We start from the raw sequence: 55759 nt of genomic DNA on the forward strand, positions 1-55759 counted from the left end.
TGGCCAGTGTCGAGCATCCACGCCCGGACATGCGCCTGAACGACGGCCGTTGCGACCGCCAGGGCCGTTTCTGGGCCGGCAGCATGGTGCTGAACATGGGCGCGAATGCGGCCGAAGGTATCCTCTATCGCTATGCATCGGGTTCAGCCCCCCACGCCCAGCTGGACGGTTTTATCACCCTCAACGGCCTGGCCTTCAGCCCCGATGGCCGCACGATGTATGCCTCGGATTCGCACCCGCTGGTCCAGCAGATCTGGGCCTTCGACTACGACATCGACACCGGCACGCCGTCCAACCGTCGCGTGTTCGTCGACATGCACAACTTCCTCGGCCGCCCCGACGGCGCCGCCGTGGACGCCGATGGCTGCTACTGGATCTGCGCCAACGACGCCGGCCTGATCCACCGTTTTACCCCCGACGGGCGCCTGGACCGCTCCCTCACCGTACCGGTGAAAAAACCCACCATGTGCGCCTTCGGCGGCAGCCGCCTGGACACTCTGTTCGTCACCTCGATCCGTGACGACCAGAGTGAACAGTCAGTGTCCGGCGGCGTGTTCGCCCTCAACCCCGGCGTCCAAGGACTGCCTGAACCGACGTTCACCCTCTAGCTGCATCGCTGTGCCTTGAATACAACAATAACAACACAGGAGTGACCTTCCATGGACTTCAAACGCACCTTGCTCGCCGCCGCAGTCTTTACCCTCAGCAGCGCCGCCCACGCGCTGGAAATCAAATTCGCCGACATCCACCCCGCCGGCTACCCCACCGTCGTCGCCGAAGAAAACATGGGCAAGGCCCTGACCAAGGAAAGCAACGGCGAACTGACCTTCAAGTACTTCCCCGGCGGCGTGCTGGGCTCCGAGAAGGAAGTGGTCGAACAGGCCCAGGTCGGCGCCGTGCAGATGACCCGCGTCAGCCTCGGCATCGTCGGGCCGGTGGTGCCGGACGTGAACGTGTTCAACCTGCCGTTCGTGTTCCGCGACCAGGCGCATATGCGCAAGGTCATCGATGGCGAGATCGGCGATGAAATCCTCGCCAAGATCACCGACTCCGAGTTCGGCCTGGTGGCCCTGGCCTGGATGGACGGCGGCACACGCAACCTCTACACCAAGAAGCCGGTGCGCAAGATCGAAGACCTCAAGGGCATGAAGATCCGCGTGCAAGGCAACCCGCTGTTCATCGACGCCTTCAACGCGATGGGCGCCAACGGGATTGCCATGGACACCGGCGAGATCTTCAGCGCCCTGCAGACGGGGGTGATCGACGGCGCGGAGAACAACCCGCCGACCCTGCTGGAACACAACCACTTCCAGAACGCCAAGTACTACACCCTCACCGAGCACCTGATCCTGCCTGAGCCCATCGTGATGTCGAAAATCACCTGGAACAAGCTCACCCCGGCGCAACAGGTCATGGTCAAAAACGCCGCCAAGGCCGCTCAGGCCGATGAGCGCGCGCTGTGGGATGCCAAGTCCGCCAGCAGTGAGGAAAAACTCAAAAAGGCCGGTGTCGAGTTCATCACCGTCGACAAAAAGCCCTTCTATGACGCCACCGCAGCGGTTCGCGCCAAGTACGGCGCGCCTTACGCCGACATCATCGCGCGCATCGACGCCGTTCAATAACCTCCCCTGCCTCTCGCACAAGGCCCGGCGCGGTCTGCACCGACGCGCCCGGTTACGGTGAACGCCATGAAGAATCTACTGCTGCGCATCAACGACCGCATCTACATGACCTGCATCTGGGTCGCCGGCCTTTCGGTTCTCGGCGTCGCGCTGATCATTCCCTGGGGCATCTTCGCCCGCTACGTCCTCGGCACCGGCTCCAGCTGGCCGGAGCCCACCGCCATCCTGCTGATGCTGGTGTTTACCTTTATCGGTGCCGCCGCCAGCTACCGCGCCGGCGCGCATATGTCGGTGGCCATGGTCACGGACCGCCTGCCGCCCGCCCAGCGCCGCATCGTCGGCATCCTGTCGCAACTGCTGATGGGCACCATCTGCCTGTTCATGGCGATCTGGGGCACCAAGCTGTGCCTGTCCACCTGGAACCAGTTCATGAGCGCCATCCCGACCCTGCGCGTGGGCATCACCTATATGCCGATCCCGATTGGCGGGCTGCTGACCCTGATCTTCGTGCTGGAAAAACTCCTGCTCGGTGACCAGAGCAACCGGCGCGTGGTGCGCTTCGACCTGGTGGAAGAAAGCGAAGGGGCTGCCTGATATGGACGCATTGATTCTGCTGGGCAGCTTTATCGCCTTGATCCTGATCGGCATGCCGGTGGCCTACGCCCTGGGGCTGTCGGCACTGATTGGCGCATGGTGGATCGACATCCCGTTCCAGGCCTTGATGATTCAGGTGGCAGGCGGGGTGAACAAGTTTTCGCTGATGGCGATTCCGTTCTTCGTGCTGGCGGGGGCGATCATGGCCGAGGGCGGCATGTCGCGGCGCTTGGTGGCATTTGCCGGGGTGCTGGTGGGGTTTGTGCGCGGTGGCCTGTCGCTGGTGAACATCATGGCCTCGACGTTCTTTGGCGCCATCTCCGGCTCGTCGGTGGCCGACACCGCCTCGGTCGGCTCGGTGCTGATCCCGGAAATGGAGCGCCGTGGCTACCCACGGGAATTTGCCACCGCCGTCACCGTCAGCGGTTCGGTGCAGGCGCTGCTGACCCCGCCCAGCCATAACTCGGTGCTCTACTCCCTGGCGGCGGGCGGCACGGTGTCCATCGCCTCGCTGTTCATGGCCGGCGTGGTGCCCGGCTTGCTGATGAGCGCGTGCCTGATGGTGCTGTGCCTGATCTTCGCGAAAAAACGCAACTACCCCAAGGGCGAAGTCATCCCCTTGAAACAGGCCCTGAAAATCTGCGCCGACGCGCTGTGGGGCCTGATGGCCATGGTGATCATCCTCGGCGGCATTCTTTCGGGCATTTTCACCGCCACCGAGTCCGCCGCGATTGCCGTGCTGTGGGCGTTCTTCGTGACCATGTTCATCTACCGCGACTACAAATGGAGCGAGCTGCCCAAGCTGATGCACCGCACGGTGCGCACCATTTCCATCGTAATGATCCTGATCGCCTTCGCGGCCAGCTTCGGCTACATCATGACCCTGATGCAGATCCCGGCGAAGATCACCACGCTGTTCCTGACCCTGTCGGACAACCGCTACGTGATCCTGATGTGCATCAACGCCATGCTGCTGTTGCTCGGCACGGTGATGGACATGGCACCGCTGATCCTGATCCTCACGCCGATCCTGCTGCCGGTGATCCTCGGTATCGGCGTCGACCCGGTGCACTTCGGCATGATCATGCTGGTCAACCTCGGCATTGGCCTGATCACCCCGCCGGTGGGCGCGGTGCTGTTCGTGGGCGCGGCGGTGGGCAAGGTGAGTATCGAGAAGACCGTGAAGGCGCTGCTGCCGTTTTATGGCGTGCTGTTCCTGGTGCTGATGGCGGTGACGTACATTCCGGCGCTGTCGTTGTGGCTGCCGAGCGTGGTGCTGTGATGATTGAACTCGAAGATAACCTGACCCACCTCACCGTGAATCCGGCCGTGGGCGGCAGCCTCGTCAACTGGACCGTGCGCGCCACCGGCCAGCCGTTGCTGCGCCATAACGATGAGCAGGCGATCCATACCGGTTTGCCGGGCAAGCTGGGGTGCTATCCATTGGTGCCCTGGTCCAACCGCATTGCCCACGGCGGTTTCGACAACCCCGACGGTTGGCTCGCGCTCACGCCCAACAGCCTCACCGATCCGCTGCCGATCCATGGCTCGGCCTGGCAACAGGCGTGGCAGGTGGTCAGCCAGTCGGCGGATGAAGTGGTGCTGGAGGCACTGTGCGAGACGCCGTTTGCCTATCGCGCCGAGCAGCGGATTCGCCTGAGTGACGGAGCGTTAAGTATTGAACTGCGGGTGACCCATCTGGCCGAAACAGCGGCGTGGCACGGCCTGGGCTTGCATCCGTACTTTCCGCGCCGGCCGGGTACCCGGTTGCAGGCCAGGGCCGCACAGGTGTGGATGAGTGACGCGTCCAAGCTGCCGACGGGGTTGGCGCCGGTGCCGGGCGAGTGGGACTTCCAGGCATTGAAGCCCCTGCCCGAAGGCCTGGTGGACAATGGTTTCTGCCAATGGGATGGCTATTGCCGGATCGAACAGCAGGACCTGGGCTATGCGCTGGAATGCCAGGCCAGCGGGGCCGATTACTTCCTGCTGTACTGCCCGCCGGGGCTGGGGTTCTTTTGCATCGAGCCGGTGAGCCATCCGGTGAATGCTCATCACCTGGCGGGACGGCCGGGCCTGAAACTGCTGGAACACAATCAGTCGGTCCAACTCAATTTCAACCTGAAATACACCCCCCTGTAGGAGCGAGCTTGCTCGCGAAAAACCTCAGGGCAACGCGGGGCATCAGGCGCCCCGCGTTATCGTTGACGATCTTCGCGAGCAAGCTCGCTCCTACAGGGATCAGCGTCATGCTCAAGGTGGAGAGTTTTTCAGCCGCCCAGCCGTGTCGATACTCACGACAACCGACAACCCCGGCCGCAACCGTTCGCTCTCAGCCTGATCCGGGTCCACCGTAATCCTGACCGGCACGCGTTGGGCAATCTTCACAAAGTTGCCCGTCGCGTTGTCCGCCTGCAACAGGCTGAACTCCGAGCCCGTGGCTGGGGAGATATGCTGCACCGTGCCGTGAAACCTGCGGTGGTTGAGCGCATCCACGGTGAAAGTCACCGGCTGGCCGACCTGCACATTGTCCATCTGGGTTTCCTTCATGTTGGCGATCACCCACAGCTGCTTCGGCACCAGCGCCATCAACTGCGCGCCGGAGTTGACGTAGGCCCCCAGGCGCACGCCAATCTGCCCCAACTGCCCGTCACGGGGCGCCGTAATGCGGGTGTTGGACAGGTCGATCCGCGCCAGCTCCACCGCCGCCTCTGCACTGGCCACCGCCGCTTCCAGGGAGCCGCGATTGACGATCACCGTCTGCAAATCCTGCCGCGCGATTTCCAGGCTGGCCTGGGCCTGGGCCACGGCGGCGATGGTCTGGGCATTGGCGGCGCGGGTCACGTCCAGCTCGCGCCGGGACACCGAACCGTCGCTGATCAGCTCTTCGTTGCGGCGCAGGTCGGCGGTGCTTTTGCGCGCCTGGGCCTGGCTGTCCACCAGTGCGGCCTGGCGCAGCTTGATGGTGGCTTCGGCACTGTTGCGTTGCTGCACCACATTGGCCAGCGCGGCCTTCTGCACCGCCAGTTGCGCCAGGGCCTGGTCGAGGCGCTGCTTGTAGATACGGTCATCCAGGCGCACCAGCAGGTCGCCGGCCTTGACGTACTGGAAGTCCTGCACCGGCACCTCGAACACATAGCCGCTGAGCTGCGGGCCGATAATGGTCACCTGGCCGCGCACCAGAGCGTTCTCGGTGGTTTCCACCGCGCTGCTGAACGGCGGCAATTGCCAGGCATACAGCACGATCAGCACGCCGACGATGGCAATCGCGGCAAAGCCCAGGGACGAGAAGATGCGCACGCGCAATGAGCGCGGCTCGGTAACCGTGGCGCCGGGCGGCGTGGTGCCTTCCGGGGTGGCGGCGATGGCGTTGGTGGTCGTGGTGGTGGGTTCGGTCATGAAGTAGCGCCGCTGGGTTGAACGGGAGTGGCTGCCTTGGTGGTACTCATCAGCCACAGACTGCGGATAAAGATCCAGATCATGGTCAGGATCGCGACAATCGCGATCAGCATGAACACATCGTTGTAGGCCATGACATTGGCCTCGCGGGTCGCCGCCGTGGCCAGGCTGCGGATGCCCATGAGGTTCCGCAGTTCCGGGTCGGCGACGATACCGCCATAGGCCGAGCCGCCGCCCTGCACCCGCGCGGCCACACGCGGGTCGAGCAGCGTCAGGTGCTCGACGATCATGCTGGAATGATACTTCTCGCGCACGATCTGGAAGGTCCCGAGCAAAGCCGCGCCGATCAGGCCGCCGAGGTTCTGGCAAATCCCGAACATCACCGAAAAGCTCACCAGGTTACGCGGGTTGGTCAGCACGTTTTTGGTCCCCAGCACCATGGTCGGCCCCAGAAAGAAGGTGCCACCGAAGCCTAGCAGGAACTGGCTGATATACAGGTTCTGCGGGCGCGTGAGGTTGCTGGAGAAACTGTCCATCACCGAGCCGGTGGCCATCAGCGCCAGGGAGATGACCAGCGGCATCAGCAGGTGCGCCGGGTTGATCGTCAGCGCACTGACCACCAGCCCGCTGATCGCGCCGGCCAGCATCACCACGTACAGCGTATGCATCTGCTGGTAGCTCATGTTCAGCATCTGCATGAACCCCACCGCACCAGTGGACTGCTCCGACAGCACCATGCGAATCAGGATCACCGCCAACGCCAGGCGGATCATCGTGCCGCTGCCCAGCCAGCGCGTCATCAGCAGCGGGTTGGCGCGGTTATGCTCGATGGCCAGGCCGGCCATGATCAGCACCAGGGAACAGGCCGAGGCCACGCCGATCCACGGCGCTTCCAGCCACCAGTCGATACGCCCCAGGGACAGCACCGCACACAGCAGCGCGACACCGCTGGCGAGAATGGCGAAGGTGACGAAGTCGAGTTTTTCAAAGGTCTTGAAGCGGTCGCCGGGGGGCAGTTTAAGCAGGAATACACAACCCAGGCAGATCAGTGCCAGGCCCAGTTCGAACAGGTAAAGCCCGCGCCATTCGGCGATCTGCAACAAGTCCTCGGAGAACAGCCGCGCCAGGGGCAACGCCAACTGCGCCGTGCCCAGCCCCAGCACCAGGGATTTCAACCGCCACTTGGCCGGGAACGCCTGGATCATGTAGTACAAGCCCAACGAACTCAGCGCCGCACCCACCATGCCATGGGCCGCCCGCACCGCGATGGCCGAGTTGAGGTCGTTGACGAACAAGTGGCCGAAGGTCACCAGCGCATACAGCACCAGGAACACCTCGGTAAACGCGCGCAGGCCGAATTGCTGGCGGAACTTCACCAGCAGCAGGTTCATGCATACGTTGGTCATCACATAGGCGGCGGGCAGCCAGGCCATTTCCGCGGTGGTCGCACCGAGGGCGCCTTGCAGGTATTGCAGGTTGGCGATCACCAGCGCGTTGCCAAGGCCACCGGTGATTGCCACCAGCACGCCGACCATCGCAAACAGCCAGCGCTTGTGCGTCGGATGCAGCGGCGTCGACGGCGAGCCCGGCAGGCTCGGGCGCTCGTGGGGTTCCCAAGGGCGGGGGGTGTATTTGTCCATTCGATGACCTAGATGAGCCGACGGGTGACGTCGGTAAAACCACTACTCAGAGTAGTAAACCTGAGCGGGGTTCATCTTGCCATCTTGGGCGCGTCGGTCAGCGCCCATCTTGCCACTCATGCGCTGCTTTCTTTACTCGATGGCAGGGATGCCATTATCTCAGCGCGGCACGTTTCCAATATTTCATCCGCCAGGGCCGAGTCATCCGGACACGCCCGCGACAGCATGACCGCACCGATTGCATGGGCCAGCAGGTCGATCATTTTCGCGCGTGCCTCTTGCCTGGGCACATCCACACCCGCCGTGTACTTGTCCTCGAGTGCTGCAAGCGTGTTTTCAACGCCACTGGCAAAGGTTGCCTTCAGATCATCTGACTGACGGGCCGCGTCACCACACAGGGCTGCCATGGTGCACCCCTCTCCCCTGCCGTCTCTGTGATCCCTGGACACGTACAGGTTCACAAAGCCCGGAATGTCCAGATCGGAGCTATTCGACAGGGACTTTGCCAGGCTATTTTCCGCTGCTTCGGCCATCAAGTCGGCCTTGGAGCCGAAGTGTTTGTAGAAGCCTCCCTGGGTAAAACCCGCAGTAGCCATGAGTTCTGCCACACCCACACCGTCATAGCCACGCTCACGAAACAGCTCTGACGCCGTCTCCACAATATGAGCTCGGTTGGCGAGTGATTGTGTCTTGGTGATCTTCATTTCGCGCCCCTGGGACTCCTGAACAATGGCCTGACTATACTCTGATGTCGATCACAATCAAAACTGTTGACAGTTTTGATTGTGATCGACATCATAAAACCACCAGCGCATGTCTCTGCGGCTGTACGGCGCGGATCGCCGTCTCTGATCATCCTGAACAATCAAGAGCATCTACTTATGAGCACCCCAGAAACCGTACTGATTACCGGCGCCTCAACAGGCATTGGCGCGACCTACGCCGAGCGTTTTGCCCAACGTGGGCACAATCTCGTGCTGGTAGCCCGCGATAAAGGCCGGCTGGACGCACTGGCCTCGCAGCTGCGTGAGAAACACGCGGTGTCCATTGACGTGATCCAGGCCGACCTGACTCAAACCGGTGACCTGGCCCGCGTCGAAGCACGCCTGCGTGACGACGCCAGTATCGGCATCCTGGTGAACAATGCGGGCGCCGCCCTCTCCGGCAGCTTCATCGAGCAATCCATCGACAGCGTTACCAACCTGGTCGCGCTCAACACCACCGCCCTGGTGCGACTCGCCAGCGCCATCGCTCCACGCCTGGTACACGCCGGTAACGGCGCGATTATCAACATTGGCTCGGTGGTGGGGCTGGCACCGGAATTCGGCATGAGCGTCTACGGCGCAACCAAGGCGTTCGTGCTGTTTCTATCCCAGGGGCTGAGCCTCGAACTCTCGCCCAAGGGCGTCTACGTGCAAGCCGTTCTTCCAGCCGCCACTCGCACGGAAATCTGGGATCGCGCGGGCATCGACATCAATACCCTGAGCGAAATCATGAGCGTGGACGAGTTGGTCGATGCTGCGCTGGTCGGTTTTGATCGTCGCGAGCCGGTGACCATTCCGCCATTGCAAGACGCCGCCCGCTGGGATGCCCTGCAAGCCGCCCGCCAGGGTTTGCTGTCAGAGATTCGCCAATCGGTCGTCGCCGAGCGCTATCAAGCCAAGGCGTGATTGTCACGTATAGCCATGGGAACTGAACGATGAAAGCCTTCCTGATCGACCGTTACGGCAAGCATCAAGGACGCCTTGCCGAGGTACCGGACCCGGAACCGGGCATCCACGACGTACTGGTCAAGGTACATGCCAGCAGCGTCAACCAGCTGGATTCGAAGATCAGCAAGGGTGAATTCAAACTGATCCTGCCGTACACATTCCCGCTGATCATGGGCAACGACCTGGCCGGCGTCGTCGTTCGCGTAGGGTCAGGCGTGCGCACCTTCAAGCCCGGTGACGAGGTCTACGCACGCCCGCCCGACGCGCGCATCGGTGGCTTTGCCGAGCTGATCGCGATTGAGGAAAGTGCCCTCGCACTGAAACCCAAAAACACCAGCATGGAACAAGCCGCCGCCCTGCCCCTGGTTGCACTGACCGCCTGGCAGGTGCTGGTTGAAACAGCCCGCTTGAAGAAGGGACAAAAAGTCTTTATCCAGGCGGGCTCCGGTGGTGTCGGCAGCATTGCCATCCAGCTTGCAAAACATCTGGGGGCTTTCGTTGCCACCACGACCAGCACCCCCAACGTGGATTGGGTCAAGGCGTTGGGAGCAGACGTCGTCATCGATTACACGCAGCAAAACTTCGAAAACGTCTTGCGTGACTACGACGTCGTCTTGAACAGCCTCGGCCCCGCCGAACTGGAAAAATCCCTGCGCATTCTCAAGGCGGGTGGGCAGCTCATCTCCATCTCTGGGCCACCAACCGCCGAGTTCGCACGCGAGCAAAAGTTGTCCTGGGGACTCGGTTGGATCATGCGCCTGTTAAGCAGCGGCATACGCAGAAAAGCCCGCAGGCAGGGCGTCGACTACGGGTTCGTGTTCATGCGCGCGAGCGGTGCGCAATTGCAGAAAATCACCGCGCTCGTCGAGTCCGGCGCTATCACACCAGTGATCGACCGAACCGTCCCTTTCGAGGCAACGGCTGAGGCATTGAGCTACGTCGAACGGGGCAGAGCCAAGGGGAAGGTGGTCATCAAGATCATATGACCCAGCACACACTCAACAACCGGCGGAGCATCAAATGAAAACACCTTCCGAAAGAACCGCGATAGTCACCGGTGCGTCGTCCGGTATTGGTCAAGCGACTGCTGAAGCACTGGTACGTGCAGGGTATAGGGTATTTGGCACAAGTCGGAAGGCGGGGGCCAGCTCAACGCCGGTGTCCATGCTCACCTGCGACGTGACAGACGACGCCTCTGTCAGTGCGCTCGTCTCCACCGTGCTCGCACAGACCGGGCGGATCGATCTGCTGGTCAATAATGCCGGCATCGGCCTGCTGGGCGGCGCTGAAGAATTCTCGCTCCCACAGGTACAGGCACTGTTCGACGTCAATCTGTTCGGCGTCATCCGCATGACCAATGCGGTACTCCCGGCAATGCGAGAGCGTGGCCAGGGGCGCATCATCAATATCGGATCGATTCTAGGGGTAGTCCCCGCGCCCTACTCCGCTCATTATTCGGCGGTCAAGCATGCGCTGGAAGGCTATTCCGAATCCCTTGACCACGAGGTGCGTGCCTTCAATATTCGCGTCTCGGTCATCGAGCCCGCATTCGTGCGTACCGTCTTCGATCAAAACGGTATTGAGCCAGACTCGCCGCTGAAGACCTACGATCAGCCCCGAGCCGGGTTCAAGGCACTGCTGGCCGAGGTGATGCCGAAAGCCGACCGGCCAGACGTCGTCGCGGCAGTCGTGGTCAACGCCGCGACCGACATCCACCCTCAGCCTCGCTACACGGCCGGCAAGGCCGCACGACAAATCAGCCTGCTGCGCCGCTTCGCCCCTGCTGGGTTCTTCGACAAGGCCTTGCGTAAGCAATTTCGCCTGCCGGTTTGAATCACAAGATGTGCAGACTTGTGGCGAGCGGGCTTGTCGAATCGTCGCACCGCCCGCGTTGGGGTGCGAAGCGCCCCCAATGAAGGATGAATGCGGTGTACCCGATATTGCGCAGTGGCTGGTTTTGGGGCTGCTGCGCAGCCCAGCGCGGGACAAGCCCGCTCACCACATCAGCGGCCTGCCACAGTGGATCTCATGGGCATCCAGAAACGCATTTCACATCAGATCCAACCGAGCCAGCTCCAGTAAGTCGCCGCAAACACCAACATCAACCCATACCCGATCAACGTCACCAAAATCCCCACCTTGGCAAACTGCCGCGCCGTAAACGTCCCGGTCCCCAGGCACACCATGTTCTGCGGCGCATTGATCGGCAGGATAAACCCGTAGCTCATCACAAACCCCAACAGCATGGTCATGCCCAAGCGGTTGAACTCCCCCGGCAAGGTCTGCAGCACCGCAATCAATATCGGCAACAACGCCGAGGTCAGCGCCGTGGCGCTGGCAAAGCCCAGGTGGATCACAATCAGAAACGCCCCCAGGATCGCAAACACCCCCAACGGCCCGACCTGATCCAGGCCGGTGTGCGCCACCACCTGAGACCCCAGCCATTGCCCGGCCTGGGTGGTCAGCAATGCGGTACCGAGGCTGATGCCCACCCCAAACACGATCACCGTACCCCACGGAATGCGCGATTGCACATCTTTCCAGGTCATCACCCCGATGCCCGGCAGCAGCAGGAACACCAGCCCGGCGTAGGTGGTCGAGGTGGTGTCGAACGGGTGCAGGCGCCCTTCCGTGGCCCACGCCAACAGCAGCAGCACCGACACCGTCAGCAAGCGTTTCTGCGGGCCGGTCATCGGGCCGATGTCCACCAGGGACTGGGCCACGGCCTCCTTGCCACCGGGGATGCTGTCGGTTTCCGGCGGCAGCAGCTTGATCACCAGGAACAGCAACACCGCCGACATGATCACCGCCCACGGCGCGCCGGCGATCAGCCAGTCGATCCACGACACGCGCTGGCCGAGCATCTTGTCCATAAAGCCCACGGTCAGCAGGTTTTGCGCGGCGGCGGTCTGGATGCCGACGTTCCAGATGCTGGTGCCCTGGGCCACCACGATCATCAGGCCGGCGGCGATGTTGGAGCGCTTGTCCACGCCGAACGCGGCGACCACGCCCATCATGATCGGCACCACACAGGCGCTGCGCGCCGTGGCGCTGGGCACCACGAGGCTGAGCAGGATCGTCACCGCAATCGCCCCGAGCAGAATGCCCCGCGTGCTGGTGCCGACGCGGGTCAGGGTCACCAGGGCGATGCGCCGGTCCAGGCCGGTGTGGGTCATGGCCGCCGCAATGAACAACGCGCCCGCCACCAGGGCCAGTGCCGGGTTGGAAAAGCCGGTAAGCGCCATGCTGATGGCCGGGCTGGAGCCGATCAGGTGCGTGGGGTCTTGCAGCGACGGCGCGGTGCCGAGCAAAAACGCCATGAGCGAGGTGATCATGATCGCGCTGGCTTCATAGGACACCGCCTCGGTGATCCACACCACCACCGCAAACGCGAGGATCGCCAGCATGCGCTGCCCGGCCACCGGCAGGTCGGCGGGCAGCGGCAACAGCAGCACGCCGACCATCACCAGTACGCCGATCACCAGGCCCAGGGGCAACTTGAAAGAGGCTGCGGTTGTTGCGGGGGCGTTCATGGCGGGCTCCGTCGGGCTCTGAATCAGGGAGGCAGCATGGGGCAAAGCGCCGCAACAGGTGTTGACGGGTATCAACACCCTAGGTCAATAACTGGCTCAATACCGCCCGCAACTTGCCGGGCTTGAGCGGTTTGTTCAGCAACGGCGCGTCCAGGCGGCGCAGCGCGCGGCGGCACTGGTCAGTGCGGTCGGCGGTGATGATCACGGCGGGGATGTTCTGCGCGAAATGCTCGCGCAGGTGCTTGACCACCGCACAACCCACCACCCCATGGTCAAGGTGGTAGTCGGCGAGGATCAGCTCCGGCGCCCTGCCCTGCAAAGCCAGCAACGCCCCGGCCTGGTCGGTGGCGGTAATTACCTCGCAGCCCCACTGCCCCAGCAGCGCGCGCATGCTGTCGAGGATGCTCACCTCGTTGTCGATTACCAGCAAACGCCGCCCCGGCAGCGGGTTACCCGTGGTCGGCAGCACCGGCAGTTGGCTGATCGCCAGGGGCATCTCTTCGCTGATGGGCACCTCGATGCTGAACATCGAGCCGCGCCCCGGCCACGAACGGACCGCCACCGGGTAGCCGAGGATCTCGGCGATGCGCTCGACAATCGCCAGGCCCAGCCCTACGCCTTTGCGGTCCGAGGCACGGCCGACGTCAAGCTGGTTGAATTCAAGGAAGATCGCGTCGAGGCGGTCGGCCGCGATGCCGCGCCCGGTGTCCCACACTTCCAGGCGCAGGCGATCGCCACGGCGGCGCGCGCCGAGCAGGATGCAGCCCTCGTCGGTGTAGCGACAGGCGTTGCTGAGGAAGTTACGCAGGATCCGCGTCACCAGCCGCAGGTCGGTGCGAATCGCATAATGGCCGGTACGCGCGCGCAGGTTCAGCCCGGCCGCCAGCGCCACCGACTGGAACTCCGAGACCAGCGGCGCAAACAGCTCATCCAGGCGATACAGCGCCACATCGGGCTTGACCGCCGCCTGGTCGAGCCGCGAAATATCCAGCAGGTCGGTGAGCAAATCCTCGGCGCCTTCCAGGGCCTGGTGCGTACGTTCCACCAGCACTTGTTCGACGCTGGGCAGCTTGCGCTCGCGCAAGGTGGAGATCAGCAGTCGCGCGGCGTTGAGCGGCTGCAACAGGTCATGGCTGGCGGCGGCGAGGTATTTGTCCTTGCTGCGGTTGGCGGCCTCGGCGGCATCGCGGGCGTCACGCAGCTCCTGCTCGACCTGCTCGCGCTGGGCGATCTGCTGTTGCAGGTTGCGGTTGGCTTCCAGCAGTTCATCGGTGCGCGCCGCCACGCGCTGCTCCAGCTCATCGTTGAGACGGATATAGCGGTTGCGCTCGGCCTCCAGCTCGTCGAGACGCGCGGTGAGTTCCGGGTAGTGGCTCTTGCGCGCCGAGTGATTACCCAGGCCCAACAGACCGGCGAGGGCCTGTTGCTGGTCGTCAGAGCGCTTCGCCATACACCACCTCGACATCACGCTGGCTGGACTCGCGCGGGTTGGTGAGGATGCACGGGTCGTGCATCGCATGCTGGGACAGGAACGGAATGTCCGCCACGCGCACGCCATGCAGGCCGAGGGTTTCATGGAAGCCGATGGCGTGTTTCAGGGCAATCAGGTGTTCCACCAGGCGCCCACAGATCTGTCGGTGGTTGAGGCCACGGCAATCGATGCCGAAGGTCTCGGCAATCACCTTGAAGCGCTCCGGCGCCGAGTTGTAGTTGAACGCCACCACGTGTTCCACCAGCACCGCGTTGCACAAACCATGGGGCAGGTCGAGAAACCCGCCGAGGCTGTGGGACATGGCATGCACCGCGCCGAGGATCGCATTGGAGAACGCCAACCCCGCCTGCATGCTGCCGAGCATGATCTTCTCGCGCAGGGCAATGTCACCGGGGTTGGCGATCATCTGCACCAGGTTGCCGTTGATCAGGCGCATGGCTTCCAGCGCATGGGGGTCGGTCAGCGGGCCATGGCCGGTGGACACGAACGCCTCAATGGCATGCACCAGCGCGTCGATGCCGGTACAGGCGGACAGGAACGGGTCCATGCTCGCCGTGGTTTCCGGGTCGATCAGCGACACATCCGGCACCACCGCCTTGCTGACGATGGAGAACTTCATGCGTTCCTGCTGGTTGGAAATGATCACGAACTGCGAGACATCCGCCGAGGTGCCGGCGGTGGTGGGGATCAGGATCAGCGGCGGGCTCGGCACACGGATGGTGTCCACGCCTTCGAACTCGAGGATGCAGCGCCCATGGGCGACCACAATGCCGATGGCCTTGCCGCAGTCCATGGGGCTGCCGCCGCCGATGGCCACGATCACGTCGCAATGGTTTTCCCGGTACACCTCGGCACCGAGCATCACTTCCTCGACGCGCGGGTTGGGCGACACGGCGCTGTACAGGCAGTAGTCGATGCCGATGGCCTGCAGGCTGGCTTCCACATCGGCGACCCATCCGGCGGCGATCACACCGGGGTCGCTGACCACCAGGACCTTGCGCGCACCAAAGGTCTTGGCGTAGTTACCGACGTTGTGCCGACAGCCGGCACCGAAGATGATTTCAGGCGAGACGAATTTACGCAGGAGGCTCAGATTGGGGCTCATTGGAAAGCCTGTTGTTATTATTTTTGGGAGATGCGCTTCACACTAACCCATTCCGGGGCGAATGCAATCAGACCAAAGGGTCATTCCCAATACGGCACCGGCCAGCGCGAGGCTGGCCGGAGAGGGATCAGCGGCTGGCGAAGTACATGGTCACTTCGAAGCCGATACGCAGGTCGGTGAAGGCGGGTTTGGTCCACATGGGGAGAGTCCTCTTGTTGTGCCGGAAGATTCCGGTAAAGGCATTAATGCATGGGGGGATGGGGGTGCGAATGCTACTTTCGAAGTAAATGCCGCACTGCATTAGTCGCGAATGTACAGGGAGCAAAATGTGGGAGGGGGCTTGCTCCCACACTTGATTGCATTTCAAGTTGGAATCAGAAGAAACCCAGTGGATTGATGTCGTAGCTCACCAACAGGTTCTTGGTCTGCTGGTAGTGATCGAGCATCATCTTGTGGTTCTCACGCCCCACGCCCGATTTCTTGTAGCCGCCAAACGCCGCATGCGCCGGGTACAGGTGATAACAGTTGGTCCACACGCGGCCGGCCTTGATCGCCCGGCCCATGCGGTAGGCGCGGTTGATGTCGCGGGTCCACAGCCCGGCGCCGAGGCCGAATTCGCTGTCGTTGGCAATCGCCAGGGCTTCGGCTTCGTCCTTGAAGGTGGTGATACCCACCACCGGGCCGAAGATTTCTTCCTGGAACACGCGCATCTTGTTGTGGCCCTTGAGCAGGGTCGGCTGGATGTAGTAACCGCTGGACAGGTCGCCCTCCAGGCGCTCGGCCGCGCCGCCGGTGAGCAGCTCGGCGCCCTCTTCCTGGGCGATCTTGAGGTAGGAGAGGATCTTGTCGTATTGCTGCTCGGACGCCTGGGCGCCGACCATGGTCTCGGTGTCCAGCGGGTTGCCGCGCTTGATCTTGACGATCTTCTTCATCACCACTTTCATGAAGTCGTCGTAGATCGACTCCTGCACCAGCGCCCGCGACGGGCAGGTGCACACTTCGCCCTGGTTGAAGAACGCCAGCACCAGGCCTTCGGCGGCTTTTTCGATGAACTGCGGCTCAGCCTGCATGATGTCTTCGAAGAAGATGTTCGGCGACTTGCCGCCCAGTTCCACGGTGGAGGGAATGAGGTTCTCGGCGGCCGCATGCATGATGTGCGCACCGATGGGGGTCGAGCCGGTGAACGCGATCTTGGCAATGCGCTTGCTGGTGGCCAGCGCCTCCCCGGCTTCGCGGCCAAAGCCCTGGACGATATTCAGCACGCCCGGTGGCAGCAGGTCATTGATCAACTCGGCAAACACCATGATCGACAGCGGCGTCTGCTCGGCCGGCTTGAGCACGATGCAGTTACCGGCGGCCAGGGCCGGGGCGAGTTTCCAGGCGGCCATCAGCAGCGGGAAGTTCCACGGAATAATCTGCCCGACCACGCCCAATGGCTCATGGAAGTGATAGGCCGCGGTGTGTTCGTTGATCTCGGCGGCGCCGCCTTCCTGGGCGCGGATGCAGCCGGCGAAGTAGCGGAAGTGGTCGGCGGCCAGGGGCACGTCGGCGTTGAGGGTTTCACGCACGGCCTTGCCGTTGTCCCAGCTTTCGGTCACGGCCAGCACTTCGAGGTGCTGCTCGATACGGTCGGCGATTTTCAGCAGCACCAGGGAGCGATCCTGGGGCGAAGTCTTGCCCCAGGCGTCGGCGGCGGCATGGGCAGCGTCAAGGGCCTTGTCGATATCGGCGGCGTTGGAGCGCGGGAATTCGGCGATCACTTCACCGGTCACCGGCGAGGTGTTGGTGAAGTACTCACCACTGAGCGGGGCGACGAACTCGCCGCCGATGTAATTGCCGTAGCGCTGCTTGAAGCTGACGATGGCGCCAGGGGTGCCAGGTTGTGCGTAGATCATGTTAAAGCCTCTGTCTGGGTCCGGGCCTGTCGGTCAACAGGCGATGACCCGATAGTAAAGAGCCCCCGCTGGCGGGCGAATGCGCCGTTGGCAGGGGGGCACTTGTCATTTGGTCGTAGTTTCAGTGCTTGGCGACCAGCTCTTTGGGCAGCTTGAAGGTCCAGAGCATGCCGCCCTGGTTGAAGTCCTTGATGCGCTTGGCCACTTCACCGCCCCACAACGGCACGGCGCCGCCCCAGCCGGAGAGCACCGAGACGTACTGTTCGCCGTCCATTTCCCAGGTCACAGGCGAGCCGAGCACGCCGGAGCCGGTCTGGAATTCCCAGACCTTCTCGCCGGTCTTGGCATTGAACGCCTGCAGGAAGCCTTCCGGCGTGCCGGTGAACACCAGGTTGCCCTTGGTGGTCAGCACCCCGCCCCACAGCGGCGCGAAGTTCTTGTGGCGCCAGACTTCCTTGCCGGTCTTCGGGTCGATGGCGCGCAGTACGCCGATGTAGTCTTCGTTCAGCGGCTTGATGGTGAAGCCGGCGCCAAGAAACGCCGCGCCCTTCTTGTAGGCGATGCCTTCGTTCCAGATGTCCATGCCCCACTCGTTGGACGGCACATAGAACAGCCCGGTGTCGCGGTTATAGGCCATCGGCATCCAGTTCTTCGCACCGAGGAACGCCGGCGCGACAAACACCGAGGTGCCCTTGGTTTCGCTGCCCGGCGCGCCTGGGCGGCTGGCTTCGTTGTAGATCGGTCGACCGTCCTTATCCAGGCCGCTGGCCCAGGTGATCTTGTCGACAAACGGGAAGCCACGGATGAACTTGCCGTTGGTGCGGTCGAGTACATAGAAAAAGCCGTTGCGGTCAGCGGTGGCTGCCGCTTTGATTTCCTTGCCGCCTTCGGTGTAGTTGAAGGAGATCAGCTCGTTGACGCCGTCATAGTCCCAGCCGTCGTGGGGCGTGCTCTGGAAGTGCCACTTGATGGTGCCGTCGTCCGGGTTCAGCGCCAGGCGCGAGGACGAGTAGAGGTTGTCGCCGGGGCGCAGGTGCGAGTTCCACGGCGCCGGGTTGCCGGTGCCGAACAGCAACAGGTTGGTTTCCGGGTCGTAGTAGCCGCCCAGCCACGGTGCGGCGCCGCCGGTTTTCCACAGGTCGCCCGGCCAGGTCTTGCCCGCCTCGCCACCGGAGATGCCGTTTTCCACGGCTTTGCCGTCCTTGTAGACATAACCCATATGACCTTCGACCGTCGGGCGGCTCCACAGCAGCTCGCCGTTTTTCGGGTCATAGGCCTGGATCTTGCCGACCACGCCGAATTCGCCACCGGCCACGCCGGTGATCAGCTTGCCGTTGACCACCAGGGGCGCGGCACTGATCGAGTAGCCTTCCTTGTGGTCGGCGACCTGCTTGCTCCACACCACTTTGCCGGTGTCTTTGTTCAGCGCCACCAGCTTGGCGTCGAGGGTGCCGAAGAACACCAGGTCGCCGTACAGCGCCACGCCACGGTTGATCACGTCACAGCACGGGCGGATGTCATCGGGCAGACGCGCATCGTACTGCCAGAGCTTCTTGCCGGTGCGCGCATCCACCGCGAACACCCGCGAGTAGGAACCGGTGAGGTACATCACCCCGTCCTTGATCATCGGCTGCGCCTGTTGCCCACGCTGCTTCTCGCCGCCAAAGGAAAACGCCCAGACCGGGCGCAGTTCCTTGACGTTGTCGACGTTCAGGGTATCGAGGGGGCTGTAGCGCTGGCCCTGCACGCCGAGGCCGTTGGTGACGATCTGCCCGGGGTTTTTCGGGTCCTGGAGGATGTCCTCATCGGTGACCGAGGCCATGGCCTGGCCAGACAACAGGATGGCACCGAGCAACACACTCAAGGCGAAGGGTTGGCGACGTGCGGGTTGGGTCATGACGGCTACCTCTGCGGTTTTTTGTTATACCCGGGAAATTTTCCCGGTCTGGTGCAGATTCTTGGGCGCAGGGGCCGTTGTCACAATTGACCGCAGTATCGAGTTTGCTAGTTCCTTAGTAGCGGGTCAGCGCGCCGAATCCACGCGTTGCATCTGTTCGCGCTCGTAACGCGGGTACAGGTGGCTGACGCTGCGGATCAGTTCATAGCGGCTCAGGCTGATCGCCGCGAAGCGTGCGGGGATGGGGCTGCGGATCATCTCGGCCATGTCGCTGCCCTGGGCCGCGCCGTCACGCAGCAGTTGGTCAAGCCAGGTCAGGTAGTCGCGCATCTGCGTAAAGGGTTGCGCGTCGCTGGCCACCGGGCCATGGCCGGGCACGATCAGGGTCCAGGGCAAGGCTTGCAGGGTGCCGAGGTCAGCCAGCCACACCGCCAGCCCCGGGCTGTTGGGGGTGGTGAGGGCGCGCTGGTAAAACACCAGGTCGCCGGCAAACAGCACGCCGGTGCTCTGGTCGAAGATCGCCAGGTCGGCGCCGGTGTGACCGCTGAGCGCAAGCAGGCGCAAGTCGTGGCGGCCGACGCTCAGCACACCGGGTTCCAGCACCTGGGTGGGCAACACCACCTCGGTGCCGCGCATCCAGTCGCCAACCATGCGATAGAGGTTTTCCGCCATGCCGTCGCCCTGCTCGTGCAGCAGCCGCGTGGTCTCGGCCAGGGCGCCGATGGGCATATCCTTGAAGGCCTGGTTGCCGAGCGCATGGTCGGGGTGATGATGGGTAATCAGCACCTGGATCACCGGTTTGGGGGTGACACGGGCGATGGCCTCGCGCATGGCTTCGCCGTAGCGCCGCGACGGTCCGGTGTCGATCACCACCACACCGGCCTCGGTGACGATGAAGGCGGTGTTGACGATATTGCCGCCATTGGCCTTGGCAAAATTGTCGGTGCTGCCTTCGAGCAGCCAGGTGTCGTCGGCGATCAGCCGGGGCTTGAGGGCGTAGTCGAGGTCCGCCAGGGCGGGCAGGCTCAGGCCCAGGCATAACAATAGAATCCAGCGCATGCCGCGCTCCTTCTGGTCAGGGGATGGCCGCGTCGAACTCATTGCCGCTGTTGTCGCGCAACACCAGGCGGGTGGGCCCCGGCGCGTCGATGTCGAAGGCCAGGTTGGGGTTTTCGCTGACCGCCGGGAACAACTCAAGGTCAGCCAGCACCTGGCCGTCCTGGCCGCGCAGTTGTGCATGGTTGATAAAAAACTCGGGGATGCCGCTGACCATGCCGTTGTCCATCGGGTGCGCCACCTGCACACGCACCCGGCTGAACTCGCCACGCGGGTAACGGCCGCCGAGCACTTCGCCGATGTGCTCTTCCCAGCCCGGCTGGGTGCGTACCACGCTGGGCGCGGTGCAGCCGCCACCGGCCGCGTCGATCAGGGTCGAGCCCACGTGCCACAGGCCGTCATCGGTGAGCACCGCCGCCCGCAACGGCGTGGCCTGCTCGATACGAATCCGCAGCGACAGCCACGGCAGCACCCCGGCCTTGGGCTGGAAGTCGACGATTTTCGGCAACGGGTTGAGCTCAGCCCAGGCGAGGATCTTTACCACATGGCCGCTGAAGGCCCGTGCATCGATTTCCAGGGGCACCTGGCGCGCATCTTCGGCAAACGGCGGCGCAAGCAGCTTGACTCGGTCGTCGAACACGAACGGCGCCAGCGCCAGGAACTGCTTGTGATAGAAGTCCCACATCACCGACGGCACCGGATCGACCTCCACGGCGTGCGCCGCCAGCGGCAGCCAGCAGGCCAGGATGCAGCTCAATCGCCAGTTCATCGCCTGCTCCTATTGATACATCTCGGGCACTTCGTACTGCAGGCCGTAACGGGCATAGATGGCTTGCACCGCGCCGTCGCGGATCAGGCCTTCCAGCGCCTCTTCCACCGCGTAGGCCAACTGGCGATTGCTCTCGTGCACCGCCATGCCGATCTCCCAGCGTTGCTTGCCCATGTTCGGGTAGGCGTTTTCGGCCAGGGCCAGTTGCGGGTCATGGGCCTCGTGCACCTGCCAATCGACTTCGCCGCGCATCGCCATCACCGCATCGACCTCACCGGCTTTCATCGCCGCAAAGGCCTGGGGTACGTCGGGGTAGTGATGGGTCTTGGCGGCGAGCATGCCGTTGAACACCGAGGTGAGGTAGAACGACGGCACGCTGTCGACTTCGACGCCAATCGGGTGCTGCTCGAACACCGCCACGCTGGCAACCGTGTCCAGGCGCCGACGGTCATAAGCCACCTGCCATTGTTCGTTCTGGTACGGCCCGAACATCACCACATGGCCGTTTTCCAGTTCGCCTTGGTCGTTGCGCTTTTGTGCGTAATCGCGGTCGTAGGGCGCGCGCATCATCAGGTCGGCCAGTTGCTGGTTGTGCAACGGGCTGCCGCGCCAGATGTAGTCGCGCAGGTCGTCGTCGAGCTTCTCGCCGGCCGGCGCCCAGATCAACGTGAGCCGTACCCCCAGCGCCGTGGCCAGGGCCTGGGCCAGTTCCACGTCGACCCCGCGCGCGGTGGTGCCGTCTTCGAAACTGTAGGGGGCAAAGTCCTTGTACACCGCCACGTTGATTTCGCCGGCGGCGATCATCTGGTCATAGCTGCGCACCTGCGCCTGTGCCGGCTGGCAACACAGCAGGGCCAGGCCAAGCACATAAGCGAACAGGCGCATGGCTTACTCCTCGACGTGCACGCTGTCCAGGTAGGTGCGCACGGCCCACAAGGCTTCCTGGCTCAGGTAGTCGGCCATTTTCGGCATGTACACGCGACCGTCACGCACCGCGCCATGGCGCACGCGCTCGACGAACCACTCATCACCGGCTTCGCCCACATCGAGCATGCGCAGGTCGGGGGCGATACCGCCGGACTTGGCTTCCAGGCCGTGGCAGGCGGCGCAGTTCTGGTTATAGGCGGACGAGCCGATTTCCACGGCGCGGTCGTGTTCAGGCGAGGTGCGGTACGGGTTGACCGCCGCCCAGCCGTCTTCGTTGACCGGTACGCCGGCGTCCTTGATCGAGGTCAGGCCCTTGGTTTCCACCGCTTGCGGGACCACGTTGCCATGGGCCCAGGCGGAGCCCCCGGCGATCACACCGACCAACAGCCCGGCGACGAGCAAGGCATTGTGTTTTGTTGTCATTATTTTTGCCCTCAGGATTGCACGCAAAACCTCATTGCAGAGGCTATGGCAACCATCTTAGAAACCCCGGGGCATGGGCCGTATGCTGCTTTGGTGGCCGCCCTCTCCTCCCTTGGTAGTAGGGCTTGTGGGGCACGCCTAAAACAGCGGCGCCTCGGGAAGTCTTCCCGGCCACAGCGGGAGTTTTTCCGTATCCGCCCGGCGCCCCGGCGTTCCACCCTGTGCAGGCCAAAACCTCCACTGGGAACTGCAACCATGACAATAAGATCGCTACCCGCCCGCTCACCTTTAAGCCTTGCCGTGCAAGCCTTCGTGCTGGTGGGCAGCCTGTCCCTCAGTGCCGTAACGTTCGCGGCCGCCGAACCCGCCAAGCCGACGCACAACGTCACCTGGGAAGACATCGCCAACGACCACCTGACCACCCAGGACGTGCTGCAATACGGCATGGGCACCAACGCCCAGCGCTGGAGCCCGCTGGCCCAGGTCAACGACAAGAACGTGTTCAAGCTCACCCCGGCCTGGTCCTACTCGTTCGGCGATGAGAAGCAACGCGGCCAGGAATCCCAGGCCATCGTCAGCGACGGCGTGGTCTACGTCACCGGCTCCTATTCCCGCGTGTTCGCCCTCGACGCCAAGACCGGCAAGCGCCTGTGGACCTACAACCACCGCCTGCCCGACAACATTCGCCCATGCTGCGATGTGGTCAACCGCGGTGCGGCGATCTTCGGCGACAAGATCTACTTCGGCACCCTCGACGCACGCCTGATCGCCCTCGACAAGCACACCGGCAAAGTGGTGTGGAACAAGAAGTTCGGCGACCACGCCGCCGGCTACACCATGACCGGCGCCCCGGTGCTGATCAAAGACAAGGTCAGCGGCAAGGTGCTGCTGATCCACGGCAGCTCCGGCGATGAGTTCGGCGTGGTCGGCCAGCTGTTTGCCCGCGACCCGGACACCGGGGAAGAAGTGTGGATGCGCCCGTTCGTGGAAGGCCATATGGGCCGCCTCAACGGCAAGGACAGCACCACCACCGGCGACGTCAAGGCGCCTTCGTGGCCGGATGACCCGACCACCGCAACCGGCAAGGTCGAGGCCTGGAGCCACGGCGGCGGCGCCCCTTGGCAGAGCGCAAGCTTCGATGCCGAGACCAACACGATCATCGTCGGCGCCGGCAACCCTGGCCCGTGGAACACCTGGGCGCGCACCGCCAAGGACGGCAACCCCCACGACTTCGACAGCCTCTACACCTCGGGTCAGGTCGGCGTCGACCCGAGCACCGGCGAAGTGAAGTGGTTCTACCAGCACACCCCGAACGACGCCTGGGACTTCTCCGGCAACAACGAGCTGGTGCTGTTCGACTACAAGGACAAGGACGGCAAAGTGGTCAAGGCCACCGGCCACGCCGACCGCAACGGCTTTTTCTATGTGGTGGACCGCAACAACGGCAAGCTGCAGAACGCCTTCCCGTTTGTCGACAACATCACCTGGGCCAGCCATATCGACCTGAAGACCGGACGTCCGGTGGAGAACGAAGGCCAGCGCCCGGCCAAGCCATTGCCGGGTGAAACCAAAGGCAAACCGGTGGAAGTCTCGCCGCCGTTCCTGGGTGGCAAGAACTGGAACCCCATGGCCTACAGCCAGGACACCGGCCTGTTCTACATTCCGGGCAACCAGTGGAAAGAGGAATACTGGACCGAAGAGGTCAACTACAAGAAGGGCTCGGCGTACCTGGGCATGGGTTTTCGCATCAAGCGCATGTATGACGACCACGTCGGCACCCTGCGGGCAATGAACCCGACCACCGGCAAGGTGGTGTGGGAGCACAAGGAAGCCTTGCCGCTGTGGGCCGGCGTGTTGGCGACCAAGGGCAACCTGGTGTTTACCGGTACAGGCGACGGTTTCTTCAAGGCCTTCGACGCGAAAACCGGCAAGGAGCTGTGGAAGTTCCAGACCGGCAGCGGCATCGTCTCGCCGCCGATCACCTGGGAGCAGGATGGCGAGCAGTATGTCGGCGTCACCGTCGGCTACGGCGGCGCGGTGCCATTGTGGGGCGGCGACATGGCGGAGCTGACCAAGCCAGTGGCACAAGGCGGGTCGTTCTGGGTGTTCAAGATCCCGAGCTGGGATCAAAAGACCGCGCAAAAATAACCCCCGCGAGAATGCCGGGCCGCTTTTTGCAGCAGGCGGCTTCTTCCCTTGTGGTGAGCGGGCTTGCCCCGCGCTCGGCTGCGCAGCAGTCGTAGAACCTGAGCGCACGGTGGTGCTGGAGGAATGCCGGGGCCGCTTCGCAGCCCAGCGCGGGGCAAGCCCGCTCACCACAGCAAGCCCACTCACCACAGCAAGCCCGCTTACCACAGGATCCCCAGAGGTCGCACGATGAACTACCTGCCCTTGTTACTCCTGCTCTGCCTGCCCGTGGCCCACGCCGAAGATGGCGACGATGCGCCGCTGATCATCAACGGCTGCACCATCGCCGAACACAGCCAATGCCCTGGCGCCAACCTCAAGGGCGCCAACCTGCGCAACCAGGACTTGAGCAAGATGAACCTGGCCGGCGCCGACCTGCGCGAGACGGATCTGCGCCATGCCAACCTCGACCTGGCCAACCTGGAAAAAGCCCGACTGCAAGGCGCCAACCTGACCCGCGCCAGCCTGCAACAGGCCAACCTGCGCCTGGCCGACTTCAGCGGCGCCACGTTGATGGCGATCCAGGGTTGGGGCCTGTTCGCCCAGGGTGCGCAGTTCGAAAACGCCAACCTCAGCGCGGCCTACCTGCAATTTGCGCGGCTGTCGGGGGCGAAAATGCACAAGGCCAACCTGCGTGCGGCCGACCTGGAAATGACCTGGCTGAGCAAGGCCGACCTGCAAGGTGCCGACCTCAGCGATGCCAACCTGCAGGAAGCCAAGTTCGGCGAGAGCAACCTGGAACAGGCCACCCTCACCGGCAGCCGCCAGCACTATGCGAACTTCCAGGATGCCAATATGGAAGGCTGCATCGACTGCCCCACCACCTGGGATCGCTAGACCCCCCGCGCATACGCTGTTATCCAACCACCCGCACCACCCCCATGTCGATCCCCAGGTGCACCAGCTCGGCATGGGAACTCACCTGCAATTTGCTCTTGAGCAAGGTCAGGTGATTGGACACGGTCTTGCTGCTGATATTCAACTGGTCGGCAATCGCTCGGGTCGGCGTGCCCCTGGCCAGCATCAGGAAGATTTCCAGCTCGCGCGGGGTCATGCCCTGCAAACGTTGATCACCGGGCGTATAGGCCAGTTCAGTGGCCAGGGCCTGTTCGATATAGGCGTGGCCGTCGAGGATGCGCCGCACCGCTTCGATCAACACCTCGGGTGCCGAGGTTTTGGTCAGGTAGCCCGAGGCGCCCGCCTCCAGGGCCTGGCGCACCAGGGGCAACTCGTCGTGCATGCTGAAAAACAGCACGCGCAGGTGCGGCAGGCGCTGGCGCAGGCGCCGGGTGGTTTCCAGGCCGCTGATGCCCGGCAGGCCGAAGTCCATGATCACCAGGTGCGGCAGCGCTTCCTGGACCCGGCTCAACGCCTCTTCGCCACTGGCCGCCTCGCGCACTTCAACGGCCGGCAGCAGCGCACGCAACAGGCTGGCATAGCCCTGGCGTACCACCGCGTGGTCATCCACCAACAGAATATTCATGAGGCCTCCAACGGCATGTTCAACGCCAACGCCCAGCCGGCGCCGGGGTGGCTGATGATCTTCAATTCGCCGCCCAGGCAGCGGGCGCGTTCGGCCATCGAATACAGGCCCACGCCGGGCCGCTGGGGCGTGTCTGCGCCGCGACCGTTATCGCGCACCCACAGGCGCAGGCGCGAACCGCGATGTTGCAGGCGCACGTGCACCTGGCTGGCGTCGGCATGCCGCAGGATGTTGGTCAGGGCTTCCTGGAGCAGGCGGTACAGATGGGTCTTGCTGGCGCCGGGCAACAGCGGCAGGTCGGTGCTGACCTGCAGGTGGCAGGGAATGCCGTGGCTGGCCTGCCACTGGGTGACCAGCAGCGCAAACGCCTCGGCCATCGGCAGGTGTTGCAGGGCCACCGGATAAAGGTCGTGGACCAGTGCCCGGAAGCCTTGCTGCAAGTGCTCGCAGTGATCCTCAAGTTGCGCCACCGTGGGCGCCAGCAGGTGTGGCTGGTCGGTGGCCAGGCGCAACAGGCAGGCCTGGGCGCGAATGCCGGCCAGGTATTGGCCGAGGTCATCGTGCAGGGTCTGGGCCAGGTGGGTGCGTTCCTGCTCCTGCACCGCCAGCAGGGTTTGGGTGAGCCGGGTGTTATCGGTGCGCGCCTGCTCCAGGGCGTCGGTCATGCGGTTGAAGTGCAGCGCCAGTTGGCGTGCTTCCGGCGCGCCTTGGCTGCGCAGGCGCACATTGAGCTGGCCGGCGCACACCTGTTGCAGCGCACGCAGCAATTCATCCAGCACGCCCATGCCCCGGCGCACCGCCCAGCGGATGGTCAACAGGCTCAGGGCCAGGGCCAGGGCGCACAGGCCCAACAGTTGTTGCAGGGAGTCCCAGACCTCGTCGATTTCATCCCGCGGGTCGACAGCGATGGACACGCGCCGGCCGTCCGGCAAGTCCAACACCTGGGCACTGCGCCGCGCCTCGGCAAACAATAGCTGCCCGAGCCAGGCGTCCAGCCCGTCCGCGTCCGGCGCTTGCACGGTGTCGCCGCTCGCCAGCCAGTGCACGCGGACATGGCGCAAACTCGCGGTGAGGTGGGGTTGCAGGCTGGCCGGGTCGCGCGCGGCGGTTTCGCTCAGGTAGTGCACCACCGCTTCGGCCGATTGCAGCTCGCGCTCCACGTCGGCCAGGGCCTGGTGCAGCAACAGCGCGGTGCAGGCGCAGGTCACCAGGATGAAGAAGCCGCACACCCATAGGTTGATGCGCCACAAGGCCGACAAGACGCGCATGCTGGTGTCACTCCTGTGGATAGAGCCCGTGGTGCTCCATGCTAAAACCCCACGGCGCGCCCGGGGCTACTACCTTGGTACTGCCCCAGCGCTACTTTCTGCATATTTGCAGCGACGTTCAGGGTTCCTATGCTGGCGCTACTTGTCATGGAGTGCCCTATGCGCCAGCTCGCCCCCTACGCCGTGATCTGCCTGCTGGCGATCGCCTGGGCCGCCACCGGCCAGGCCGCCGAAGCGCCCTTGCAGGTGCAGATCGGCTACCTGGGCTATCGGCCCGATCCAGGCCCGCTGCTGTCGAATGTGATTCCCGAGCCCGCCGATGCCGGGCAGCGTGGCGCTGAACTGGCGATCATCGACAGCAACAGCACTGGCGCCTTTCTCAACCAGCGCTACAGCCTGACGACCGCCACGGTGGACACCCCGGACGCCCTGCTCGCCGCCGCCCAGGCCCAGCATGCCCAGGGCCTGCGCCTGTTCGTGATCAACACACCCGCCGCCAGCCTGCGCCAACTCAGCGCAGCCCTGCCCGACAGCCTGCTGTTCAATGCCGGCAGCCCGGATGACCGACTGCGCAGCAGCGACTGCCTGGGCAACGTGCTGCATACCCTGCCCAGCCGCGCGATGCTCGCCGATGCCCTGGCGCAGTTCCTGGTAGTGCGCAAATGGCAGAAAGCGCTGCTGATCGTCGGCCCCACCGAGGATGACCAGGCCTACGCCGCCGCCCTGCGTCGCGCCGCCAAACGCTTCGGCGTGCAGCTGGTGGCGGAAAAGGCCTGGCGCTTCGATAACGACCAACGCCGCAGCGCCCAGGCGGATATGCCGCTGTTCACCCAGACCGCCGAATACGACGTGGTGCTGGTGGCCGACGAGCGCGGCGACTTCGGCGAGTACGTGCCCTACCAGACCTGGTACCCGCGCCCCGTCGCCGGTACCCAGGGCCTGACGCCCACCGGCTGGCACAAAACCGTCGAGACCTACGGCGCCGCCCAATTGCAGAAACGCTTCGAGGCCCTGGCCGGGCGCTGGATGAACGACCGCGACTTCGCCGCCTGGATGGCCGTGCGCAGCGTCGCCAGTGCAGTGAGCAAGTTGCGCCAGGTCGAGCCCATGGCGATCCGCCAAGTGGAAATCAGCGAGCAACTGCCCCTGGACGGGTTCAAGGGCCGCAAGCTCAGCTACCGCCCCTGGAACGGCCAACTGCGCCAGCCGATTCCCATCGTGCAGCCCCGCGCGCTGGTCAGCACCTCGCCCCAGGACGGTTTCCTGCACCCCACCAACGAAATGGACAGCCTGGGCTATGACAAACCCGAGGTGACCTGCCGCTTCCCTTGATCGCCTACCCACAATAATAAGGAATCCGCCATGCGCCGCACCCTGCTCCCATGCGCCCTGCTGCTTGCCGCCGGGCACGCCGTGGCCAGTACCGCCTGGGTCTCCAACGAGAAAGACAACAGCCTGAGCCTGATCGACATGCAGACCCTGCAAGTCACCGACACCCTCAAGGTCGGCCAGCGTCCGCGAGGCTTGCTGCTGTCCCATGACAACAAGCTGCTGTACATCTGCGCCAGCGACTCGGACCGCGTGCAGGTGATGGACGTGGCCACGCGCAGGATCATCAAGGAACTGCCCTCCGGCAAAGACCCCGAGCAGTTCGCCCTGCACCCCAATAACCGCTGGCTGTACGTATCCAACGAAGACGATGCGCTGGTCACCGTGATCGACACCGAGACCTCCAAGGTGCTCGGCCAGATCAACGTCGGCGTCGAGCCCGAAGGCATGGCCGTGAGCCCGGATGGCAAGTGGGCGGTGAACACCAGCGAAACCACCAACATGCTGCACTGGATCGACACCAGCACCCAGACCCTGGCCGACAGCACCCTGGTGGACCAGCGCCCGCGCTTCGTCGAGTTCAACCACGATGGCTCGCAACTGTGGGCCTCGGCGGAAATCGGCGGCACCGTGACCATCCTCGACGTGGCCAGCCGCGCGATCCTCAAGACCTTGACCTTCAAGATCAAGGGCGTGCACCCGGACAAAGTCCAGCCGGTCGGCATCAAGCTCAGCGCCGACGGCAAGTACGGCTTTGTCGCCCTCGGCCCGGCCAACCATGTGGCCGTGATCGACGCCAAGACCTTCGAGGTCATCGACTACCTGTTGGTGGGCCGCCGCGTGTGGCAGATGGCATTTACCCCGGACGAGAAACAGTTGCTGGCCACCAACGGCGTGAGCGGTGATGTGTCGGTGATCGATGTGGACAGCCTCAAGGTGATCAAGTCGGTGAAGGTCGGGCGTTATCCGTGGGGCGTGGTGGTCACGCCATGAACGCCGTGGAGGTGCGCGACCTGAGCTTCGCCTACGGCGCACGGCAGGCCTTGTGCGAGGTGAGTTTCAGCCTGGCGCCAGGGCGCTTTGCGGCGCTGCTGGGGCCCAATGGCGCCGGCAAATCCACCTTGATCGCCCTGCTCACGCGGCTGTATGACCTGCAAAGCGGCGATATTCGCGTGGGCGGTCATTCCCTGCGTGAGGCGCCGCGTGCAGCCCTCACCCAGCTGGGTGTGGTGTTCCAGCAAAGCACCCTGGACCTGGATTTAAGCGTGGAACAGAACCTGCGCTACCACGCCGCGCTGCATGGTTTATCGCGGCGCCAGACCGACCTGCGCGTCGCCGCCGAACTGGCCCGCCAGGCCCTCACCGAACGGCGCCGGGAAAAAGTTCGCGAACTGAACGGCGGGCATCGGCGCCGGGTGGAAATCGCCCGGGCGTTGCTGCATGAGCCGCGCCTGCTGCTGTTGGATGAGGCCAGCGTCGGCCTCGACCCGGCCAGCCGCCTGGCGCTGAACCAGCACGTGCGCAGCCTGTGCATCGAACAGGGCATCAGCGTGCTGTGGACCACCCACCTGCTCGACGAAGTACAGGCCGACGATGGGTTGATGATCCTGCATCAGGGCCGCCTGGTGGCCAGTGGGCAAGTCGCTGCATTGATCGCGCAGCAAGGCGGCGATCTGGGCAGCGTGTTCGCGCACTTGACGCGCCCCACCACGACGGGAGCGGCGGCATGAACGCTTACTGGCAATGCCTGCGCGGCATCGTCCTGCGCGAGTGGCTGCGCTTTGTGTTGCAGCGCACGCGGTTTCTCAGTGCGCTGGTGCGCCCATTGCTGTGGCTGCTGGTGTTCGCCGCCGGGTTCCGCGCAGCGTTGGGCATTTCGGTGATCGAACCCTACGAGACCTACATCCCCTACGAGGTGTACATCGTCCCGGGGCTGGCCTGCATGATCCTGCTGTTCAACGGCATGCAAGGCTCGCTGTCGATGGTCTACGACCGCGAGATGGGCAGCATGCGCGTGCTGCTGACCAGCCCGCTGCCGCGCACATTCTTGCTGTGCAGCAAGTTGTTGGCCACCGCGCTGATTTCGCTGTTGCAGGTGTATGGGTTCCTGGCGATCGCCTGGGTGTACGGCGTGCAACCGCCGGCCATGGGGCTGGTCGTCGCCCTGCCGGCGTTGCTGCTGGTGGCCTTGATGTTGAGTGCCCTGGGCCTGCTGCTGTCGAATGCGATTCGCCAGCTGGAGAACTTTGCCGGGGTGATGAACTTCGTGATCTTCCCGCTGTTTTTCCTGTCATCGGCGCTGTACCCGCTGTGGAAGATGCGCGACTCCAGTGAATGGCTGTACTGGCTGTGCGCGATCAACCCGTTTACCCACGCCGTGGAGCTGGTGCGCTTTGCCCTGTACGAACGCTTCGCCGGCCTGGCCCTGGCGGTGTGCCTGGGCTTGACCGTGCTGTTCGCGGTGTTGGCGGTGCTGACCTTCAATCCCCAGCATGCGGCGCTGCGCAAAAAGGGCTGAAGGCGGCAAAACTACTACTTTGGTACTGGTTTTCCTGTCTATCGTCGCATTCCCAAGGGCTCGGGACTCACGTGTAATGCGCGCATAACGATAAGGATTGTCCTGCCATGCTGCCTGCCCGACTGCCTCTATTGGCGCTGCTGTGCCTGTTCGTCGCCCACGTCCAGGCCGACACCCCGCTGTTTTCCGCCGACGGCTACCGCATCAGCCTGTACCGCAGCCCTACGCCCGACCACCTGCCAGGCGCCACGATTGTCGATACCGCGGCCCTGCAAACCCTGCTCAACCAAAGCCCGGCGCCGGTGCTGATCGATGTGTACCGCCGCCAGTGGCTGCAAGGCCGCTTCATCGAAGACCAGCCCCACGCCAACCTGCCCGGCAGCCACTGGCTGGCCAATACCGGCGACGGCGACCTGACGCCGGAGTGGCAAAGCTATTTCGTGCGCCACTTGTATGCCTACAGCGGCGGCGACCTCAAGCGACCGTTGGTCTTCTATTGCCGCTCCGATTGCTGGCTGAGTTGGAACGCGGTAAAACGTGCCGCCAACCTCGGCTATACCTCTGTGTACTGGTATCGCGACGGCCTGGATGCCTGGGAAGCGGCGAAGCTGCCGGTGACGGTCGCCCAACCCGAGCCATTTCAAACCTCACAATAAGAAAGGTGAACGGCCATGTACAAAATCCTGATTGCCGACGATCACCCACTGTTTCGCGAAGCGATCCATAACGTCATCAGCGACGGCTTCCCCGGCAGCGAAGTGATGGAAACCGCCGACCTCGACAGCGCCCTGGCATTGACCCAGGAACACGACGACCTCGACCTGATCCTGCTCGACCTGAACATGCCCGGCATGCATGGCCTCAATGGCCTGATCAACCTGCGCAACGAGGCGCCGACCATTCCGGTGGTGATCGTCTCGGCCGAGCAGGACAAGCAGGTCGTGCTGCAAGCCATCACTTACGGCGCCGTGGGCTTTATCACCAAGTCCTCGCCCCGCCTGCAAATGACCGAGGCGATCCAGCAGATTCTCAACGGCAACGTGTACCTGCCGCCGGACATCATCCGCACCCAGAAGCCCGGCACCCACCGGCGCCTCAACGAAAACCCCGGCTTCGCCCCCGAGCTGCTGCAAGCCCTGACGCGCAAGCAGTTGCTGGTGCTGGAGCGCATGACCAAGGGCGAGTCGAACAAGCAGATCGCCTACACCCTGGAGATTGCCGAGACCACGGTGAAGGCCCATGTGTCGGCGATCCTGCGCAAGTTGAATGTGCATAACCGGGTGCAGGCGATCCTCAGTGCCGGGGATATCGATTTCGGCTCGTACCTGCGCCGCTGACCCGTCTGACACAACACAAATCAAAGGTGGGAGGGGGCTTGCTCCCGATGGCGGTGCATCAGTCAATTAGATGTCGACTGACACTCTGCTATCGGGGGCAAGCCCCCTCCCACATTGGTTCTCCGTTTGTCAGGGCCGGCCGAGCAGGTGGCTCATGGCAGTCTTGAGCTTCATCGGACGTACCTGCGCCGCCAATCTTCCAGGCACAACACTGCTCAAATGTGGGAGGGGGCTTGCTCCCGATGGCGGTGTATCAGTCAGTCATGATGTCGACTGACCCACCGCTATCGGGAGCAAGCCCCCTCCCACATTTTGATCTCCACTTGTGGGTATTTCGCCGTTCATTTGCCGAGCAGGTGGCTCATGGCGGTCTTGAGTTTCATCGGGCGTACCGGCTTGTGCATCAGCGTGTGCCCCAACTCGCGAATTTGCAGCTTGAGTTCATTGCTGTAATTGGCGGTGATCATCAGCGCCGGTATCGCGCGGCCGCGGCGCCCATTGATGCGGGCGACGGCGTCGACGCCGTTCTGGTCGTCGTCGAGGTGGTAGTCGGCGATCAGCAAATCGGCTTCGGCATGGTAGTTGTCCACCTGCCGCGCCAGGTCCTGCTCCGACAACGCGGTGATCACCTGGCAGCCCCAGCCTTCCAGTAAGGTGCGCATGCCCGCGCAGATCGCCGCGTCGTTATCCAGCACCCACACCCGCGCGCCTTGCAGGCGTTCGAGCATCGGCTCGCTCATGGCCAGCATTGGCAGCGACTTGGGCGCGGTGGCGCTCAACGGCACCTCCACCGAGAACATCGAGCCCTTGCCCGGCCAGGATTTGACGCTGACGCGATGCCCCAGGATCCCGGCGATCTTTTCCACGATCGCCAGCCCCAGGCCCAACCCCCGGTCCTGGTCGGGCCGCTGCACATCGCCGCGCTTGAATTCCTGGAAAATTTCCTCCAACCGCTCCTCGGCGATGCCCATGCCGCTGTCCCACACCTGGATCGACAAACGCTGCTGCTGACGGCGACACCCCAGCACCACACGCCCCTTGTAGGTGTAGCGAATCGCATTGCTCAGCAGGTTGCGCAGGATCCGCGCCAGCAACTGGATATCGCTGCGCACCAGCGCCGAACAACCGACAAAATGCAACTCCAGGCCCTCGCTGCGGGCCAATTCGGTGTACTCGGCGGCCAGGTTGTCGAGCAACTCACTCAGGGCAAACGGCGCGATGTCGGCCTTGATCACCCCGGCATCCAGCTTGGAGATATCCACCAGGGTACCCAGCAGGTTTTCCACGTCTTCCAGGGAGTTGCTCACGTTGCGCACCAACGTTTCGCTGGGCCGCTCCAGCAGTGCGCTGGTAAACAGGCGCGCCGCGTTCAGCGGCTGCAACAGGTCATGGCTGACGGCGGCGAGGAATTTGGTTTTCGACAGGTTGGCCTGTTCCGCCTCCAGTTTGGCTTCACGCAGGCGCGACTCCACACGCCGACGCTCGTCAATCTCCTGCAATAACTGGTCGTTGAGCGCGGTCAGTTCCGAGGTGCGCTGGGCGACGCGTTGTTCCAGGTGCTGATAGGCCTGGTGCAGGGCTTCGGCGGTACGGCGGCGTTCGGTGATGTCGCGGATCAGCACAAAGATCCCCACCACCTCGCCGCTGGCCAGCATATTCGGCACATAGGAGCGCAGCATGTAGCGCTCCTGGTTATTGATGTTGGTCTCGGCGAATTCAAAGGTCACGCTCTCCCCCGCCAGGGCGCGGGCGACGTAGGCATCCAGGCGCTGGCAGTGCTGCTCGCTGTGGACTTCGCGCAGGCTCTGGCCGAGCATCATGCCGCGCGGCCAGCAATACCATTCTTCATAGACTTTATTGGTGAACTCGTAGACCAGGTCGGCATTCAGGTAGCCGATCAGGGCCGGGACGTTATCGGTGATCAGGCGAATCCAGCGTTCGCTTTCCTGGGCCTTTTGCGCCGCCGCCTGTTCGCCGCGCAGGGTTTCGGCGCGCAGCCGGGCGTTGATCAGCAAGTGGTTGCTGGCCTTGAGTTCGGCCATCGCCTGGTTCAGCGCGTCGGTGCGTTCGCGCACCTGCTCGGCCAGCACCACCGAATGCTGAAAGGTGGTGTACGGGTTATTACCCTGGGCCATGCCGGACTCGATGCGCTCGATCAGCGCCGCGTTGATCCGTGCCAGCTTGTGGTTGTCCTGTTGCAGCTGGGCAACCTGGGCGAGCAGTTCAGCGCCGGCCTCGGGCAATGGCGACCCCGGTGAAGGTCTGGTTGATATGCATGCCATTGAACTGTTCTCCGTAGGTGTTGAAACCCATCACCCGCTGGTCACGCAGGAAACCGCCGATCTGTTCCAGATTGCCTGAGTCTTCCAACTCCAGGCGGCGCAGGAAGCAGTCGCAGCCGATGGTCAACAGCAGGTCGCCAAGGCGCGCTTGCAGGCCGTCGAACAGGGTTTGCAGGTTGGGCAGGATCGGTCCGGGCTTCATCACGGTAAGGACGATGCCGTTTTCCACCGCGCAGTAGAAACTCAGGCTGAGGTCGTCGTGCACTTGCTGGATCGCGCGCACGTAGTACTGGTCGTGGATGCGCACCGCCAACGGGTGCGCCGCGAAGACGCGGTGGTCGAGGTCGGCCACGGCCACGCCGATATGCCGCGCGTACTCTTCGGCGGCGGGTTCGGCGTTAAGCTCGAAGACCCGGCGTGACGGACTGTCGGCGCCGGTCACCACCAGCTTTTCACTGCGCGGCAGGATGTGGTGGGTGGTGAACACCTCGAAATCCAGCCAGGTATTGACCAGCACCACCACCGCCGCGCCGCTGTGGAAGGCGCCGTTGAAGTACACGTGGGTGTGGGTGAGGAAGTTGTCGTCGCCGGCCGAACCGCCGAAATGCGGAATGTCGCCGAGCGCCGCGCTGAGGGCGGCGAGCACTACCTCTTCACGGCTGGACAAGCCATCGAGCAGGGTCAGGGCGAAGGTGTTGCCCTTGATCGGCGCCAGGGTATTGCTGCGGCAACCGCCGACCAGACGTTCGACCATCTGCTGGGCGTCGATCAGGCTGAAGTGTTCCACCTGGTCGATCAGCTCGGTGGCGATGGAAAAGTGCGCGTGGTTGAAGCCCATCGCCGTAATGCAATTGCGGCCATAGCCTTGGGGCGTGATCTCGCCGGCGCTGGTGCAGCCCACCACGCGCACGTTGCCGAAACACTCCTGCAGGGCGCGGCCCAGGGCCTGCAAATCGTAGGACGCCGAGCAGAAAAACAGCACGAAGCCCAGGTATGGATGCAACAGTTGCTGCGCCAACTCCTCGGCGGCCTGCCCGGCATCGCTCGCCTGGGACATCGCGCTGACTACGCCTTCGCTGTTATGCATCGTTGCCTCCCCCTCTGAGGCATGAGTGTACGAAGGGCGGAGGGTGGGACCTATGCTACTTGGGTACTGGGTGGGGGGATGCGATGGGATGAATCGCTCAAAAACAAGGGAGATTCAAATGTTGGACTGCATTTCAAATTCACAGCAAAGCGTTCACAAGCATTCCAGCTGCAACCACTACACACAGGCTGGCAAACCCCACCTGCAAGGTGCGTGCGGCAATCACCGAGCACAGGCGCCGGCCGATCAGCATGCCGACGATACTCGCCGCGATAAACACCCAGCCCACGGGTTCGATGCGCACCCCGGCATGGAACGCGCCGGCCACGCCGATCAGCGAAATCAGGCTGATCACCATCAGCGACGTGGCGACGATGCCGCGCATCTGCACGTCGGTGAGTTGCTTGAACGCCGGCACGATCAAAAAGCCGCCGCCCACCCCGAGTAACCCCGAGACTGCCCCCGTCACCGCGCCCAGTGCGGCCAGGGTGGCGCTGCATTTGGCGGTCCAGGCCAGGCGCCCGGTCTGCTGGTTGAGCATGCAGTTCTTCTGGCCCCAGGACGCCGCGCCATGGTCACTCGGCCCGGCCTCAAGCTTTTCGCGCTGCAACATGCGCCAGGCCACCAGCACCATCAGCGCACTGAACAGGCCCATCAGCACCGGCTCCGGCAACTGGTGGGCGAGAAACACCCCCAGCGGCGAAAACAGCGCGCCGAGCAACGCGATCAACAGCGCGGCGCGGTAACGCACCAGGCCGTGACGTAACCCGTCAATCGCCCCGACGGCCGCTGCCGCCCCCACCGCCAGCAACGACACCGGCGCGGCCTGGGTCATCGTCAAGCCCAGCCCCAGCACCAGCGCCGGCACCCCGAGGATGCCGCCGCCCGCGCCGGTCAGGCCCATGACCAGGCCCATCAACACGCCTAAAACGCTCGCCAGCAGCATTCAGTCCACCTTGCTCAGACGGGTCAGCCACTCGCGGCCCTTGAGCATGCCGTTCCAGTAGAACCAAGGCAGCCAGGTGGCCTTGAGAAACCACATCGAACGGCGTGCCCGGGTCGGGTCGAGGGGAAAGGTCGGCAGCAGCTTGCCGCCGTAGCCGAACTCGGCCAGCACCACCTTGCCCTTCTCCACCGTCAGCGGGCACGAACCGTAGCCGTCGTACTTGAGCGGCAGCGGCGCCTGTTTGCGCAGGGCGAGCAGGTTTTCGGCGACCACCACGATTTGCTTGCGCACGGCGGCGGCGGTCTTGGCGTTGGGGGTGCAGCACACATCGCCCAGGCCGAAGATGTGCGGGTAGCGCAGGTGTTGCAGGCTGTGGGGGTTTACCTCGCACCAGCCGGCAGCGTTGGCCAACGGGCTGTAGCGGATGAAATCCGGCGCGACTTGCGGCGGCACCACGTGCAGCAGGTCAAAGGTTTTTTCCTCCAGCGTGACGTTGCCCTCGGCGTCCTTCACCTCGAACCAGGCCTTGCGCGCCGGGCCATCGACCTTGACCAGATTGGCGTTGAACGCCAGGCGCGCATGGTATTTCTCCACGTACTTCATCAACGGCGGCACAAAGGTCGCCACGCCGAACAGCGCCGCGCCGGCCAGATTGAATTCGACGTCGATGTGCTTGAGGTCGCCGTGCCTGAGCCAGTGATCGCAGGACAGGTACATGGCCTTTTGCGGCGCACCCGCGCATTTGATCGGCATGGCCGGCTGGGTAAAGATCGCCTTGCCGCGCTTCAACTGCTGCACCAGCTGCCAGGTATACGCGGCGTGCTCATAGCTGTAGTTGGACGTGACCCCGTTGCGGCCCAACGTGTCTTCCAGGCCCTCGACTTTCTCCCAGGCCAGGCGCAGGCCGGGGCAGACGATCAGGTGGTTCCAGGTCACCCGCTGGCCGCTGTCGAGCACCAGGGTGTGCTCATCCGGCAGCAACTCGGTAACGGCAGCCTGCACCCAGGTGACGCCATTGGGCAGCACGTCGGCCAGGGGACGCCGGGTCTTTTCCAGGTCGTAGGCGCCGCCGCCGACCAGGGTCCAGGCCGGCTGGTAGCAGTGATGATCGCTGGGTTCGATAAGGGTGATGTTGAGGTCGGGGTCGCGCTTGAGCAGGCTGGCCAGCAGGCCGATGCCTGCCGAACCGCCGCCGATGACGACGATATCGCCACTGATGGTTGGCCCCCAGTGTTGGTCGGTCATGGTCTATTGCCTTTTATCGTCAATGCACACAAGGGTCGCTGCCGTATGGCGTCACGCCCAGCTTTTTATCACCGCGCCGCAGTAAAGACCGGACAGTGTCTTCATCACTTGGATCACTTCATGGCTGGCCAGCCCGTAGAAGATGTACTTACCTTCGCGACGGGTGGCGACCAGCCCTTCGTCACGCAGGATGCCCAACTGCTGTGACAGCGTTGGCTGGCGTACGCCGGTCATGGTTTCCAGCTCGCCGACGTTGCGCTCGCCCTGGGTCAACTGGCACAGGATCAACAAACGATCCTCATTGGCCAGGGCCTTGAGCAAGGCACAGGCCTTGGACGCCGACGCGCGCAATTGGGCGACTTCGCCTTCACTCAGAGTAGATTCCATTTGCCTCGGGTCCTTTGCGTCACTTAAGCTCAAAACATTATGTGTAAATGTAAAGTGATTGTAATCACTTTTTTCAACATCAGGGGCAGCCGTCATGTCAGCGTTGATTCATTCCTTTCTGGACGAGGCGTCGTCGACCTACACCTACGTCGTCTATGAAACGCACGGCGGCCCGTGTGCCATCGTCGATTCGGTGCTCAACTACGACCCGGCCTCCGGGCGCACCGACACCGTTCAGGCCGACAAGGTCATTGCCTTTGTGCGTGAGCACGGCTTGCAGGTGCAATGGCTGCTGGAAACCCACGCCCATGCCGACCACCTGTCGGCCGCGCCGTACCTGCGCCGCACCCTGGGCGGCAAGATCGCCATCGGCCAAAGCATCAGCAAGGTGCAGGACGTGTTCAAGCATCTTTTCAACCTGGAGCCGGAGTTTCGCGTCGATGGCTCGCAGTTCGACCACCTGTTCGCGCCGGATGAAATCTTCCACATCGGCACCATCAAGGCCCAGGCCCTGCACGTGCCCGGGCATACCCCGGCGGACATGGCCTACCTGATCGACGACCGCTTGATCCTGGTGGGCGACACCCTGTTCATGCCCGATGTCGGCACCGCCCGCTGCGACTTCCCCGGCGGCGATGCGCGCCAGCTGTATGCGTCGATGCGCAAGCTCTTGGCCTTTGCCCCCGATACCCAACTGTACGTGTGCCACGACTACCCGCCCGAAGGCCGCGAGGCCAAATGCCTGACCACTGTGGCGGAGCAGCGCGCGGGCAATATCCATGTGCATGACGGAGTGGATGAAGCGGCGTTCGTGGCGATGCGCACCCAGCGCGATGCCGGGCTGGGGATGCCCACGCTGTTGTTGCCGGCGATCCAGGTGAATGTGCGGGCCGGTCATATGCCGCCAGCGGAGGAGAACGGGGTGGTGTACTTGAAGATTCCGTTGAACCAGCTCTAAAGCCGTCCTGCCTGGCGTCCATGCCATTCCATGCTCCGGGGGTGCTGCGCAGGTGCGATCAGGCTACGGCAAATTTCGACACGATCTGCTTGAGGTCCACCGCCAGCCTCGACAGTTCCTGGCTGGCGATCGAGGTCTGGCCGGCCGCCGAAGAACTCTGGATGGAAAGATCACGGATGCTGATCAGGTTCTGGTCCACCGAACGGGCCACGTGGGCCTGTTCCTCGGAGGCCGTGGCGATCAACAGGTTGCGGTCATTGATATCGGTAATGGCTTCGGTGATCTGAGTAATCGCCAGGCCCGCTTCATGGGCAATCTTCAAGGAGTCCACCGCTTCGTTGCGGTTGAGGGCCATGGAAGACACCGCTTCGCTGGAGCACGTCTGGATTTTCGCGATCATCTGCTCGATTTCCTGGGTCGAGGTCTGCGTTCTGTGGGCCAGGGCCCGCACCTCGTCGGCCACCACCGCAAAGCCCCGGCCCTGCTCCCCTGCCCTGGCGGCTTCAATGGCGGCGTTCAAGGCCAGCAGGTTGGTTTGCTCGGCAATCGAGCGGATCACTTCAACCACCCGGGCAATATCCTGGGCCTGCCTGGCCAGCCCTTCGACTTCGACGCCGGTCTGCTGCACCGTGGCGCTGAGTTTCTCGATGGAGGCGATGGTTTGCGTCACACGCTCCTGGCCCACTTTGGCCGAGCGTTGGGAGTCCTGGGTGGACTGGGACGCTGACACCGCATTGCGCGCCACTTCTTCAACTGCTGCCGTCATTTGGTTAACCGCCGTGGCGGCCTGATCGGTTTCCATGCTTTGGCGTTCAATACCGGCACTGGACTCGCGGGTGATGGCGCTCATCTCCTCCGCCGCCGCCGCCAATTGCCCGGACGCCTCGGAGATGTGCTGCAAGGTACTTTTCAGGTTCATTTGCATGGACGCCGTGGACCGTTGCAACGCGGTCAACTCGTCATTGCCATTGATGGCAATCGCCACGCGCAGATCGCCGTCGGCGATCTTGCCGGTCGATACCAGCAATTCACGCACCGGAGTAATGATGCTGCGAGTAAACAGGCTTGCTACCACGACGGTGATCAGCAAGGAGGCGGCCATCAATATCCAGGTGAACAGACGCGCCGCGTCATATTCGCTGGAAGCCACCTGCACCGCCGCCTTGGAGCCCCGTTCATTCAACGCGATCAACTCGCTGATGGAACGCTGCACATCCAGGGCAATCGGCCCGTTGACTTCGCGCAGGTAGGTCGACATCTGTTCAGCGGACAGGGTGGAGGCTTGCGCAAGAAATTCGTCCATCTTCTGGCTGTAGTTCTTGATGCTGGCTAATGCTTCGTTGTACTTGGCTTGCTCTTCGGGGCCTGAGACTAACGGCCCATAGCGTTCGGCAACATCGAGGGCTTCCGTACGGGTCGCCTTGAGTTTTTCCAGGGAGGCCGGATCCTGGCGGCTGATATCCATGGCATAACGACGTAGATCGAGACGAAGTTTATAAAACGCCGAATCTATTTCACCCGCCAAACGAATACTGGGGAGCCAGTTAGTTTCGATTTCAACCGTCGACGAATAGACCTTATCGACTTTTATCAGGGTCATTGCGCCTTGTATCAGCAGCAAAAGGCACACCAGGCCAAAACACAGTGTGGTACGGAAGTTCAACTTCAAGGCTCTCATGGACATCGCGGCTTACCCCTTTCCTGGGCCGCGAACTTCACGGCCTGATGGAGGCCAATGTGTTGAAATGCGTGTGAAAAATACGTGACCGCTGATGCAATTTTTCATTAACCAAAAATAAAAAGCCCGCCCTGATTATTACTTGGCTAACTATCAGGATCAGCGGTGCAGCCCCCTATTGAGATCAAACCATTAATCCACCCGGCGGCAATGGCAGCGCCGTCTTGTAGCGCACTTGCTTGAGGGCAAAGCTCGAGCGGATGTTGGCGACACCCGGCACCTTGGTCAGAAAGTCCATCATGAAACGCTCCAGCGACTGGATCGTCGGCACCAACACCCGGATCAAATAGTCCGGGTCGCCGGCCATCAAGTAGCACTCCATCACCTCGGGCCGGTCGGAAATCGCGCCTTCGAACTGCTGCAACGCCAGCTCGTTCTGCTTTTCCAGGCTCACATGGATAAACACGTTGACGTGCAGCCCCAGCAAATCGGCGTCGAGCAGGGTGACTTGCTCGCGAATCAGGCCCAGTTCCTCCATCGCCTTGACCCGGTTGAAACAGGGTGTGGGCGACAGGTTGACCGAGCGGGCCAGGTCGGCGTTGGTAATCCGCGCATTCTCCTGCAGGGCGTTGAGAATGCCGATATCGGTACGGTCCAGTTTGCGCATGAGACAAAATCACCTGTTTATTATGTTTATGCAGGTTTTTTATCCGCAAATGATCGCGGGCGCAATAAAACACAGATAAATATTCTTCTACGCCACGCCTATGATTGTTGTAGGACAAGATTTCTCTTACCCGGAGACTGACTGTCAGCTAGCGCGCCCACTACAAGAAATTCACAAGATCGAGCGTAGAAAGCCATGAATCAGCCGTATGCCCCACTGCGCCTGCACGTTCCCGAACCCTCGGGCCGCCCAGGCTGCAAGACCGACTTTACCTACCTGCGCCTGACCGACGCAGGCACCGTGCGCAAACCCGCCATCGACGTAGAACCCGCCGACACCGCCGACCTGGCCAAGGGCCTGATCCGCGTGCTCGACGACCAGGGCCAGGCCTTGGGGCCATGGGCCGAAGGGGTTCCCGTTGAAGTCCTGCGCAAAGGCATGCGCGCCATGCTCAAGACGCGGATCTTCGACAACCGCATGGTGGTCGCCCAGCGTCAGAAAAAAATGTCGTTCTACATGCAAAGCCTTGGCGAAGAAGCCATCGGCAGCGCCCAGGCCCTGGCCTTGAACATCGACGACATGTGCTTCCCCACCTACCGCCAGCAAAGCATCCTGATGGCCCGCGACGTGCCGCTGGTGGACCTGATCTGCCAGTTGCTGTCCAACGAGCGCGACCCGCTCAAGGGCCGCCAGTTGCCGATCATGTACTCGGTCAAGGATGCAGGCTTCTTCACCATCTCCGGCAACCTCGCCACCCAATTCGTACAGGGTGTGGGCTGGGGCATGGCCTCGGCGATCAAGGGCGATACCAAGATCGCCTCGGCCTGGATCGGCGACGGCGCCACCGCCGAATCCGACTTCCACACCGCCCTCACCTTCGCCCACGTGTACCGCGCCCCGGTGATTCTCAACGTGGTCAACAACCAGTGGGCCATCTCCACCTTCCAGGCCATCGCCGGTGGTGAAGCCACCACCTTCGCCGGACGCGGCGTCGGCTGCGGCATCGCCTCCCTGCGCGTGGACGGCAACGACTTTATCGCGGTGTACGCCGCCTCCGCCTGGGCCGCCGAGCGTGCGCGCCGCAACCTCGGCCCCACCCTGATCGAATGGGTCACCTACCGTGCCGGTCCGCACTCCACCTCGGACGATCCGTCCAAATACCGCCCCGCCGACGACTGGAGCCACTTCCCGCTGGGCGACCCGATTGCCCGCCTCAAGCAGCACCTGATCAGGATTGGCCAGTGGTCCGAAGAGGAGCACGCGGCGGTCAGTGCCGAACTGGAAGCCGAGGTGATCGCCGCGCAGAAACAGGCCGAACAGTACGGCACCCTGGCCGGTGGCCAGATCCCAAGCGCCGCGACCATGTTCGAAGACGTCTATAAAGAGATGCCGGAGCACTTGAAGCGCCAGCGTCAGGAGTTGGGGATCTGACATGAACGATCACAACAACAGCATCGAATTGGAAACCGCCATGACCACCACCACCATGACCATGATCCAGGCCCTGCGCTCGGCCATGGATGTGATGCTTGAACGTGATGACAACGTGGTGGTGTTCGGCCAGGACGTCGGTTACTTCGGCGGTGTATTCCGCTGCACCGAAGGCTTGCAGACCAAATACGGCAGCTCGCGGGTGTTCGACGCACCGATCTCCGAAAGCGGCATCATCGGCGTGGCCGTGGGCATGGGTGCCTATGGCCTGCGCCCGGTCGCCGAGATCCAGTTCGCCGACTACGTCTACCCCGCCACCGACCAGATCATCTCCGAAGCCGCGCGCCTGCGTTATCGCTCGGCCGGCCAGTTCACCGCGCCCTTGACCATGCGCATGCCCTGCGGCGGCGGCATCTACGGCGGCCAGACCCACAGCCAGAGCATCGAAGCGGTGTTCACCCAGGTCTGTGGCCTGCGTACGGTGATGCCGTCCAACCCCTATGACGCCAAGGGTCTGCTGATTGCCTCCATCGAGAACGATGACCCGGTGATCTTCCTTGAGCCCAAGCGCCTGTACAACGGCCCGTTCGACGGCCACCACGACCGCCCGGTAACACCGTGGTCGAAACACCCGCAAGCCCAGGTGCCGGACGGTTACTACACGGTGCCGCTGGACGTGGCCGCCATCGTGCGCGCTGGCTCGGCTGTCACTGTGCTGACCTACGGCACCACTGTGTATGTGTCGCAGGTCGCCGCCGAAGAAACCGGCATCGACGCCGAAGTCATCGACCTGCGCAGCCTGTGGCCGCTGGACCTGGACACCATCGTCAAATCCGTGAAGAAGACCGGCCGTTGCGTGGTGGTGCACGAAGCCACCCGCACCTGCGGCTTTGGTGCCGAGTTGGTGGCGCTGGTGCAGGAGCATTGCTTCCACCACCTGGAAGCGCCGATCGAACGCGTCACCGGTTGGGACACCCCCTACCCGCACGCGCAGGAGTGGGCGTATTTCCCAGGCCCGTCCCGAGTGGGCGCGGCGTTGAAACGGGTCATGGAGGTCTGAATGGGCACGCACGTTATCAAGATGCCGGACATTGGCGAAGGCATCGCGGAAGTTGAATTGTCGCAGTGGCATGTGAAGGTCGGCGACATGGTCGTCGAAGACCAGGTGCTGGCGGATGTGATGACCGACAAGGCGATGGTGGACATTCCCTCGCCGGTCCATGGCAAGGTGATTGCCCTCGGCGGCGAGCCGGGTGAAGTCATGGCGGTGGGCAGTATTCTGATCAGCATTGAAGTGGAAGGTGCGGGTAACGCCAAAGACGTGCCGGTGGCGGCGGAGCCGGTGAAAGCGGCTGCCGTTTTCGAGGCCAAGCCGGCACCGGTGGTCGAAAACAAGCCTGCACCGGTGGCAGCCGCACAGGCCCCCGTGGCCCGCGATGCCGACGAACGCCCCCTGGCCTCTCCCGCCGTGCGCAAGCATGCGCTGGATGCCGGGATTCAACTGCGTCTGGTACAGGGCTCCGGCCCCGCCGGGCGGATCCTGCACGAAGACCTCGAGGCCTACCTGCAACAAGGGGCTTCAAAGCCTTCGACGGCCGCCAATCCTTACGCCGAACGCAACGACGAAGAACAGATCCCGGTGATCGGCATGCGCCGCAAGATCGCCCAGCGCATGCAGGACGCCACCCGGCGCGCCGCGCATTTCAGCTATGTGGAAGAGATCGACGTCACCGCCCTCGACGAGCTGCGCGTGCACCTCAACGAGAAGCACGGCGCCACGCGCGGCAAGCTGACGTTGCTGCCGTTTATCGTGCGCGCCATGGTCGTGGCGCTGCGGGAGTTCCCGCAGATCAACGCGCGTTACGACGACGAAGCCCAGGTCATCACCCGCCTCGGCGCGGTGCATGTGGGCGTCGCCACCCAGAGCGACATGGGCCTGATGGTGCCGGTGGTGCGTCACGCCGAAGCCCGCAGCCTGTGGGGCAACGCCGAGGAAATCGCGCGTCTGGCCAGCGCCGCGCGCAACGGCAAGGCCAGTCGCGATGAGCTGTCGGGCTCGACCATTACCTTGACCAGCCTGGGCGCCTTGGGCGGTATCGTCAGCACCCCGGTGCTGAACCTGCCGGAGGTGGCCATTGTCGGCGTCAACCGCATCGTTGAGCGGCCGATGGTGATCAAGGGCCAGATCGTGATCCGCAAGATGATGAACCTCTCCAGCTCCTTCGATCACCGCGTGGTCGATGGCATGGACGCGGCGCAATTCATCCAGGCCATTCGCGGCCTGCTCGAACAACCCGCCAGCCTGTTCCTGGAGTAAGGGCATGACCCAGACATTGCATACCACGCTGCTGATTATCGGCGGCGGCCCTGGCGGTTATGTGGCCGCCATTCGTGCCGGCCAGCTGGGCATCCCGACCATCCTGGTGGAAGGCCAGGCGTTGGGCGGCACCTGCCTGAACATCGGCTGCATTCCGTCCAAGGCCTTGATTCACGTGGCCGAGCAGTTCCAGCAAACCGTGCACCACAGCCAGGGTTCCCGGTTGGGAATCGAGGTGGATGTGCCGACCCTGGACATCCGCAAAAGCGTGGAATGGAAAGACGGCATCGTCGACCGCCTGACCACCGGTGTCGCTGCGCTGCTTAAAAAGCACAAAGTGCAGGTGATCCATGGCTGGGCCAAGGTGGTAGACGGCAAGACCGTCGACGTCGGCGACCAGCGCATCCAGTGCGAACACCTGTTGCTGGCCACCGGATCGAAAAGCGTCAACCTGCCGATGCTGCCGATCGGCGGGCCGATCATCTCCTCCACCGAAGCCCTGGCGCCAACCCGCCTGCCCAAGCGCCTGATTGTGGTGGGCGGAGGCTACATCGGCCTGGAGCTGGGGATTGCGTATCGCAAGCTCGGCGCCGACGTGAGTGTGGTCGAAGCTCAGGATCGTATCCTGCCGGCCTACGACGCCGAGCTGACGCAACCGGTGCACGAATCGCTCAAGCAGTTGGGCGTGAAGCTGTACCTCAAGCACAGCGTGACGGGTTTCGAGCACAACAGCCTGCAAGTGCGCGATCCGAATGGCGACACGTTGTCGCTGGCGACGGACCAGGTGTTGGTGGCCGTTGGTCGCAAACCCAACACCCAGGGTTGGAACCTTGAGGCGCTGAACCTGGAGATGAACGGCGCGGCGATCAGGATCGACAGCCGCTGCCAGACCAGCATGCGCAATGTGTATGCCATCGGCGACCTGAGCGGCGAGCCGATGCTCGCCCACCGAGCGATGGCCCAGGGTGAAATGGTTGCCGAACTGATCAGCGGTCAACACCGCGAATTCAACCCGGCGGCGATCCCGGCGGTGTGCTTCACCGACCCGGAACTGGTGGTGGTCGGCAAGACGCCCGATGAAGCCAAGGCCGCCGGCCTGGACTGCATCGTGTCGAGCTTCCCGTTTGCCGCCAACGGCCGCGCGATGACCCTCGAGTCGAAAACCGGCTTCGTGCGGGTGGTGGCGCGACGGGACAATCACCTGATTGTTGGCTGGCAAGCAGTCGGCGCCGGCGTGTCCGAGCTGTCCACCGCCTTCGGCCTGAGCCTGGAAATGGGCGCGCGCCTGGAAGACGTGGCCGGCACCATCCACGCCCATCCGACGCTCGGCGAGGCGGTGCAGGAAGCGGCGTTGCGTGCGCTGGGCCACGCGTTGCACCTGTAAATAAACACCCCCTGTAGGAGCGAGCTTGCTCGCGAAGAACCTGAGGGCGCCGCGTTCATTCTGGTTTGACGCGTTATCGTTGACGATTTTCGCGAGCAAGCTCGCTCCTACAAGGGACGCGGGGGATGCGAACGGGCCTGCGAATGAAGTATTGTTGCGCCCATTCAGAAAAAAACCGACTTGACCAAAGATAGAGGGTGTCATGGGTAACGAAAGCATCAATTGGGACAAGCTGGGTTTTGACTACATCAAGACCGACAAGCGGTTTCTCCAGGTCTGGAAAAACGGCGAATGGCAAACCGGCACCCTGACCGACGACAACGTGCTGCACATCAGCGAGGGCTCTACCGCCCTGCACTACGGCCAACAGTGCTTCGAAGGCCTCAAGGCCTACCGCTGCAAGGACGGCTCGATCAACCTGTTCCGCCCGGACCAGAACGCCGCGCGCATGCAGCGCAGCTGCGCCCGCCTGCTGATGCCGCACGTCCCGACCGACGCGTTCATCGACGCGTGCAAGCAAGTGGTCAAGGCCAACGAGCGATTCATCCCGCCGTACGGCAGCGGCGGCGCGCTGTACCTGCGCCCGTTCGTGATCGGCACCGGTGACAACATCGGCGTGCGCACCGCGCCGGAGTTCATCTTCTCGGTGTTCTGCATCCCGGTCGGCGCCTACTTCAAGGGCGGCCTGGTGCCCCACAACTTCCAGATCTCCACCTTTGACCGCGCCGCGCCACAGGGCACCGGTGCCGCCAAGGTCGGTGGCAACTACGCCGCCAGCCTGATGCCGGGCTCGGAAGCGAAGAAATCCGGTTTCGCCGATGCGATCTACCTGGACCCGATGACCCACTCGAAAATCGAAGAGGTCGGCTCGGCCAACTTCTTCGGGATCACCCACGACAACCAGTTCATCACACCGAAGTCACCTTCGGTGCTGCCAGGCATCACCCGCCTGTCGCTGATCGAACTGGCCCAGACCCGCCTGGGCCTGGAAGTGGTCGAAGGCGAGGTATTTATCGACAAGCTGGATCAGTTCAAGGAAGCCGGTGCCTGCGGGACTGCGGCAGTGATCTCGCCGATCGGCGGTATCCAGTACAACGGCCAGTTGCATGTGTTCCACAGCGAGACCGAAGTCGGCCCGATCACCCAGAAGCTCTACAAAGAGCTGACCGGCGTGCAGACCGGCGACGTCGAAGCGCCAGCGGGTTGGATCGTAAAAGTCTAAGCCAGTAACACCGCAAAACCCTGTGGGAGGGGGCCCCCTCCCACATTTGCTCTCCGGTGTATTCAAGATTCTTTCGGGATATTCTCGTCAATCTTCTTGCCCATGCTGATCCTCGGCTCCACCCCATACCCCAGCGCCTCATAGAACCCCACCACCGCCTCATTGCCACCGGTGATCTGCAGGTTGATCTTCATGCAGCCCAGGGCCGTCAGTACCTGTTCCGCATGCCGCACCAGCGAGGAACCGAGGCCATGACGCCGATAGCCCGGGTGCACGGCCACCGAGTACAACCAGCCGCGATGACCGTCGTAGCCGGCAAGCACCGTCCCGATAACAGTCTTTTTGTCCGTCGCCACAAAAAACAGCCCGTCATTGACCGCCAGTTTCTTATCGATCGTCAGGGTCGGCAGGTTATGCGCCGTGTCATACCCAAACGCCTCCTGCCATAACGCCACCACTTGCCCACGGTGCTGGCGGTCGCGATACGGACCGATGGGATGGCGCGACAACAGCGCTTTCTCCATCACCAACGTGCGCTCATTGCCGTGGTAGACGTCACGTACCGTGTGAAAACCCAGCTTGGTGTAGAACGGCTCGGCGGTCAGCGAGGACGGCACACTCAGCGTCGTCACCCCCGCTTCCCGCGCCCGCAGTTCGATTTCAATCATCAGCAACCGGCCAATGCCCTGCCCTTGCAGCGTCGGGTTGACGAACACCGAACGCACCACATTGGCATCCAGGGCCGCCGTGGCGACGATCACCCGGTCCTGGACCGCCACCAGCACCACACGGCGCTTGAGCAGGTCGAGCACCGCGTCCGGGGTGAAGTTGCTGGCCACCCGGGCAATCACATCCGCCGGATAGTCCCGCGCATTGCTGCTGTGCAAGGCCGCCAGGATGACCAGGCTGATCCCTTCGGCATCGTCGGATTGGGCAAGACGTACGACGGTAGACATGATTCCTCCTGGCTGACGGCGTTATTACAGTGGCCACTGTACCAATGTAGGAGGGGGCTTGCTCCCGATGGCGGTGTGCCAGTTGATGGATTGAGTGACTGATATACCGCAATCGGGGGCAAGCCACCCTCCCACATTTTGACCGCGCTCCAGCTCCCACCGCCGATTCGGCTGCCTCACCCCCCTTTTCAGCTTTCCCGGCTGAGCCGCCCCTTGGTTTCAGCCGGGATTCCCCTGCCACAGCGAACAAAATAGCCCCACTGCTCAACCCCATGGATTCGTGCACCCATGCAAACCACCAACACCGTCCTGATGATTCGCCCGGCGCGCTTTGCCTTCAACCCGGATACCGCGATCAACAACCGTTTCCAACGCCCACCCCTCGACCCGCTCAGTGCACAGCAGAAAGCGCTGGAAGAGTTCGACGGCTATGTCGACACCCTGCGCCGGCACGGCGTGGAAGTGCTGGTGGTGCAAGACACTCCGGCGCCCCACACACCCGACTCGATCTTCCCCAACAACTGGTGGAGCAGCCACGCCGACGGCAGCCTGGTGCTGTACCCGATGGAAGGCCAGAACCGCCGACTGGAACGTAACAAAGGCGTGCTGCAAGTGCTGGAGCAGCGCTTTGCGATCAAGGACACCATCGACCTCAGCCACCTCGAACAACAGAACATCTTCCTCGAAGGCACCGGCAGCATGGTGCTCGACCGCCAGCACCGCATCAGCTACGCCTGTCACTCCGGGCGCACCCACCACGACGCGCTGCGCCAGTTTGCCGAACGCCTCGACTACCGGCTCTGCGTCTTCCACGCCGTCGACCGCCACCACGCACCGATCTACCACAGCAACGTGATGATGAGCGTCGGCCGCGACCTCTCGGTGGTGTGCCTGCAAGCGCTGCCCGACGCCGACGAACGCCAGGCCCTGGAACGCTCGCTGCGCGACACCGGCAAAGACATCCTCGGCCTCGACTTCGACCAGCTCGAAGCCTTCGCCGGCAACATGCTCGAAGTCCACGACCGCGACGGCCAGCCGCTGCTGGTGATGTCTGCCAGTGCCTGGGGCGCGCTGCAACCGGCCCAGCGCCGGCATGTGGAGCGCCACACCCGGCCGGTGGTGGTGAACATCGACAACATCGAACGCATCGGCGGCGGCAGTGCCCGCTGCATGCTGGCAGAAGTGCATCTGCCCGCCCGTCCCTCATTTCAATAAGGAGTCTTGCCATGACCCGCTATATCGACGTCAACGACCTCAGCTATCTGGTTTCGCAAAAAGGCCTGCACACCTGCATCACCGAGATGGCCGAGTACATCCGCGCCGACTACCTGCGCTGGCAGGACTTTGAGAAATGCGCACGCCTGGCCAACCACTCGCCGGATGGCGTGATCGAGTTGATGCCGGTGTCCGACGCCTCGCTGTACGCCTTCAAGTACGTCAACGGCCACCCGAAGAACACCTTGGCCGGCATGCTCACCGTAATGGCCTTTGGTGCCCTCGGTGACGTCGACACCGGCAAACCGGTGCAGCTGGCGGAAATGACCCTGACCACTGCCATTCGTACCGCCGCCACGTCGGCCCTGGTGGCCCGCTACCTGGCCCGCGCCAACAGCCGCAGCATGGCGTTGATCGGCAACGGCTCCCAGAGCGAATTCCAGGCCCTGGCCTTCCACGCCATGCTCGGCATCAACGAGATCCGCCTGTTCGACATCGACGCCAAGGCCACCGCCAAGCTGGCAGCCAACCTCAAAGCGTTCCCGGCAATCAAGGTGATCCTGGCCGGCAGCGTGGCCGAAGCGGTCAAAGGCGCGGACATCGTCACCACCGTCACCGCCGACAAGGCCTACGCGACCATCCTCACCGACGACATGATCGAGCCCGGCATGCACCTCAACGCCGTGGGCGGCGACTGCCCGGGCAAGACCGAACTGGACCGCCGCATCGTCGAGCGCGCCCGTGTGATCGTCGAGTACGAACCGCAAAGCCGCATCGAAGGTGAAATCCAGCACATGCCGGAAGACTCGCCGGTGACCGAGTTGTGGCAGGTCATCAACGGCCAAGTCGCCGGCCGCGAGCATGAGCGCCAGGTCACCCTGTTCGACTCGGTGGGCTTTGCCATCGAAGACTACTCGGCCCTGCGCTATGTGCTGGACGTGGCCAAGGCCCTGGATGTCGGCAGCGAACTGGAACTGGTGCCGGACCTGGCCGACCCCAAGGACTTGTTCGCACGCCTGGCCCAACAGCCTCGTGCACAGCACAAAAAGCGCGCCTGAGACCGCTCTGGCCTGCCCCTTTGCGCCAAGGGCAGGCCGGATTTCCAGGACTGAAAAGCCGATTCATAGGGTGCTACAGCCGATTCCGCTGCATTGCGTGTTTTAACAGCGCAATTTGCGCTTTGAGCACGGGGTAAACGACACAAAAAACGCACCATCATGAAGCATTCTGAGCCCGACCAAAGCGTCACAGAATGAATGCCCGCTGCCCCCTTTTTACTGCCCTGACATCAATTACAAAATATAGGGACCGACACATGACTCCACTGCGATCACTCTTCGCTGCGTTGCTGTTGCCACTGTGCGCCAGCGCCGCCCACGCCCAGGATTGGAAAGAAATCCGCTTCGGCGTATTCCCCGAGTACCCCCCGTTTGAATCCGTGGCCGCCGACGGCAGCCTGCAAGGCTTCGATATCGAGTTGGGCAACGCGATCTGCGCCAAGCTCGAGGTCAAATGCACCTGGGTGCACAACGAATTCGACGGCATGATCCCGGCCCTGCGCGCGCGCAAGTTCGACGCGATCATGTCGTCCATGGCTGTAACCCCGGCGCGCGAGAAAGTCATCGACTTCACCGACCGCCTGTTCCTCAGCCCCACGTCGGTGATCACGCGCAAAAACGCCGACTTCGGCGGCACCCCGGAATCGTTGAAAGGCAAACAGGTCGGCGTGCTGCAAGGTTCGTTGCAGGAAGCTTATGCCCGTGCACACCTGGCCAGGCTGGGCGCGCAGATCAAGGCGTACCAGTCCCAGGAACAGAACTACGCCGACCTGCAGAACGGCCGTCTCGACGCTACCCTGACCGACAAGCTCGAAGCCCAGCTCAACTTCCTGTCCAAGCCTGAAGGCGCCGACTTCAAGACCGGCCCGGCCTTCAAGGACCCGACCCTGCCCCTGGACATCGCCATGGGCCTGCGCAAGAACGACCAGGACTTGCGTGCGCTGATCAACAAGGGCATCGCCGCCGTCCAGGCCGATGGCACCTACGCACAGATCCAGAAGAAATACTTCGGCGATCAAGACATCTACAACGAATAAGCCAACACAATCCCTTGTGGGAAGGGGCTTGCTCCCGATAGCGGTGGGTCAGTCAATACAGGTGTCGACTGGCACGCCCTCATCGGGAGCAAGCCCCCTCCCACAGGGGTATGTCTGCGCCCTTTAGAGATCTCCCCATGAACGAACTCCTCAACCTGCAAGGCTACGGTCCGATGCTCGCCCAGGGTGCCTGGATGACGGTCAAGCTGGCGCTCCTGGCGCTGGCCCTGAGCCTCGCCCTGGGCCTGATCGCCGCCGGCGCCAAACTTTCCAGCGCCCAATGGCTGCGGGTGCCGGCCACGCTGTACACCACGCTGATCCGCAGCGTGCCGGACCTGGTGCTGATCCTGCTGATTTTCTACAGCCTGCAACTGTGGCTCAACGACCTGAGCGAAGTGTTCGGCTGGGACTACTTTGAAATCGACCCGTTTACCGCCGGGGTCATCACCCTGGGGTTTATCTACGGCGCGTATTTCACCGAGAACTTCCGTGGCGCGATCCTCAGTGTGCCGGTCGGCCAACTCGAAGCCGCCACCGCCTACGGCCTGAGCCGCTGGCAGCGTTTTCACCTGGTGCTGTTCCCGCAGCTGATGCGCTTTGCCCTGCCGGGCCTGGGCAATAACTGGCTGGTGCTGCTCAAGTCCACGGCGCTGGTGTCGATCATCGGCCTGTCGGACCTGGTCAAGGCCGCGCAGAACGCCGGCAAGACCACCAACGAGCCGTTGTACTTCCTGATCCTCGCGGGCCTGGTGTACCTGGTGATCACCACCCTCTCCAACCGCATCTTCAAGCGCCTCGAACGGCGCTACAACCTCGGCATCAAGGGGATGGCGCGATGATCGAACTGTTCCAGCAATACGGCCTGGCCTACCTGTTCAGCGATGGCACCGGGTTGTCCGGCGTTGCCATGACCTTGTGGCTGTTCATTATCTCGGTGGTGCTGGGTTTTTTCCTCTCGATCCCCCTGGCGCTGGCCCGCGTGTCGGAACACTTCTGGCTGCGCTGGCCGGTGGAGGTCTACACCTACCTGTTCCGCGGCACGCCGTTGTATATCCAACTGTTGATCTGCTACACCGGGCTGTACAGCCTGGAGGTGGTGCAGGACAACGCCCTGCTCAACCAGTTTTTCCGCAATGCCCTCAACTGCACCCTCCTGGCCTTTGTGCTCAACACCTGCGCCTACACCGTGGAAATCTTCGCCGGGGCGATCCGCAACATTCCCCACGGCGAACTCGAAGCGGCCCGCGCCTATGGCCTGCACGGCTGGCGCCTCAACCTGTTTGTGGTGGTGCCTGCCGCACTGCGCCGCGCGCTGCCGGCCTACAGCAATGAAATGATCCTGATGCTGCACGCCACGTCGCTGGCGTTTACCGCCACCGTCGCCGACATCCTCAAGGTGGCGCGCGATGCCAATGCCGAGACGTTCCTGACGTTCCAGGCCTTCGGCATCGCCGCCCTGCTCTACATGCTGCTGTCCTTTGCACTGGTGGGCCTGTTCCGACTGGCCGAACGTCGCTGGATGCGTTTTCTTGTTCCTACCCGAGGCTAACCCATGAATCAGTCCGCGCAGGCCCTGGCCACTTATCCTGTCGATGTACCCGTTACCCAGGCGGCAACTGCTGCCGTCAAGCTGCAGGTCGAAGGCATCCATAAACGCTACGGCGAACACGAAGTGCTCAAGGGCGTGTCCCTCAACGCCCGCAATGGCGACGTGATCAGCCTGATCGGCGCCAGCGGCTCGGGCAAAAGCACGATGCTGCGCTGCATCAATTTTCTCGAACAGCCGGACGCCGGCGTCATCACCCTGGACGGCATCAGCATCGAAATGCGCCAGGGCCGCGCCGGCGCCCGTGCTCCGCACCAGGAACAATTGCAGAACCTGCGTACGCGCCTGGCCATGGTGTTCCAGCACTTCAACCTGTGGAGCCACATGACCGTGCTGGAAAACATCACCATAGCCCCGCGCCGGGTGCTGGGGGTAAGTGCCGCCGAAGCGGAAAAACGCGCGCGCACGTACCTCGACAAGGTCGGCCTGCCGGGCCGCGTGGCCGATCAGTACCCGGCGTTCCTGTCCGGCGGCCAGCAACAGCGCGTGGCCATCGCGCGGGCCCTGGCGATGGAGCCGGAAATCATTCTGTTCGATGAACCCACCTCCGCCCTCGACCCCGAACTTGTAGGAGAAGTCCTCAAAGTCATACAGACGTTGGCTGAGGAAGGTCGTACCATGCTGATGGTCACCCACGAAATGGGCTTTGCCCGCCAGGTGTCCAGCCAAGTGCTGTTCCTGCATCAGGGCCGAGTCGAGGAACAAGGCGGCGCCGAGATCCTCGACCACCCCAACAGCGAGCGCTTGCAGCAATTTCTTTCCAACCGTTTGAAGTGAAACCCATGGATACCAAGGCCAACGGACCCCATACCTCCCCTGCGCTGGATCGCATCGATGAGGCGATCATCGAAGTGCTGCGCCACCAGGGGCGTATCACCTATGAAAAGCTCTCGTCACTGGTGCACCTCACCCCCAGGCCCTGCCTGGAGCGGGTGCGCAAGCTGGAGCGACGCGGGGTGATTCGCGGGTACGGCGCGATCATCGATGTACAGATGGTCTCGCCCGGACTGTCGCTGCTGGTGCTGGTGGCCTTGTCCAACCAGAGCGGGCGCTCGGCGCAAAAGGCCTTCGAAGCCTGTATGAAGGCGTGCCCCCAGGTGTTCGAATGCCAGCTGATCAGCGGGCCGTTCGACTACAGCCTGCGCATGCGCTGCCGGGACATGGAGCACTACCGGGTGGTATCGGAGATCTGGCTGAACAATGATGAGTTGCACATCGATAAGTTGGTGGCACATCCGGAGTTGGCGGTGGTGAAAAATACCGCCATCGAACTGGCCTAGATCCTCAAACACTGGAAATCCAATGTGGGAGGGGTTTGCCCCTCCCAGATTTTTAACCGCGCCCGCTTGAAATACGCTTGCCGAGCTTGGTACCAATCATCTTCGCCTGCCCATCCTTCTGCTTCCCCGTACGTGCCTCGCTGATCAACCCCGGGATCAACCTGCCCTCGGGCAGATTCTTCCAGAACCGGCTCGGCAAGTGCCCCTCCATCACCTTGGGGTTCAACCGCGCCGGGTTGAAAATGTGGCTGTAGTACGTCAGCCACATTGCACTGTGGGGATCCTCGACATTCTGCGCCAGCTGCTGCCAGGCCTCAGGGCATTGGCGTTGATGAATCAACTGTTCGCCATCGTAATAAACCCCATCCAACGGCGTGGCGATCATCCAGCGATGGCGCCCCATGCGCCCGACAAAATGCTGGCTGGCGCTCTTGAGAATGTCATGGGCCGGCTCATGCCAGGCCACGTACTCCGGCAACTCGGGCCCTGCCCCTGCCGGCAAGGCGATAAAGCGCACAAACGCATGCAGATGATGGGCCTCGCGGCTGACCTGCTTGATGCGCCGCTGCAGCTCAGTGCCGAGTTTATCCCCCGCCAGCATCGCGGTGCGGTCGCCATGGCTGACGCGCCAGAGCACTTCGTACAACAGGCTCCAACGCTGGTCGCCGTGGTAGCAGGCGGCCGACTCCAGCAACTCCAGCAGCGCCTTGGGAATGCGCGCCTGGAACGGCCCCAAGCCTGCGGGGATCGGCTCATCGGTCGCAAACAGATCCGCCGCCTGCATCTCGCCCCAGCTGACCTGGCTGGGGTCGACCTGATG

Annotated in this window: 53 protein-coding genes and 1 pseudogene (2 of these 54 cut by a window edge); 29 read left to right on the forward strand and 25 right to left on the reverse strand. The window is 63.2% G+C overall.

The features are described from left to right. From V3W40_RS08200 to V3W40_RS08220, 5 genes are all read left to right on the forward strand, one after another. A protein-coding gene (locus V3W40_RS08200) for an SMP-30/gluconolactonase/LRE family protein (RefSeq protein WP_330214815.1) crosses the window boundary here: on the forward strand, positions 1 to 608 show its 3' portion. It extends 268 nt beyond the left edge of the window; 608 of the gene's 876 nt are visible here — the last part of the coding sequence; its start codon lies beyond the left edge, outside the window; the stop codon is at positions 606 to 608. Between the two features lie 51 nt (positions 609 to 659). Continuing rightward, complete coding sequence (locus V3W40_RS08205; protein ID WP_053138521.1) at positions 660 to 1622, forward strand: TRAP transporter substrate-binding protein; 963 nt, start codon at positions 660 to 662, stop codon at positions 1620 to 1622. A gap of 66 nt (positions 1623 to 1688) precedes the next feature. Beyond that, entirely contained in the window at positions 1689 to 2216 is a 528-nt protein-coding gene (locus V3W40_RS08210) for a TRAP transporter small permease (protein ID WP_141606770.1), read from the forward strand. A 1-nt stretch (position 2217) separates the two neighbouring features. Continuing rightward, a complete protein-coding gene (locus tag V3W40_RS08215; protein WP_092490249.1) occupies positions 2218 to 3498 on the forward strand; it encodes a TRAP transporter large permease in 1281 nt (426 codons plus the stop codon). Continuing rightward, positions 3498 to 4355 (forward strand): aldose 1-epimerase, encoded by an 858-nt coding sequence (locus V3W40_RS08220; protein WP_330214816.1) that lies wholly within the window; start codon positions 3498 to 3500, stop codon positions 4353 to 4355. The genes V3W40_RS08215 and V3W40_RS08220 overlap by 1 nt, the downstream gene beginning before the upstream one ends. A 111-nt stretch (positions 4356 to 4466) precedes the next feature. Here V3W40_RS08220 and V3W40_RS08230 read toward each other — a convergent pair whose 3' ends face one another. The 3 genes from V3W40_RS08230 to V3W40_RS08240 all read right to left on the reverse strand — a co-directional run bounded on the left by V3W40_RS08230 (position 4467) and on the right by V3W40_RS08240 (position 7956). Beyond that, positions 4467 to 5612 (reverse strand): HlyD family secretion protein, encoded by a 1146-nt coding sequence (locus V3W40_RS08230; RefSeq protein WP_065948404.1) that lies wholly within the window; start codon positions 5610 to 5612, stop codon positions 4467 to 4469. Further along, positions 5609 to 7252, reverse strand: coding sequence for an MFS transporter (locus V3W40_RS08235; protein ID WP_330214817.1), 1644 nt, complete (start codon positions 7250 to 7252; stop codon positions 5609 to 5611). The genes V3W40_RS08230 and V3W40_RS08235 overlap by 4 nt, the downstream gene beginning before the upstream one ends. A 116-nt stretch (positions 7253 to 7368) precedes the next feature. Beyond that, positions 7369 to 7956, reverse strand: coding sequence for a TetR/AcrR family transcriptional regulator (locus V3W40_RS08240; protein WP_330214818.1), 588 nt, complete (start codon positions 7954 to 7956; stop codon positions 7369 to 7371). Positions 7957 to 8133: 177 nt separating this feature from the next. On the opposite strand from V3W40_RS08240, the gene V3W40_RS08245 reads away from it, so the two are divergent. From V3W40_RS08245 to V3W40_RS08255, 3 genes are read left to right on the forward strand one after another with little or no spacing between them, the layout of a single operon-like run. Then, the gene (locus tag V3W40_RS08245) at positions 8134 to 8922 is read left to right on the forward strand and encodes an SDR family NAD(P)-dependent oxidoreductase (RefSeq protein WP_065926998.1); all 789 of its coding nucleotides are present in this window, start codon (positions 8134 to 8136) and stop codon (positions 8920 to 8922) included. A gap of 29 nt (positions 8923 to 8951) precedes the next feature. Further along, positions 8952 to 9950 carry an NADP-dependent oxidoreductase gene (locus V3W40_RS08250; protein ID WP_330214819.1) on the forward strand — a complete coding sequence of 333 codons (999 nt, stop codon included), beginning with the start codon at positions 8952 to 8954 and terminating at the stop codon, positions 9948 to 9950. Positions 9951 to 9984: 34 nt separating this feature from the next. Next, on the forward strand, positions 9985 to 10797 hold the full coding sequence (locus tag V3W40_RS08255) for an oxidoreductase (protein WP_330214820.1): 813 nt from the start codon (positions 9985 to 9987) through the stop codon (positions 10795 to 10797). A 221-nt stretch (positions 10798 to 11018) separates the two neighbouring features. Here the strand turns inward: V3W40_RS08255 and V3W40_RS08260 are convergent, their stop codons facing one another. From V3W40_RS08260 to pedF, 10 genes are all read right to left on the reverse strand, one after another. Continuing rightward, complete coding sequence (locus V3W40_RS08260; RefSeq protein WP_027606213.1) at positions 11019 to 12497, reverse strand: DASS family sodium-coupled anion symporter; 1479 nt, start codon at positions 12495 to 12497, stop codon at positions 11019 to 11021. A 79-nt stretch (positions 12498 to 12576) separates the two neighbouring features. After that, a complete protein-coding gene (locus tag V3W40_RS08265; RefSeq protein ID WP_065926996.1) occupies positions 12577 to 13947 on the reverse strand; it encodes an ATP-binding response regulator in 1371 nt (456 codons plus the stop codon). Then, complete coding sequence (gene ercA / locus V3W40_RS08270; protein WP_065926995.1) at positions 13931 to 15094, reverse strand: alcohol dehydrogenase-like regulatory protein ErcA; 1164 nt, start codon at positions 15092 to 15094, stop codon at positions 13931 to 13933. The genes V3W40_RS08265 and ercA overlap by 17 nt, the downstream gene beginning before the upstream one ends. Positions 15095 to 15221: 127 nt before the next feature. Beyond that, the gene (gene pqqA, locus V3W40_RS08275; RefSeq protein ID WP_010209364.1) at positions 15222 to 15293 is read right to left on the reverse strand and encodes a pyrroloquinoline quinone precursor peptide PqqA; all 72 of its coding nucleotides are present in this window, start codon (positions 15291 to 15293) and stop codon (positions 15222 to 15224) included. Between the two features lie 175 nt (positions 15294 to 15468). Further along, positions 15469 to 16989 (reverse strand): acetaldehyde dehydrogenase ExaC, encoded by a 1521-nt coding sequence (exaC, locus tag V3W40_RS08280; protein ID WP_010209363.1) that lies wholly within the window; start codon positions 16987 to 16989, stop codon positions 15469 to 15471. Positions 16990 to 17110: 121 nt separating this feature from the next. Next, complete coding sequence (locus V3W40_RS08285; protein WP_065948410.1) at positions 17111 to 18886, reverse strand: PQQ-dependent methanol/ethanol family dehydrogenase; 1776 nt, start codon at positions 18884 to 18886, stop codon at positions 17111 to 17113. Between the two features lie 126 nt (positions 18887 to 19012). Next, positions 19013 to 19945 carry a quinoprotein relay system zinc metallohydrolase 1 gene (locus V3W40_RS08290; protein WP_065948411.1) on the reverse strand — a complete coding sequence of 311 codons (933 nt, stop codon included), beginning with the start codon at positions 19943 to 19945 and terminating at the stop codon, positions 19013 to 19015. A 16-nt stretch (positions 19946 to 19961) separates the two neighbouring features. Continuing rightward, positions 19962 to 20711, reverse strand: a complete 750-nt coding sequence (locus V3W40_RS08295) for a quinoprotein dehydrogenase-associated SoxYZ-like carrier (RefSeq protein WP_065926991.1) — start codon at positions 20709 to 20711, stop codon at positions 19962 to 19964. A 9-nt stretch (positions 20712 to 20720) separates the two neighbouring features. Beyond that, positions 20721 to 21596, reverse strand: a complete 876-nt coding sequence (locus V3W40_RS08300; RefSeq protein WP_330214821.1) for a substrate-binding periplasmic protein — start codon at positions 21594 to 21596, stop codon at positions 20721 to 20723. Positions 21597 to 21599: 3 nt separating this feature from the next. Continuing rightward, the gene (pedF, locus tag V3W40_RS08305) at positions 21600 to 22061 is read right to left on the reverse strand and encodes a cytochrome c-550 PedF (RefSeq protein ID WP_027606205.1); all 462 of its coding nucleotides are present in this window, start codon (positions 22059 to 22061) and stop codon (positions 21600 to 21602) included. A 255-nt stretch (positions 22062 to 22316) separates the two neighbouring features. On the opposite strand from pedF, the gene exaA reads away from it, so the two are divergent. Together exaA and V3W40_RS08315 are read left to right on the forward strand one after the other, a co-directional pair. After that, a complete protein-coding gene (gene exaA / locus V3W40_RS08310) occupies positions 22317 to 24209 on the forward strand; it encodes a quinoprotein ethanol dehydrogenase (protein WP_108574202.1) in 1893 nt (630 codons plus the stop codon). A gap of 228 nt (positions 24210 to 24437) precedes the next feature. After that, positions 24438 to 25085 carry a pentapeptide repeat-containing protein gene (locus tag V3W40_RS08315; protein ID WP_330214822.1) on the forward strand — a complete coding sequence of 216 codons (648 nt, stop codon included), beginning with the start codon at positions 24438 to 24440 and terminating at the stop codon, positions 25083 to 25085. Positions 25086 to 25104: 19 nt separating this feature from the next. On the opposite strand, the gene V3W40_RS08320 is transcribed toward V3W40_RS08315, so the two are convergent. Next, entirely contained in the window at positions 25105 to 25731 is a 627-nt protein-coding gene (locus tag V3W40_RS08320; protein ID WP_065948415.1) for a response regulator transcription factor, read from the reverse strand. After that, positions 25728 to 26990 carry a HAMP domain-containing sensor histidine kinase gene (locus V3W40_RS08325; protein ID WP_137212497.1) on the reverse strand — a complete coding sequence of 421 codons (1263 nt, stop codon included), beginning with the start codon at positions 26988 to 26990 and terminating at the stop codon, positions 25728 to 25730. Before V3W40_RS08325 ends, V3W40_RS08320 begins: the two co-directional genes overlap by 4 nt. A gap of 168 nt (positions 26991 to 27158) precedes the next feature. Here V3W40_RS08325 and V3W40_RS08330 point away from each other — a divergent pair, with 168 nt between their 5' ends. The 6 genes from V3W40_RS08330 to V3W40_RS08355 all read left to right on the forward strand — a co-directional run bounded on the left by V3W40_RS08330 (position 27159) and on the right by V3W40_RS08355 (position 32183). Further along, positions 27159 to 28331, forward strand: a complete 1173-nt coding sequence (locus V3W40_RS08330) for an ABC transporter substrate-binding protein (RefSeq protein ID WP_330214823.1) — start codon at positions 27159 to 27161, stop codon at positions 28329 to 28331. 30 nt (positions 28332 to 28361) lie between these two features. Continuing rightward, positions 28362 to 29321 (forward strand): YVTN family beta-propeller repeat protein, encoded by a 960-nt coding sequence (locus V3W40_RS08335; RefSeq protein ID WP_065926986.1) that lies wholly within the window; start codon positions 28362 to 28364, stop codon positions 29319 to 29321. Continuing rightward, the gene (locus V3W40_RS08340; protein WP_330214824.1) at positions 29318 to 30058 is read left to right on the forward strand and encodes an ABC transporter ATP-binding protein; all 741 of its coding nucleotides are present in this window, start codon (positions 29318 to 29320) and stop codon (positions 30056 to 30058) included. Before V3W40_RS08335 ends, V3W40_RS08340 begins: the two co-directional genes overlap by 4 nt. Then, positions 30055 to 30846: an ABC transporter permease gene (locus tag V3W40_RS08345; protein ID WP_330214825.1), complete on the forward strand. Its 792-nt coding sequence runs from the start codon at positions 30055 to 30057 to the stop codon at positions 30844 to 30846. The genes V3W40_RS08340 and V3W40_RS08345 overlap by 4 nt, the downstream gene beginning before the upstream one ends. 107 nt (positions 30847 to 30953) lie before the next feature. Continuing rightward, a complete protein-coding gene (locus V3W40_RS08350) occupies positions 30954 to 31502 on the forward strand; it encodes a PQQ-dependent catabolism-associated CXXCW motif protein (RefSeq protein ID WP_065926983.1) in 549 nt (182 codons plus the stop codon). 15 nt (positions 31503 to 31517) lie between these two features. Further along, positions 31518 to 32183, forward strand: a complete 666-nt coding sequence (locus V3W40_RS08355; RefSeq protein ID WP_010209341.1) for a response regulator transcription factor — start codon at positions 31518 to 31520, stop codon at positions 32181 to 32183. A 341-nt stretch (positions 32184 to 32524) separates the two neighbouring features. On the opposite strand, the gene V3W40_RS08360 is transcribed toward V3W40_RS08355, so the two are convergent. From V3W40_RS08360 to V3W40_RS08380, 5 genes are all read right to left on the reverse strand, one after another. After that, the gene (locus tag V3W40_RS08360; RefSeq protein ID WP_330214826.1) at positions 32525 to 34465 is read right to left on the reverse strand and encodes a PAS domain-containing hybrid sensor histidine kinase/response regulator; all 1941 of its coding nucleotides are present in this window, start codon (positions 34463 to 34465) and stop codon (positions 32525 to 32527) included. Next, on the reverse strand, positions 34407 to 35552 hold the full coding sequence (gene nosP, locus V3W40_RS08365; RefSeq protein ID WP_065926981.1) for a nitric oxide-sensing protein NosP: 1146 nt from the start codon (positions 35550 to 35552) through the stop codon (positions 34407 to 34409). The genes V3W40_RS08360 and nosP overlap by 59 nt, the downstream gene beginning before the upstream one ends. 139 nt (positions 35553 to 35691) lie before the next feature. Next, on the reverse strand, positions 35692 to 36498 hold the full coding sequence (locus V3W40_RS08370; protein WP_330214827.1) for a sulfite exporter TauE/SafE family protein: 807 nt from the start codon (positions 36496 to 36498) through the stop codon (positions 35692 to 35694). After that, complete coding sequence (locus V3W40_RS08375; protein WP_330214828.1) at positions 36499 to 37743, reverse strand: NAD(P)/FAD-dependent oxidoreductase; 1245 nt, start codon at positions 37741 to 37743, stop codon at positions 36499 to 36501. Between the two features lie 51 nt (positions 37744 to 37794). Beyond that, the gene (locus tag V3W40_RS08380) at positions 37795 to 38130 is read right to left on the reverse strand and encodes an ArsR/SmtB family transcription factor (protein ID WP_017527038.1); all 336 of its coding nucleotides are present in this window, start codon (positions 38128 to 38130) and stop codon (positions 37795 to 37797) included. A 94-nt stretch (positions 38131 to 38224) separates the two neighbouring features. Here V3W40_RS08380 and V3W40_RS08385 point away from each other — a divergent pair, with 94 nt between their 5' ends. Next, on the forward strand, positions 38225 to 39088 hold the full coding sequence (locus tag V3W40_RS08385; protein WP_065948423.1) for an MBL fold metallo-hydrolase: 864 nt from the start codon (positions 38225 to 38227) through the stop codon (positions 39086 to 39088). Positions 39089 to 39146: 58 nt separating this feature from the next. On the opposite strand, the gene V3W40_RS08390 is transcribed toward V3W40_RS08385, so the two are convergent. Continuing rightward, entirely contained in the window at positions 39147 to 40772 is a 1626-nt protein-coding gene (locus tag V3W40_RS08390) for a methyl-accepting chemotaxis protein (RefSeq protein WP_043293589.1), read from the reverse strand. A gap of 178 nt (positions 40773 to 40950) precedes the next feature. Further along, the gene (locus V3W40_RS08395) at positions 40951 to 41433 is read right to left on the reverse strand and encodes an Lrp/AsnC family transcriptional regulator (RefSeq protein WP_027606189.1); all 483 of its coding nucleotides are present in this window, start codon (positions 41431 to 41433) and stop codon (positions 40951 to 40953) included. Between the two features lie 195 nt (positions 41434 to 41628). Here V3W40_RS08395 and V3W40_RS08400 point away from each other — a divergent pair, with 195 nt between their 5' ends. Genes V3W40_RS08400 through lpdA form a run of 4 tightly spaced genes read left to right on the forward strand, consistent with a single transcriptional unit; the run spans position 41629 to position 46565 of the window. Next, complete coding sequence (locus V3W40_RS08400) at positions 41629 to 42864, forward strand: 3-methyl-2-oxobutanoate dehydrogenase (2-methylpropanoyl-transferring) subunit alpha (protein ID WP_065923800.1); 1236 nt, start codon at positions 41629 to 41631, stop codon at positions 42862 to 42864. A gap of 1 nt (position 42865) precedes the next feature. Then, positions 42866 to 43924: an alpha-ketoacid dehydrogenase subunit beta gene (locus V3W40_RS08405; protein ID WP_330214829.1), complete on the forward strand. Its 1059-nt coding sequence runs from the start codon at positions 42866 to 42868 to the stop codon at positions 43922 to 43924. Next, entirely contained in the window at positions 43925 to 45181 is a 1257-nt protein-coding gene (locus V3W40_RS08410) for a dihydrolipoamide acetyltransferase family protein (RefSeq protein WP_330214830.1), read from the forward strand. 4 nt (positions 45182 to 45185) lie between these two features. Next, complete coding sequence (gene lpdA / locus V3W40_RS08415; protein WP_065948427.1) at positions 45186 to 46565, forward strand: dihydrolipoyl dehydrogenase; 1380 nt, start codon at positions 45186 to 45188, stop codon at positions 46563 to 46565. A gap of 12 nt (positions 46566 to 46577) precedes the next feature. On the opposite strand, the pseudogene V3W40_RS08420 reads toward lpdA, so the two are convergent. After that, positions 46578 to 46664 (reverse strand): annotated as a pseudogene (locus tag V3W40_RS08420) (outer membrane lipoprotein carrier protein LolA); the annotation flags it as partial. Positions 46665 to 46767: 103 nt separating this feature from the next. Between V3W40_RS08420 and V3W40_RS08425 the strand changes: the two are divergent. Next, positions 46768 to 47787 (forward strand): branched-chain amino acid aminotransferase, encoded by a 1020-nt coding sequence (locus V3W40_RS08425; RefSeq protein ID WP_065940198.1) that lies wholly within the window; start codon positions 46768 to 46770, stop codon positions 47785 to 47787. 62 nt (positions 47788 to 47849) lie between these two features. Here the strand turns inward: V3W40_RS08425 and V3W40_RS08430 are convergent, their stop codons facing one another. Further along, complete coding sequence (locus V3W40_RS08430; RefSeq protein ID WP_330214831.1) at positions 47850 to 48743, reverse strand: GNAT family acetyltransferase; 894 nt, start codon at positions 48741 to 48743, stop codon at positions 47850 to 47852. A 288-nt stretch (positions 48744 to 49031) separates the two neighbouring features. On the opposite strand from V3W40_RS08430, the gene ctlX reads away from it, so the two are divergent. The 7 genes from ctlX (at position 49032) to V3W40_RS08465 (ending at position 54939) form a co-directional block, all read left to right on the forward strand. Beyond that, positions 49032 to 49958 (forward strand): citrulline utilization hydrolase CtlX, encoded by a 927-nt coding sequence (gene ctlX, locus V3W40_RS08435; RefSeq protein ID WP_065948429.1) that lies wholly within the window; start codon positions 49032 to 49034, stop codon positions 49956 to 49958. A gap of 11 nt (positions 49959 to 49969) precedes the next feature. Continuing rightward, positions 49970 to 51016, forward strand: a complete 1047-nt coding sequence (locus V3W40_RS08440) for an ornithine cyclodeaminase (protein WP_330214832.1) — start codon at positions 49970 to 49972, stop codon at positions 51014 to 51016. 257 nt (positions 51017 to 51273) lie between these two features. Beyond that, positions 51274 to 52053, forward strand: a complete 780-nt coding sequence (locus V3W40_RS08445) for an ABC transporter substrate-binding protein (protein WP_065923794.1) — start codon at positions 51274 to 51276, stop codon at positions 52051 to 52053. Between the two features lie 137 nt (positions 52054 to 52190). Then, entirely contained in the window at positions 52191 to 52892 is a 702-nt protein-coding gene (locus V3W40_RS08450; RefSeq protein ID WP_027606180.1) for an ABC transporter permease, read from the forward strand. Beyond that, entirely contained in the window at positions 52889 to 53602 is a 714-nt protein-coding gene (locus V3W40_RS08455; RefSeq protein ID WP_065923793.1) for an ABC transporter permease, read from the forward strand. The genes V3W40_RS08450 and V3W40_RS08455 overlap by 4 nt, the downstream gene beginning before the upstream one ends. A gap of 3 nt (positions 53603 to 53605) precedes the next feature. Next, on the forward strand, positions 53606 to 54436 hold the full coding sequence (locus tag V3W40_RS08460; protein ID WP_330214833.1) for an ABC transporter ATP-binding protein: 831 nt from the start codon (positions 53606 to 53608) through the stop codon (positions 54434 to 54436). Between the two features lie 5 nt (positions 54437 to 54441). After that, the gene (locus tag V3W40_RS08465) at positions 54442 to 54939 is read left to right on the forward strand and encodes an Lrp/AsnC family transcriptional regulator (RefSeq protein WP_053138651.1); all 498 of its coding nucleotides are present in this window, start codon (positions 54442 to 54444) and stop codon (positions 54937 to 54939) included. Between the two features lie 52 nt (positions 54940 to 54991). On the opposite strand, the gene V3W40_RS08470 is transcribed toward V3W40_RS08465, so the two are convergent. Further along, on the reverse strand, positions 54992 to 55759 hold the 3' portion of the coding sequence (locus V3W40_RS08470) for a TIGR03915 family putative DNA repair protein (protein WP_330214834.1). It continues 66 nt past the right edge of the window; the window shows 768 of its 834 coding nt (coding positions 67-834); the start codon falls outside the window, past its right edge; it ends in the stop codon at positions 54992 to 54994.

This window comes from Pseudomonas sp. AM8 (assembly GCF_036346475.1).
Lineage (GTDB): Bacteria > Pseudomonadota > Gammaproteobacteria > Pseudomonadales > Pseudomonadaceae > Aquipseudomonas > Aquipseudomonas marginalis.

Excerpts from the sequence above, each read along its gene's own strand:
- V3W40_RS08350 (WP_065926983.1), top strand. The coding sequence starts at position 30,954 with ATGCTGCCTGCCCGACTGCCTCTATTGGCGCTGCTGTGCCTGTTCGTC.
- ctlX (WP_065948429.1), top strand. The coding sequence starts at position 49,032 with ATGCAAACCACCAACACCGTCCTGATGATTCGCCCGGCGCGCTTTGCC.
- V3W40_RS08260 (WP_027606213.1), bottom strand. The coding sequence starts at position 12,497 with ATGAACGCCCCCGCAACAACCGCAGCCTCTTTCAAGTTGCCCCTGGGC.
- V3W40_RS08235 (WP_330214817.1), bottom strand. The coding sequence starts at position 7,252 with ATGGACAAATACACCCCCCGCCCTTGGGAACCCCACGAGCGCCCGAGC.
- V3W40_RS08395 (WP_027606189.1), bottom strand. The coding sequence starts at position 41,433 with ATGCGCAAACTGGACCGTACCGATATCGGCATTCTCAACGCCCTGCAG.
- V3W40_RS08360 (WP_330214826.1), bottom strand. The coding sequence starts at position 34,465 with ATGGCATGCATATCAACCAGACCTTCACCGGGGTCGCCATTGCCCGAG.
- V3W40_RS08290 (WP_065948411.1), bottom strand. The coding sequence starts at position 19,945 with ATGCGCTGGATTCTATTGTTATGCCTGGGCCTGAGCCTGCCCGCCCTG.
- V3W40_RS08425 (WP_065940198.1), top strand. The coding sequence starts at position 46,768 with ATGGGTAACGAAAGCATCAATTGGGACAAGCTGGGTTTTGACTACATC.
- V3W40_RS08455 (WP_065923793.1), top strand. The coding sequence starts at position 52,889 with ATGATCGAACTGTTCCAGCAATACGGCCTGGCCTACCTGTTCAGCGAT.
- V3W40_RS08265 (WP_065926996.1), bottom strand. The coding sequence starts at position 13,947 with ATGGCGAAGCGCTCTGACGACCAGCAACAGGCCCTCGCCGGTCTGTTG.
- V3W40_RS08375 (WP_330214828.1), bottom strand. The coding sequence starts at position 37,743 with ATGACCGACCAACACTGGGGGCCAACCATCAGTGGCGATATCGTCGTC.
- V3W40_RS08245 (WP_065926998.1), top strand. The coding sequence starts at position 8,134 with ATGAGCACCCCAGAAACCGTACTGATTACCGGCGCCTCAACAGGCATT.
- V3W40_RS08210 (WP_141606770.1), top strand. The coding sequence starts at position 1,689 with ATGAAGAATCTACTGCTGCGCATCAACGACCGCATCTACATGACCTGC.
- V3W40_RS08370 (WP_330214827.1), bottom strand. The coding sequence starts at position 36,498 with ATGCTGCTGGCGAGCGTTTTAGGCGTGTTGATGGGCCTGGTCATGGGC.
- V3W40_RS08255 (WP_330214820.1), top strand. The coding sequence starts at position 9,985 with ATGAAAACACCTTCCGAAAGAACCGCGATAGTCACCGGTGCGTCGTCC.
- V3W40_RS08430 (WP_330214831.1), bottom strand. The coding sequence starts at position 48,743 with ATGTCTACCGTCGTACGTCTTGCCCAATCCGACGATGCCGAAGGGATC.
- V3W40_RS08405 (WP_330214829.1), top strand. The coding sequence starts at position 42,866 with ATGAACGATCACAACAACAGCATCGAATTGGAAACCGCCATGACCACC.
- V3W40_RS08355 (WP_010209341.1), top strand. The coding sequence starts at position 31,518 with ATGTACAAAATCCTGATTGCCGACGATCACCCACTGTTTCGCGAAGCG.
- V3W40_RS08320 (WP_065948415.1), bottom strand. The coding sequence starts at position 25,731 with ATGAATATTCTGTTGGTGGATGACCACGCGGTGGTACGCCAGGGCTAT.
- V3W40_RS08410 (WP_330214830.1), top strand. The coding sequence starts at position 43,925 with ATGGGCACGCACGTTATCAAGATGCCGGACATTGGCGAAGGCATCGCG.
- V3W40_RS08315 (WP_330214822.1), top strand. The coding sequence starts at position 24,438 with ATGAACTACCTGCCCTTGTTACTCCTGCTCTGCCTGCCCGTGGCCCAC.
- V3W40_RS08400 (WP_065923800.1), top strand. The coding sequence starts at position 41,629 with ATGAATCAGCCGTATGCCCCACTGCGCCTGCACGTTCCCGAACCCTCG.
- V3W40_RS08295 (WP_065926991.1), bottom strand. The coding sequence starts at position 20,711 with ATGAACTGGCGATTGAGCTGCATCCTGGCCTGCTGGCTGCCGCTGGCG.
- V3W40_RS08330 (WP_330214823.1), top strand. The coding sequence starts at position 27,159 with ATGCGCCAGCTCGCCCCCTACGCCGTGATCTGCCTGCTGGCGATCGCC.
- V3W40_RS08335 (WP_065926986.1), top strand. The coding sequence starts at position 28,362 with ATGCGCCGCACCCTGCTCCCATGCGCCCTGCTGCTTGCCGCCGGGCAC.
- exaC (WP_010209363.1), bottom strand. The coding sequence starts at position 16,989 with ATGATCTACGCACAACCTGGCACCCCTGGCGCCATCGTCAGCTTCAAG.
- V3W40_RS08445 (WP_065923794.1), top strand. The coding sequence starts at position 51,274 with ATGACTCCACTGCGATCACTCTTCGCTGCGTTGCTGTTGCCACTGTGC.
- V3W40_RS08390 (WP_043293589.1), bottom strand. The coding sequence starts at position 40,772 with ATGTCCATGAGAGCCTTGAAGTTGAACTTCCGTACCACACTGTGTTTT.
- lpdA (WP_065948427.1), top strand. The coding sequence starts at position 45,186 with ATGACCCAGACATTGCATACCACGCTGCTGATTATCGGCGGCGGCCCT.
- nosP (WP_065926981.1), bottom strand. The coding sequence starts at position 35,552 with ATGCATAACAGCGAAGGCGTAGTCAGCGCGATGTCCCAGGCGAGCGAT.
- V3W40_RS08215 (WP_092490249.1), top strand. The coding sequence starts at position 2,218 with ATGGACGCATTGATTCTGCTGGGCAGCTTTATCGCCTTGATCCTGATC.
- V3W40_RS08230 (WP_065948404.1), bottom strand. The coding sequence starts at position 5,612 with ATGACCGAACCCACCACCACGACCACCAACGCCATCGCCGCCACCCCG.
- V3W40_RS08220 (WP_330214816.1), top strand. The coding sequence starts at position 3,498 with ATGATTGAACTCGAAGATAACCTGACCCACCTCACCGTGAATCCGGCC.
- V3W40_RS08465 (WP_053138651.1), top strand. The coding sequence starts at position 54,442 with ATGGATACCAAGGCCAACGGACCCCATACCTCCCCTGCGCTGGATCGC.
- exaA (WP_108574202.1), top strand. The coding sequence starts at position 22,317 with ATGACAATAAGATCGCTACCCGCCCGCTCACCTTTAAGCCTTGCCGTG.
- V3W40_RS08460 (WP_330214833.1), top strand. The coding sequence starts at position 53,606 with ATGAATCAGTCCGCGCAGGCCCTGGCCACTTATCCTGTCGATGTACCC.
- V3W40_RS08340 (WP_330214824.1), top strand. The coding sequence starts at position 29,318 with ATGAACGCCGTGGAGGTGCGCGACCTGAGCTTCGCCTACGGCGCACGG.
- V3W40_RS08240 (WP_330214818.1), bottom strand. The coding sequence starts at position 7,956 with ATGAAGATCACCAAGACACAATCACTCGCCAACCGAGCTCATATTGTG.
- V3W40_RS08345 (WP_330214825.1), top strand. The coding sequence starts at position 30,055 with ATGAACGCTTACTGGCAATGCCTGCGCGGCATCGTCCTGCGCGAGTGG.
- V3W40_RS08450 (WP_027606180.1), top strand. The coding sequence starts at position 52,191 with ATGAACGAACTCCTCAACCTGCAAGGCTACGGTCCGATGCTCGCCCAG.
- V3W40_RS08285 (WP_065948410.1), bottom strand. The coding sequence starts at position 18,886 with ATGACCCAACCCGCACGTCGCCAACCCTTCGCCTTGAGTGTGTTGCTC.
- V3W40_RS08380 (WP_017527038.1), bottom strand. The coding sequence starts at position 38,130 with ATGGAATCTACTCTGAGTGAAGGCGAAGTCGCCCAATTGCGCGCGTCG.
- ercA (WP_065926995.1), bottom strand. The coding sequence starts at position 15,094 with ATGAGCCCCAATCTGAGCCTCCTGCGTAAATTCGTCTCGCCTGAAATC.
- pedF (WP_027606205.1), bottom strand. The coding sequence starts at position 22,061 with ATGACAACAAAACACAATGCCTTGCTCGTCGCCGGGCTGTTGGTCGGT.
- V3W40_RS08205 (WP_053138521.1), top strand. The coding sequence starts at position 660 with ATGGACTTCAAACGCACCTTGCTCGCCGCCGCAGTCTTTACCCTCAGC.
- V3W40_RS08440 (WP_330214832.1), top strand. The coding sequence starts at position 49,970 with ATGACCCGCTATATCGACGTCAACGACCTCAGCTATCTGGTTTCGCAA.
- V3W40_RS08385 (WP_065948423.1), top strand. The coding sequence starts at position 38,225 with ATGTCAGCGTTGATTCATTCCTTTCTGGACGAGGCGTCGTCGACCTAC.
- V3W40_RS08250 (WP_330214819.1), top strand. The coding sequence starts at position 8,952 with ATGAAAGCCTTCCTGATCGACCGTTACGGCAAGCATCAAGGACGCCTT.
- V3W40_RS08300 (WP_330214821.1), bottom strand. The coding sequence starts at position 21,596 with ATGCGCCTGTTCGCTTATGTGCTTGGCCTGGCCCTGCTGTGTTGCCAG.